General features: G+C 62.0%; 53 protein-coding genes and 1 pseudogene (1 of these 54 only partly in view). 29 read left to right on the forward strand and 25 right to left on the reverse strand.

Annotated elements, in window-relative coordinates:
- Both AC07NR_RS21450 and AC07NR_RS21455 read left to right on the forward strand, forming a co-directional pair.
- Positions 1 to 1,917, forward strand: the 3' portion of a protein-coding gene (locus AC07NR_RS21450; RefSeq protein WP_423203750.1) for a type VI secretion system Vgr family protein. The gene continues 93 nt to the left of window position 1, outside the view; only the last 1,917 of its 2,010 coding nucleotides appear in the window; its start codon lies beyond the left edge, outside the window; it ends in the stop codon at positions 1,915 to 1,917.
- Positions 1,918 to 1,929: 12 nt separating this feature from the next.
- Positions 1,930 to 2,472, forward strand: a complete 543-nt coding sequence (locus AC07NR_RS21455) for a toxin-antitoxin system YwqK family antitoxin (protein ID WP_248740822.1) — start codon at positions 1,930 to 1,932, stop codon at positions 2,470 to 2,472.
- A gap of 1 nt (position 2,473) precedes the next feature.
- Here the strand turns inward: AC07NR_RS21455 and AC07NR_RS21460 are convergent, their stop codons facing one another.
- Entirely contained in the window at positions 2,474 to 2,869 is a 396-nt protein-coding gene (locus tag AC07NR_RS21460; protein ID WP_007958887.1) for a DUF4280 domain-containing protein, read from the reverse strand.
- A 190-nt stretch (positions 2,870 to 3,059) separates the two neighbouring features.
- Here AC07NR_RS21460 and AC07NR_RS21465 point away from each other — a divergent pair, with 190 nt between their 5' ends.
- A complete protein-coding gene (locus AC07NR_RS21465) occupies positions 3,060 to 4,127 on the forward strand; it encodes a phosphotransferase family protein (protein WP_248740821.1) in 1,068 nt (355 codons plus the stop codon).
- A gap of 38 nt (positions 4,128 to 4,165) precedes the next feature.
- Positions 4,166 to 4,933: an SDR family oxidoreductase gene (locus AC07NR_RS21470; RefSeq protein WP_085687598.1), complete on the forward strand. Its 768-nt coding sequence runs from the start codon at positions 4,166 to 4,168 to the stop codon at positions 4,931 to 4,933.
- Between the two features lie 45 nt (positions 4,934 to 4,978).
- On the opposite strand, the gene AC07NR_RS21475 is transcribed toward AC07NR_RS21470, so the two are convergent.
- The 6 genes from AC07NR_RS21475 to AC07NR_RS21500 all read right to left on the reverse strand — a co-directional run bounded on the left by AC07NR_RS21475 (position 4,979) and on the right by AC07NR_RS21500 (position 12,060).
- Entirely contained in the window at positions 4,979 to 5,575 is a 597-nt protein-coding gene (locus AC07NR_RS21475) for a trimeric intracellular cation channel family protein (protein WP_423203751.1), read from the reverse strand.
- Positions 5,576 to 6,502: 927 nt separating this feature from the next.
- Positions 6,503 to 6,745 (reverse strand): DUF1652 domain-containing protein, encoded by a 243-nt coding sequence (locus AC07NR_RS21480; protein ID WP_085711500.1) that lies wholly within the window; start codon positions 6,743 to 6,745, stop codon positions 6,503 to 6,505.
- 181 nt (positions 6,746 to 6,926) lie between these two features.
- Positions 6,927 to 8,417 (reverse strand): helix-turn-helix transcriptional regulator, encoded by a 1,491-nt coding sequence (locus tag AC07NR_RS21485; RefSeq protein ID WP_495079411.1) that lies wholly within the window; start codon positions 8,415 to 8,417, stop codon positions 6,927 to 6,929.
- 77 nt (positions 8,418 to 8,494) lie between these two features.
- On the reverse strand, positions 8,495 to 9,385 hold the full coding sequence (locus tag AC07NR_RS21490; RefSeq protein ID WP_495079412.1) for a LysR family transcriptional regulator: 891 nt from the start codon (positions 9,383 to 9,385) through the stop codon (positions 8,495 to 8,497).
- Positions 9,386 to 9,391: 6 nt separating this feature from the next.
- A complete protein-coding gene (locus AC07NR_RS21495) occupies positions 9,392 to 11,596 on the reverse strand; it encodes a xanthine dehydrogenase family protein molybdopterin-binding subunit (RefSeq protein ID WP_495079413.1) in 2,205 nt (734 codons plus the stop codon).
- A complete protein-coding gene (locus tag AC07NR_RS21500) occupies positions 11,596 to 12,060 on the reverse strand; it encodes a (2Fe-2S)-binding protein (protein ID WP_085711504.1) in 465 nt (154 codons plus the stop codon). The genes AC07NR_RS21495 and AC07NR_RS21500 overlap by 1 nt, the downstream gene beginning before the upstream one ends.
- A 118-nt stretch (positions 12,061 to 12,178) precedes the next feature.
- Between AC07NR_RS21500 and AC07NR_RS21505 the strand changes: the two genes are divergently transcribed.
- The 9 genes from AC07NR_RS21505 to AC07NR_RS21545 all read left to right on the forward strand — a co-directional run bounded on the left by AC07NR_RS21505 (position 12,179) and on the right by AC07NR_RS21545 (position 21,533).
- Positions 12,179 to 13,069, forward strand: a complete 891-nt coding sequence (locus AC07NR_RS21505) for a LysR substrate-binding domain-containing protein (RefSeq protein ID WP_495079414.1) — start codon at positions 12,179 to 12,181, stop codon at positions 13,067 to 13,069.
- A 229-nt stretch (positions 13,070 to 13,298) separates the two neighbouring features.
- On the forward strand, positions 13,299 to 14,228 hold the full coding sequence (locus tag AC07NR_RS21510; RefSeq protein ID WP_011334798.1) for an amidohydrolase family protein: 930 nt from the start codon (positions 13,299 to 13,301) through the stop codon (positions 14,226 to 14,228).
- Between the two features lie 4 nt (positions 14,229 to 14,232).
- Positions 14,233 to 15,138, forward strand: a complete 906-nt coding sequence (locus AC07NR_RS21515; protein ID WP_495079415.1) for an amidohydrolase family protein — start codon at positions 14,233 to 14,235, stop codon at positions 15,136 to 15,138.
- Between the two features lie 123 nt (positions 15,139 to 15,261).
- A complete protein-coding gene (locus AC07NR_RS21520; RefSeq protein WP_495079416.1) occupies positions 15,262 to 16,647 on the forward strand; it encodes a UbiD family decarboxylase in 1,386 nt (461 codons plus the stop codon).
- A gap of 11 nt (positions 16,648 to 16,658) precedes the next feature.
- A complete protein-coding gene (locus AC07NR_RS21525; protein ID WP_495079541.1) occupies positions 16,659 to 17,282 on the forward strand; it encodes a UbiX family flavin prenyltransferase in 624 nt (207 codons plus the stop codon).
- Positions 17,279 to 18,325, forward strand: coding sequence for a CobW family GTP-binding protein (locus tag AC07NR_RS21530; RefSeq protein WP_495079417.1), 1,047 nt, complete (start codon positions 17,279 to 17,281; stop codon positions 18,323 to 18,325). The genes AC07NR_RS21525 and AC07NR_RS21530 overlap by 4 nt, the downstream gene beginning before the upstream one ends.
- 91 nt (positions 18,326 to 18,416) lie before the next feature.
- On the forward strand, positions 18,417 to 19,772 hold the full coding sequence (locus AC07NR_RS21535; RefSeq protein WP_248742058.1) for a nucleobase:cation symporter-2 family protein: 1,356 nt from the start codon (positions 18,417 to 18,419) through the stop codon (positions 19,770 to 19,772).
- A gap of 12 nt (positions 19,773 to 19,784) precedes the next feature.
- Entirely contained in the window at positions 19,785 to 21,173 is a 1,389-nt protein-coding gene (locus AC07NR_RS21540) for an amidohydrolase family protein (RefSeq protein ID WP_305833813.1), read from the forward strand.
- A 150-nt stretch (positions 21,174 to 21,323) separates the two neighbouring features.
- Entirely contained in the window at positions 21,324 to 21,533 is a 210-nt protein-coding gene (locus AC07NR_RS21545; RefSeq protein WP_305833814.1) for a hypothetical protein, read from the forward strand.
- 5 nt (positions 21,534 to 21,538) lie between these two features.
- Here the strand turns inward: AC07NR_RS21545 and AC07NR_RS21550 are convergent, their stop codons facing one another.
- The 3 genes from AC07NR_RS21550 to AC07NR_RS21560 form a co-directional block, all read right to left on the reverse strand.
- On the reverse strand, positions 21,539 to 22,459 hold the full coding sequence (locus AC07NR_RS21550) for a DHH family phosphoesterase (RefSeq protein ID WP_495079542.1): 921 nt from the start codon (positions 22,457 to 22,459) through the stop codon (positions 21,539 to 21,541).
- A gap of 71 nt (positions 22,460 to 22,530) precedes the next feature.
- On the reverse strand, positions 22,531 to 23,814 hold the full coding sequence (locus AC07NR_RS21555) for a Zn-dependent hydrolase (RefSeq protein WP_495079418.1): 1,284 nt from the start codon (positions 23,812 to 23,814) through the stop codon (positions 22,531 to 22,533).
- A 30-nt stretch (positions 23,815 to 23,844) separates the two neighbouring features.
- Positions 23,845 to 25,329, reverse strand: a complete 1,485-nt coding sequence (locus AC07NR_RS21560; RefSeq protein WP_495079419.1) for an NCS1 family nucleobase:cation symporter-1 — start codon at positions 25,327 to 25,329, stop codon at positions 23,845 to 23,847.
- A gap of 620 nt (positions 25,330 to 25,949) precedes the next feature.
- On the opposite strand from AC07NR_RS21560, the gene hydA reads away from it, so the two are divergent.
- The 3 genes from hydA (at position 25,950) to preA (ending at position 30,191) form a co-directional block, all read left to right on the forward strand.
- Positions 25,950 to 27,389, forward strand: coding sequence for a dihydropyrimidinase (gene hydA / locus AC07NR_RS21565; protein ID WP_495079420.1), 1,440 nt, complete (start codon positions 25,950 to 25,952; stop codon positions 27,387 to 27,389).
- Positions 27,390 to 27,548: 159 nt separating this feature from the next.
- Complete coding sequence (locus AC07NR_RS21570) at positions 27,549 to 28,916, forward strand: NAD(P)-dependent oxidoreductase (protein ID WP_495079421.1); 1,368 nt, start codon at positions 27,549 to 27,551, stop codon at positions 28,914 to 28,916.
- Positions 28,917 to 30,191 carry an NAD-dependent dihydropyrimidine dehydrogenase subunit PreA gene (gene preA / locus AC07NR_RS21575; protein WP_305833825.1) on the forward strand — a complete coding sequence of 425 codons (1,275 nt, stop codon included), beginning with the start codon at positions 28,917 to 28,919 and terminating at the stop codon, positions 30,189 to 30,191.
- Between the two features lie 54 nt (positions 30,192 to 30,245).
- Here preA and AC07NR_RS21580 read toward each other — a convergent pair whose 3' ends face one another.
- On the reverse strand, positions 30,246 to 30,866 hold the full coding sequence (locus AC07NR_RS21580; protein WP_007952885.1) for a TetR/AcrR family transcriptional regulator: 621 nt from the start codon (positions 30,864 to 30,866) through the stop codon (positions 30,246 to 30,248).
- Between the two features lie 147 nt (positions 30,867 to 31,013).
- Here AC07NR_RS21580 and AC07NR_RS21585 point away from each other — a divergent pair, with 147 nt between their 5' ends.
- Genes AC07NR_RS21585 through copD form a run of 3 tightly spaced genes read left to right on the forward strand, consistent with a single transcriptional unit; the run spans position 31,014 to position 32,719 of the window.
- Positions 31,014 to 31,448: a GNAT family N-acetyltransferase gene (locus AC07NR_RS21585; RefSeq protein ID WP_305833828.1), complete on the forward strand. Its 435-nt coding sequence runs from the start codon at positions 31,014 to 31,016 to the stop codon at positions 31,446 to 31,448.
- A 47-nt stretch (positions 31,449 to 31,495) separates the two neighbouring features.
- Positions 31,496 to 31,858 carry a copper homeostasis periplasmic binding protein CopC gene (copC, locus tag AC07NR_RS21590; RefSeq protein WP_423203761.1) on the forward strand — a complete coding sequence of 121 codons (363 nt, stop codon included), beginning with the start codon at positions 31,496 to 31,498 and terminating at the stop codon, positions 31,856 to 31,858.
- 3 nt (positions 31,859 to 31,861) lie between these two features.
- Entirely contained in the window at positions 31,862 to 32,719 is an 858-nt protein-coding gene (gene copD / locus AC07NR_RS21595) for a copper homeostasis membrane protein CopD (protein ID WP_495079422.1), read from the forward strand.
- Positions 32,720 to 32,721: 2 nt separating this feature from the next.
- On the opposite strand, the gene AC07NR_RS21600 is transcribed toward copD, so the two are convergent.
- Positions 32,722 to 33,864: an HlyD family secretion protein gene (locus AC07NR_RS21600; RefSeq protein WP_495079423.1), complete on the reverse strand. Its 1,143-nt coding sequence runs from the start codon at positions 33,862 to 33,864 to the stop codon at positions 32,722 to 32,724.
- Positions 33,861 to 35,516 carry an MFS transporter gene (locus AC07NR_RS21605; RefSeq protein ID WP_495079424.1) on the reverse strand — a complete coding sequence of 552 codons (1,656 nt, stop codon included), beginning with the start codon at positions 35,514 to 35,516 and terminating at the stop codon, positions 33,861 to 33,863. The genes AC07NR_RS21600 and AC07NR_RS21605 overlap by 4 nt, the downstream gene beginning before the upstream one ends.
- 196 nt (positions 35,517 to 35,712) lie before the next feature.
- Between AC07NR_RS21605 and AC07NR_RS21610 the strand changes: the two genes are divergently transcribed.
- Positions 35,713 to 36,663 carry a polysaccharide deacetylase family protein gene (locus AC07NR_RS21610; RefSeq protein WP_495079425.1) on the forward strand — a complete coding sequence of 317 codons (951 nt, stop codon included), beginning with the start codon at positions 35,713 to 35,715 and terminating at the stop codon, positions 36,661 to 36,663.
- Positions 36,664 to 36,708: 45 nt separating this feature from the next.
- Here the strand turns inward: AC07NR_RS21610 and AC07NR_RS21615 are convergent, their stop codons facing one another.
- From AC07NR_RS21615 to AC07NR_RS21625, 3 genes are read right to left on the reverse strand one after another with little or no spacing between them, the layout of a single operon-like run.
- Positions 36,709 to 37,509, reverse strand: a complete 801-nt coding sequence (locus AC07NR_RS21615; protein WP_495079426.1) for a sulfite exporter TauE/SafE family protein — start codon at positions 37,507 to 37,509, stop codon at positions 36,709 to 36,711.
- 9 nt (positions 37,510 to 37,518) lie between these two features.
- Positions 37,519 to 38,763, reverse strand: a complete 1,245-nt coding sequence (locus AC07NR_RS21620) for an NAD(P)/FAD-dependent oxidoreductase (protein WP_495079427.1) — start codon at positions 38,761 to 38,763, stop codon at positions 37,519 to 37,521.
- Between the two features lie 38 nt (positions 38,764 to 38,801).
- Entirely contained in the window at positions 38,802 to 39,140 is a 339-nt protein-coding gene (locus AC07NR_RS21625) for an ArsR/SmtB family transcription factor (protein WP_007952897.1), read from the reverse strand.
- 99 nt (positions 39,141 to 39,239) lie between these two features.
- On the opposite strand from AC07NR_RS21625, the gene AC07NR_RS21630 reads away from it, so the two are divergent.
- Together AC07NR_RS21630 and AC07NR_RS21635 are read left to right on the forward strand one after the other, a co-directional pair.
- The gene (locus tag AC07NR_RS21630; RefSeq protein ID WP_495079428.1) at positions 39,240 to 40,103 is read left to right on the forward strand and encodes an MBL fold metallo-hydrolase; all 864 of its coding nucleotides are present in this window, start codon (positions 39,240 to 39,242) and stop codon (positions 40,101 to 40,103) included.
- A gap of 126 nt (positions 40,104 to 40,229) precedes the next feature.
- Positions 40,230 to 41,090, forward strand: coding sequence for a tyrosinase family protein (locus AC07NR_RS21635; RefSeq protein WP_495079429.1), 861 nt, complete (start codon positions 40,230 to 40,232; stop codon positions 41,088 to 41,090).
- An 11-nt stretch (positions 41,091 to 41,101) separates the two neighbouring features.
- Here AC07NR_RS21635 and bkdR read toward each other — a convergent pair whose 3' ends face one another.
- A complete protein-coding gene (gene bkdR, locus AC07NR_RS21640) occupies positions 41,102 to 41,590 on the reverse strand; it encodes a Bkd operon transcriptional regulator BkdR (RefSeq protein WP_007915088.1) in 489 nt (162 codons plus the stop codon).
- 185 nt (positions 41,591 to 41,775) lie between these two features.
- On the opposite strand from bkdR, the gene AC07NR_RS21645 reads away from it, so the two are divergent.
- The 5 genes from AC07NR_RS21645 to AC07NR_RS21665 all read left to right on the forward strand — a co-directional run bounded on the left by AC07NR_RS21645 (position 41,776) and on the right by AC07NR_RS21665 (position 47,906).
- The gene (locus tag AC07NR_RS21645) at positions 41,776 to 43,011 is read left to right on the forward strand and encodes a 3-methyl-2-oxobutanoate dehydrogenase (2-methylpropanoyl-transferring) subunit alpha (RefSeq protein WP_114883893.1); all 1,236 of its coding nucleotides are present in this window, start codon (positions 41,776 to 41,778) and stop codon (positions 43,009 to 43,011) included.
- Between the two features lies 1 nt (position 43,012).
- Entirely contained in the window at positions 43,013 to 44,071 is a 1,059-nt protein-coding gene (locus AC07NR_RS21650) for an alpha-ketoacid dehydrogenase subunit beta (RefSeq protein ID WP_085711528.1), read from the forward strand.
- Positions 44,072 to 45,343 (forward strand): dihydrolipoamide acetyltransferase family protein, encoded by a 1,272-nt coding sequence (locus AC07NR_RS21655; protein ID WP_495079430.1) that lies wholly within the window; start codon positions 44,072 to 44,074, stop codon positions 45,341 to 45,343.
- 4 nt (positions 45,344 to 45,347) lie between these two features.
- Positions 45,348 to 46,721 (forward strand): dihydrolipoyl dehydrogenase, encoded by a 1,374-nt coding sequence (gene lpdA, locus AC07NR_RS21660; RefSeq protein WP_495079431.1) that lies wholly within the window; start codon positions 45,348 to 45,350, stop codon positions 46,719 to 46,721.
- Positions 46,722 to 46,886: 165 nt separating this feature from the next.
- A complete protein-coding gene (locus AC07NR_RS21665) occupies positions 46,887 to 47,906 on the forward strand; it encodes a branched-chain amino acid aminotransferase (protein ID WP_085711531.1) in 1,020 nt (339 codons plus the stop codon).
- A 52-nt stretch (positions 47,907 to 47,958) separates the two neighbouring features.
- Here the strand turns inward: AC07NR_RS21665 and AC07NR_RS21670 are convergent, their stop codons facing one another.
- On the reverse strand, positions 47,959 to 48,837 hold the full coding sequence (locus tag AC07NR_RS21670; RefSeq protein ID WP_495079432.1) for a LysR substrate-binding domain-containing protein: 879 nt from the start codon (positions 48,835 to 48,837) through the stop codon (positions 47,959 to 47,961).
- Between the two features lie 106 nt (positions 48,838 to 48,943).
- On the opposite strand from AC07NR_RS21670, the gene AC07NR_RS21675 reads away from it, so the two are divergent.
- Positions 48,944 to 49,552: a LysE family translocator gene (locus tag AC07NR_RS21675; protein ID WP_495079433.1), complete on the forward strand. Its 609-nt coding sequence runs from the start codon at positions 48,944 to 48,946 to the stop codon at positions 49,550 to 49,552.
- 23 nt (positions 49,553 to 49,575) lie between these two features.
- Here the strand turns inward: AC07NR_RS21675 and AC07NR_RS21680 are convergent.
- From AC07NR_RS21680 to AC07NR_RS21690, 3 genes and pseudogenes are all read right to left on the reverse strand, one after another.
- Positions 49,576 to 50,394: pseudogene (locus AC07NR_RS21680) on the reverse strand (TIGR03915 family putative DNA repair protein); the annotation flags it as partial.
- Positions 50,391 to 51,611, reverse strand: a complete 1,221-nt coding sequence (locus tag AC07NR_RS21685) for a putative DNA modification/repair radical SAM protein (RefSeq protein WP_495079434.1) — start codon at positions 51,609 to 51,611, stop codon at positions 50,391 to 50,393. The gene AC07NR_RS21685 and the pseudogene AC07NR_RS21680, both read right to left, overlap by 4 nt.
- A gap of 85 nt (positions 51,612 to 51,696) precedes the next feature.
- Entirely contained in the window at positions 51,697 to 52,455 is a 759-nt protein-coding gene (locus tag AC07NR_RS21690) for an ArsR/SmtB family transcription factor (RefSeq protein WP_495079435.1), read from the reverse strand.
- Between the two features lie 79 nt (positions 52,456 to 52,534).
- Here AC07NR_RS21690 and AC07NR_RS21695 point away from each other — a divergent pair, with 79 nt between their 5' ends.
- Positions 52,535 to 53,635, forward strand: a complete 1,101-nt coding sequence (locus AC07NR_RS21695) for a cytochrome P450 (RefSeq protein WP_495079436.1) — start codon at positions 52,535 to 52,537, stop codon at positions 53,633 to 53,635.
- On the opposite strand, the gene dmeF is transcribed toward AC07NR_RS21695, so the two are convergent.
- The 4 genes from dmeF to AC07NR_RS21715 all read right to left on the reverse strand — a co-directional run bounded on the left by dmeF (position 53,632) and on the right by AC07NR_RS21715 (position 55,664).
- A complete protein-coding gene (dmeF, locus tag AC07NR_RS21700; RefSeq protein ID WP_119427132.1) occupies positions 53,632 to 54,558 on the reverse strand; it encodes a CDF family Co(II)/Ni(II) efflux transporter DmeF in 927 nt (308 codons plus the stop codon). The two genes, AC07NR_RS21695 and dmeF, sit on opposite strands and share 4 nt — an antisense overlap.
- An 11-nt stretch (positions 54,559 to 54,569) precedes the next feature.
- Positions 54,570 to 54,845 carry a metal/formaldehyde-sensitive transcriptional repressor gene (locus tag AC07NR_RS21705; RefSeq protein ID WP_096822565.1) on the reverse strand — a complete coding sequence of 92 codons (276 nt, stop codon included), beginning with the start codon at positions 54,843 to 54,845 and terminating at the stop codon, positions 54,570 to 54,572.
- Between the two features lie 180 nt (positions 54,846 to 55,025).
- Positions 55,026 to 55,337 carry a helix-turn-helix domain-containing protein gene (locus AC07NR_RS21710; RefSeq protein ID WP_114883906.1) on the reverse strand — a complete coding sequence of 104 codons (312 nt, stop codon included), beginning with the start codon at positions 55,335 to 55,337 and terminating at the stop codon, positions 55,026 to 55,028.
- 3 nt (positions 55,338 to 55,340) lie between these two features.
- Positions 55,341 to 55,664 (reverse strand): type II toxin-antitoxin system RelE/ParE family toxin, encoded by a 324-nt coding sequence (locus tag AC07NR_RS21715; protein ID WP_065258430.1) that lies wholly within the window; start codon positions 55,662 to 55,664, stop codon positions 55,341 to 55,343.
- Positions 55,665 to 55,893: the final 229 nt, after the last annotated feature.

Here is a 55,893-nt window from a genome sequence, read left to right on the forward strand (position 1 = left end):
CTGAACAGACCGGGCTTGCAAATCCTCAACGGCCTCAACGACGGCACCTCCCTCACCCTGACCACCGCCATCGCCACCCACGTCACCACTACCCTGCACAACGACGCCCAACTCCGCCCGTTCGATGCCTTGGTCGCTGAAATCCGCCAACTGCCAGCCGATGCCACCGCCGAACGCTATCAACTGGTTTTACGTCCGTGGCTCTGGTGGCTGACCCTCGCCAGCAACAACCGCGTATTCCAGAACCTCGCCACCTCGGACATCGTCACCACGATCTTCAAGGCTCACGGTTTCACCGATTTCAAACTCTCGCTGACGGGCAGCTACACGCCCCGCGAATACTGCGTGCAGTATGGGGAAACCGACTTTGCCTTCGTCTCTCGCCTGCTGGAAGAGGAAGGCATCTTCTGGTTTTTCATCCACGACGAGGGCAAGCACACGCTGGTACTCGGCGACAGCAATGACGCCTTCGTGCAGATCCCCAACGGCCCGAAGGTCAAGTATCTGGGCCAACAAATGGGCGAGCGCGAGTTGCATGGCATTCGCTCGGGCCAGGTGTGTCTGCAAGCGGTGGCCGGGGTGTACAAGGCAACGGATTACGAGTTCACCACGCCGACCACTTCACTCTATGCTCAAGCCGAAGCCGTGGCCGGGCCACGTTCGATCTATGAGCATCCAGGCGGCTACAACGCCAAGGCGCGGGGCGATGCACTGAGCAAACAACGAGTCGACGGCTTGCGCAGTGAAGAGAAACGTTTCATCGGCGAAAGCGATTGCCGCTGGTTGATCCCGGGCCATTGGTTCACCCTCGACGGCCACGAAGACGAAAGCCTGAACATCGATTGGGTCGTCACGCGGGTCACCCACGACGCCAGCCACGAAAGCTATCGCAACCGCTTCGAAGCCATCCCCAAGGCCACACCATTTCGTCCGCAACGCACAACGCCCAAGCCGCGCATGCATCCGCAGACCGCGATCGTGGTGGGCAAGTCCGGCGAGGAAATCTGGACCGACGAGTACGGCCGGATCAAGTTGCAGTTCCCCTGGGATCGCGACGGCAAGAACGACGAAACCAGTTCCTGCTGGGTGCGCGTGGTACTGCCTTGGAGCGGCAAGGGCTTCGGCATGCAGTTCGTGCCGCGCATTGGCCAGGAAGTCATCGTGACCTTTATCGACGGAGACCCGGATCGGCCGCTGGTCACCGGATGCGTCTACAACGGCGACAACGCCCTGCCCTATGCCTTGCCGGCGAACCAGACCCAGTCGGGGATCAAGACTCAATCGTCCAAGGGCGGCGGCGGTTTCAACGAGCTGCGTTTCGAGGACAAGAAGGATGCCGAAGAGGTGTTCCTGCAAGCGCAGAAAGACCTGAAGATCAACGTGCTCAACGACACCAGCGCCACCGTCGGCCACGACGAAACCCTCACGGTGCAAAACGCCCGCACCCGCACGGTCAAGGACGGCGACGAAACCGTCACGCTGGAAAAAGGCAAACGCAGCGTGACGATCCAGACCGGCAGCGACAGCCTCGATGTGAAGGACAGTCGCACGGTAAAAGTCGGCGCCGACCAGAACCACAGCACCGGCGGCAACTACACCGACAAGGTCACCGGCGACTACAGCCTGACGGTGGACGGCAACCTGACGATCAAGGTCAGCGGCACCCTCACGCTGCAAAGCGGCGGCAGTTTCACGATAAAAAGTGGCGCGGATCTCGCGACTTCTGCCAGCACCTCGATCACCCAGAAGGCCGGCACCGCCATGACCAACCAGGCCGGCACCTCGCTGGACAACAAGGCCGGGACGACGCTGACCAACGACGCCGGCATCAGCCTGACCAACAAGGGCGCGGCCTCGCAGACCGTAGACGGTGGCGGCATGCTGACCATCAAGGGCGGGCTGGTACAGGTCAACTGACAAGGAGTCGCCATGGCGATCACACCGCTGGATTTGCAGCAGGATGACAAACACCTCAAGGGACGATTGCAGGACGGCCAGCTCGACGGTCCGTTGAATATCAAGGATGACGGTCGCCAACAGGCAGACCTGAATTACACCCAGGGCCAATTGCAGGGCACGTCCCTGCTCTACCATCCCAACGGCAAGGTCTCGGCGCAGATGCCGTTCGTGCGCGACAAGCTGCAAGGCGTCGCCAGTTTCTACGCGCCCGAAGGCTGGTTGCAGCGCAAGGCCACCTACCGACGCGGGTTATTGCATGGCGAGGCGTTCAATTACTTTCCCGACGGGCAAGTGGCGGAGGCCGAGTTCTATCGCGATGGCGTGCGTGAGGGGCGTTATCAGCGCTTTCATCCCAACGGCAAACCGGCGGTGGATGCGCGTTATCTGAATGGGCAGTTGATGGAACCGGAGCAAGGGTTCGCCGAGGACGGGCGGCCGTTGGATGCCGATGGCAAGCCGATTTCCCGGGTGCGCTGGTGGTTTCGCAAGTGGACGGATCCGCAGCAGGCCTGACTCAGGGAATCAACATCTGCATCTGCCCAGGCATCACGATCTTGATCACCCCCGCCCAGTTGCACATCAACGTGCTGTTGGCATCGATCGCCGGCATCCCGCCCAGCAGCAGGGTCGGCGCGCCCCCGGGGATCCACGGCGTGGCGGTGGCGGGAATGCACGGCATCGGCGTCAGTACGCCCAATGCCGCAGCGGTGGCAGCGGCGACCATCGGATTGGCCATGCTCATGCACATACCGAACGTGGTGACGTTGACCAGCGGAATATGATCCATGATGTTCGCCGCCGGCATCCCGCCGGTCAGCGTGCGATTGACCGGCAGCACGTTGAGCACCGCCGGTGCGGCGCCGAAACTGCATTGCAGGGTGGCGCTGGCACAGACTTGCGGGCAGCCCATTTCAAAGCTCCTTTCCGAACAAGGCATTCGTGCTAAACCTTAGTCGCCAGCGGCCCGCCGTGCACATTCCCAAAGGTGATTATCGTCCAACACGCTAACCTATAAGACCGAACCGCGCTTGTGACGACCCGAGCGCGCCATTAGATTAGCCAATGATGTCTGGCCTCCAAAATAAGCAGAAGGGATAAGCATGGCGCTTACTGACCAGTCCACCCGTATCCGCTCTGGCGAAGAACTCGATGCCAGCCTGATCGATCCGTACCTCAAGGCGCACATTCCGGGCCTGAGCGGCACGCCGCAGATCAGCCAGTTTCCCGGCGGCGCGTCGAACCTGACCTACCTGCTGGAATACCCGGACCAGGAATTCGTCCTGCGCCGTCCGCCGTTCGGCCACAAGGCCAAGTCCGCCCACGACATGGGCCGCGAATTCCGTATCCTCAACCAGTTGCGTGACGGCTTCCCGTATTGCCCGAAAGCCTACGTGCACTGCACAGACGAATCGGTGATCGGCGCCGAGTTCTATGTGATGGAACGGGTCAAGGGGATCATCCTGCGCTCGGACCTGCCGCCGGAACTGGGCCTGGACGCAGCGAAAACCGAAGCCCTGTGCAAGAGCTTCATCGACCGTTTCGTCGAACTGCACCGGGTCGATTACAACGCCTGCGGCCTCGGCGATCTGGGCAAACCGGAAGGCTACGTCGCCCGCCAGATCAAAGGCTGGAGCGAGCGCTACGAAAAAGCCCTGACCCCGGACGCACCGCACTGGGAAAAGGTCAAAGCCTGGCTCAACGACAAGATGCCGGCCGACCACCCGACCTCCAGCATCGTGCACAACGACTACCGCTTCGACAACGTCATCCTCGACCCGAACAACCCGATGCAGATCATCGGCGTGCTCGACTGGGAACTGACCACCCTCGGCGATCCATTGATGGACCTGGGCAACACCCTCGCCTACTGGATCCAGGCCGACGACCCGGCCCCGGTGCAACTGATGCGCCGCCAGCCGAGCCACGCCCCGGGCATGCTGACCCGCCGCGAATTCGTCGACTACTACGCCGAGCGCTCGGGCATCCAGATCGACAATTTCGACTTCTACTACACCTACGGCCTGTTCCGCCTGGCCGGCATCGTGCAGCAGATCTACTACCGCTTCTTCCATGGCCAGACCCAGGACAAACGCTTCGCGCAGTTCATTCACATGAACAAACTGCTGGAGCAGATGAGCCTGCAGGTCATTGCCAAATCCAGCCTCTGATGACGGCGTTATAACAAGGCTCACTACAAGGGAATCCCATGTCCAAGACTCAGTTGTTCGACCTCGACGGCAAGATCGCTTTCGTCTCCGGCGCCAGCCGTGGCATCGGTGAAGCCATCGCCAAACTGCTGGCCCAGCAAGGTGCCCATGTGATCGTTTCGAGCCGCAAACTCGAAGGCTGCCAGCACGTGGCCGACGCCATCATCGCCGCCGGCGGCAAGGCCACAGCGGTCGCCTGCCACATCGGCGAAATGGAACAGATCAGTCAGGTCTTCGCCGGGATCAAGGAACAGTTCGGCCGTCTGGACATCCTGGTCAACAACGCCGCGACCAACCCGCAGTTCTGCAACGTGCTGGACACCGACCTCGGCGCTTTCCAGAAAACCGTCGACGTGAACATCCGCGGCTACTTCTTCATGTCGGTGGAAGCCGGCAAACTGATGCGCGAAAACGGTGGCGGCAGCATCATCAACGTGGCGTCGATCAACGGCATCTCGCCGGGGATCTTCCAGGGCATCTACTCGGTGACCAAGGCCGCCGTGATCAACATGACCAAAGTCTTCGCCAAGGAATGCGCGCAATTCGGCATCCGCTGCAACGCCCTGCTGCCGGGCCTGACCGACACCAAATTCGCCTCGGCCCTGGTGAAAAACGACGCGATCCTGAAGCAAGCCCTGACGCAGATCCCGCTCAAACGCGTAGCCGACCCGAGCGAAATGGCCGGTGCCGTGCTGTACCTGGCGAGCGATGCCTCGAGCTACACCACCGGCGTATCGCTGAACGTGGACGGCGGTTTCCTGTCCTGATCCGCTTCTGATGCAAACGAAAAGGCAGCCCAAGGGCTGCCTTTTTCATGCCTCCAGAACCTTCGGCAACTGCCAGCCGAAATGCACCGACAACAACCGCAACAACAGACACGCCGCCCCCGCCAGCAAAGCAGCCGCCACCGGCGAAACGCCCAGCCTGCGCCCGACGATCAACACCGCCGCGCCGACAAACGCCGAACTCGCATACAAATCCGCCTGCAACACCACCGGCACCCGCGCCAGCACAATGTCCCGCAGCACCCCGCCACCGACGCCGGTAATCGTCCCCATCAGCATGGACACAAACGGCGAGATCCCGAAATTCAAGGCCTTCTGCGCCCCGGCCACGGCAAACAGCGCCAACCCCGCCGCGTCCAGCACGATCAGGGTCGAACCGGACCAGCCCAGCACCTGCTCATGAAAAACAAACGCCGCCCCGCCCATGGCAAAGGCCAGCGCCGGATAGCGCCAGTCAGCCACAGCCTTGGGCGGCGTAGCGCCGATCAACAGATCACGCGTCACCCCGCCGCCGAGCGCGACGATGAAGGCAATCACCATCACGCCCAACAGATCGAGTTGAGCGTGCATCGCGGCAATGGCGCCTTCAACGGCAAACACGGCGGTACCGACCAGATCGGCCACCAGCACAATCCACTCGACCCGCGCCTTCGTCGGCGCGTGCGTTATTGAGTGACGCAACGCGTCTTGGTGATGTGTCGGGTTACCTGCCCGTCGGCATACATGTCACCGGCGACCTCGGTATTTTCCATCACCTGACAGGTGCGTTCAGGTGGCGGAGGCGGCGCTGCCGGCGGAGGGGGTGGAGGACTGGCACAGCCACTGAGCACCACCAGACCGAAAGCCGACAACAACGAAAAACACACGCGTTTCCCAGGATTGTTCATAGGATGACCCGCGATAAATGGAAGAAAAACTCCCGTCGCCGAGCGTGCAAATACCCGGTTATGGAAACCGAACCACTCATTCCTTATAGACCAGTGGGGGGTGAGTGCCAGTGGAATGGGGAGAACAGGTGATATTTGCTGTCGATTTTCGGGATGAGCAAATATCGACTAAATGCGTCGACTGATAGGCCGCCATCGCTGGCAAGCCAGCTCCCACATGGTTCACGTACAGCCGAAGGTAATTGGCCGGCTATCAGGCCGCCATCGCGAGCAGGCTCGCTCCCACAGAAGAGCAAGCGGCGAAGCCGCCCCACTCAACACGATGAGCGTTAGCTCGAGTACCGCTTTTGATCGCAGGGCCCGTCGGCAGGCTGAGTGGAGGGATTGATCCGGGGGTGGGAGCGCAGCGACCGTTTGGCGAAGCCAAACACATCGAGAGGAGGTGCAGCGAAGCAAACCGTAGGCGATGCCCCCCGGATCAATCCCGGAGCGAAGGAACCCGAGCCACAGCGAGGGCCGTACGTCAGGGCACAGACCTTTGGTTACTTTGGGGCGTTTGCCAAAGTGACTCGCTGTAAGAGCGAAACCGCCAGCGGCAGCACCCGAAGCAACGGATATTCACCCCAAAAAACCATGAACCTGGTCGGCCCGGAGGCCGCCAAGTTCACCCCGGCGACCGCAAAGAATTGCTCTCAAGCTCATACCGCAATTCATCAATCAAGGCATCCACCGCTTCCGGCGTACGCAAGGCACCAAGACTCAACCCACTGATCACCAGATCCACCCGCCCCGAAACCGGCTCATACAACTTCACAGTAAGCGAGTGATCCCCATCCACCACACACTCACAAGCCAACGGCGAAAAACTGCGCTCAAGCTGCGCCCGCAACTGCGCCAGATAAATCATCGCGCCAGCTCCACACAACGAGACTCGACAACAAACAACACATTCATAGGGGCTGATCCATTAGCAGGTTCAATAGGGACGCGATCACGGAGAAAAAACCGCACCGCACCTCACCAGACTAAGAACACCCCGCCCGATCAAACACCCGAATTTGCACCCCATGAACTAGTGCATTTGCACCTTACCGCTGCCCCCGGCTGCTGCCCGAAAACAACCCACGCTCACGAGCCCAGACAATCGCTTCGCTGCGACTGTGCACATCCAGCTTGGAATACACCGTCGCCACATGATTGCGCACCGTGTTCGGCGCCAGCTTCAACCGCGCAGCAATCTCCTTGTCCGCCAATCCCTCACAGATCAGCCCCAGCACATCACGCTCACGGGCGGTGAGATCGGTAAACGAAACGCTGGGCAGTTGCGGCGAATTGACCTTCTTCACATTGGCCAGTTTTTCAATCAGCGTACGGCTGAACCACGACGCATCCTTCATCACCTCTTCAATCGCCGCCACCAGCTCAAGCTCGGTGCGCTTGCGCTCGGTGATGTCCATCAGCACCAGCAGATAGCAAACGGTGTCCTGGATGTTGACGGTGTCGGCGGACACCGCGCACTCCAGCAGCTCGGCGTCTTTCTTGCGGATCCGCATGTCGACGCGGTCAACCCGGCCGGTCTTCTCCAGCGCCGCCAGCAACCGGGCGCGTTCCGCCGGTTCATCGATGAAGTCCAGTTGCGCGACGGTCTTGCCGAGCACGTCGTCGCTCTCGTAAGCCAGCGTATCGAGAAAGGCCTGATTGACGTCGATCAGCCGCTGCTCGTCGGCGCTGCAGATCAGGATCGGCACCGGCGTCAGGCGAAAGGCCTTGGCGAAGCGCTCTTCACTTTGGCGCAGGGCGACTTCAGCCTTGTGCCGCAGCTCCATGTCGACGAACGAAAACAGCATGCAGTCCTCGTCGTTGAGCACCAGCGGCTGGCCGGCGACGATCACCTGCTTGCTGCCACCGTCCGGCAGACGCAACTCAGCCTGCATCTGCGGAATGGTCGCGACATCCCGCAGGCGCTGGATGGCGAGTTCCTTGCGTTCGGCCTGTTCGAGAATGTCGAGCTCATAGGTCGAGGCGCCGATCACTTGATCCCGGGTATAGCCAGTCATCTCCAGGAACCCCGGATTGACCTTGATGTAACGCAGATCACTGAGGCGGCAGATCACCGCCGGTGCCGGGTTGGCGTTGAAGGTTTTTTCGAAGCGCTGCTCGGCGTTGGCCCAATCGGTGACGTCGCTCATGATCAGCACCAGCGATTCGGTCTCGCCGTCACGATCGGTCAGCACCATGCTGCGCACGCTGTGCACCCAGGTGCGCTCTTCATCACTGCGCGGGGTGACTTCCACCAACACATCGCTGAAGGTTTCCCCCGCCGCCACGCGACTGATCGGGTACTGCTCCGGTGTCAGCGTGTGGTTGTTGCGATAGCGCAAATTGAAGCGCTCGGCATACTCCCCGGCATTGTTGCCCAACTCGCCGATGCGACTGACGCCATGCATCGCCAGCGCGGCTTCGTTGGCCCAGAGAATGGTCTGGTCGAGTTCCAGCAGAATCACCCCGTCGGACAGACCGGCGATGATCTGTTGCAACTGACGGCGATTGGTTTCGGTGGTCAGGACGTCCCGGCTCATTGGCTCTCCACAAGTACGCGCATGTGAAGAGTACGACCGCAGGCCGTTGTGATCGTGCCGGGCAATTTTGCCCTTGGTCAGCGCGCTGTGTGATCCACCAGTTCCCGCAGCGTATCGAGAAACAGCTTGAGCACCGGTGAGGCATCGTCCGCCCGATACGTCGCGTACAGCGGCACTTGCGGCAGCGCCGGGGTCAGGCGCCGGAACACCAGCCCGGCGGGAGCCAGTTGCTCGATGGAGGCCGGCAACAGCGCCACGCCGAACCCGGCGCGTACCAGACTGAGCAAGGTCTGCACCTCGATCACCTGCTGGCGGATCTGCGGGGTGAACCCGGCCTGAATGCAGCACTGATAGAGAAAATTGGCGAAGCGCGACTGCTTCAATTCCAGCGCCACAAACGGTTCCTGCGCAAGGTCGGCGGGCGCCAGTACCTCGCGACGAGCCAACGGATGATCCGCCGGCATCACCACATGGATCGGCTCATGGATCAGCAATTCATTACGCAATTGCGGGTCGTCATAACCGACGCGGAACACGCAGGCGTCGATGCGTTTCTCCTTCAGCGCCTTGACCTGGGCCGCCGGGGTCATCTCATGCAAGCGCCAGGTCACCTGCGGGTAGCGCTCGCGAAACAGGTGCAGCGCCTTGGGCAGCACGCCGACCATCACCGAACTGATCATGCCGATTTCCAGCTCGCCCAGTTGCCCGCGCCCGGTCTGGCGAGTCAGGTCCAGCGCCCGTTCGAGTTGTTCGAACACCAGCGGCGCCTGCTCCTTGAGCATCTGCCCCGCCGCTGTCAGCTCGACCCGGTGATGGCTGCGCTCGAACAGCGGCGTGCCGAGTTCTTCCTCCAGCAAGCGGATCTGCTGGCTTAGCGGCGGCTGGCAGATGTGCAAGCGTTCGGCGGCGCGGCCGAAGTGCAGCTCATCGGCCAGGGCCATGAAGTACCGCAGCAAACGCAGGTCCATGGCGGCTTACCCCAGTTTCAGTGGCGTGGAACGCTGACGCACCCCGGTCAGGCTGAACAGCGCATTGGCAATCGCCGGGACCACCGACGGGCTGCCCAGCTCTCCGACGCCGCCCGGTTTGTCCGGCTGGCCATCGAGCACGAGGATGTCCACCGGCGGCATGTCGGACATGCGCGTGACGCGATAGTCGTGGAAATTGCTCTGCACCACCCTGCCCTGCTGAATGTCGAGGCGGTCGAACAGCGCATGGCCGAGGCCCCACATCAGCCCGCCGTATATCTGCTCTTCGACCCCGCCGGGCGACACCGCCAGACCGCAATCGACCACACAGGTCAGCTTCTCTACCCGCGCCTTGCCGTCTACCTTCGCAACCCGCGCCACCACGGCGATGAAACTGGTGTAGCCCTGATTGGTGGCGATCCCCAGCGCCGTGTCCGGCGGCAGCTTCTGGCCCCAACCGGCGCGTTCGGCTGCCTGTTTCAACACCGCGACGTGCCTTGGCCGCTCCTGCATGTTGGCCAGTCGGAACGCCAGCGGATCTTCACCGGCGGCATGGGCCAGTTCATCCATGAAGCTTTCCACGGCAAACACGTTGGGAATGAAACTTACGGAGCGATACCAGCCGCTGGGCACATGGCTTTCGTGCCTGACCCAGTTCAGTTCCAGGTGCGGCGGACGGTAGGCGAAATCCCACGCGGTAATCGCTTCAGTGGTGCTGTAATCCATGTGATCCGGGCGCTCGAAATAGCCCGGCTCCCACTGCTCCGGCGAGGCCGGCGACACTGCATGCAGTTGCAGCGCGGTGAGTTTGCCCTGGGCATCCAGCGCACCTTTTGCCCGGTGCAAGGTCGCCGGGTGATTGAACAGCGCGTGCATTTCGTCTTCGCGGCTGTTGAGCAACTTCACCGGCACGCCGGTCTGCTGCGCCAGATACGCCACTTCGAACAGCCAGTATTTGGCTTCCCGCGCACCGAAACTGCCGCCGGACACCAGCTCATGGATGGTGACCTTGTCCTTGCCGATGCCGCACACGGTCTGCGCCGCTTCCAGTGCCGACGACGGCACCTGAACGCCGCCCCAATAAGTGATCGCCTTGTCCTTGACCTGTGCGGTGATGCAGATAGGCTCCAGCGGGTTTTGCACCTTGTAGGGCATGGTGTAATCGGCTTCGAGCAGCTTCGCCGCGCCCGGCCATTGTCCGGCGACATCGCCCTGGACCATGGCTTTGACGGTTTGCGTTGCCGGATCGCTGATCGCTGCGACCTGTGCCTTGGGCAGCTCGGCACTGTCGAAACTGGCCAGCGGAGAGTCGCTCCATTTGATCTCCAGCAGTTTGCGTCCTTGCTGCGCCGCCCAGAACGTTTCCGCCAGGACCGCGACACCTTCGAGGTTGCCACCCAGCACGTCCGGGCGGCCCGGAATCGCAATCACCTTGCGTACACCCGGCACCTGCAACGCGGCCGCCGAATCCACCGCGACAACCTTGGCGCCCACTACCGGCGCACGCTGGATCACCGCCACCAGCATCCCCGGCAACTGCACGTCGATGCTGTATTTGAAACGCCCGCACACTTTGGCCGCCGCATCGCGTTTGTGACGCAATTTGCCGATGTATTTGAACTGCGCCGGATCCTTCAGCGTGACATTGGCCGGCGCCGGCAGATGCGCCGCCGCGCCGGCCAGTTCGCCATAGCCGAGGCTGCGTTTGCTCGAGGCATGCACGACCCGGCCTTCTTCGGTGGAACAGCTGTCGGGGCTGACTTTCCACTGCTGCGCCGCCGCACTGATCAGCAGCGCCCGGGCCGTGGCGCCGGCCATGCGCAGGCGATCGTATTCCAGCGACACACTGGTGCTGCCGCCGGTGGAGAAAACCTTCCAGACCGGATGAATGTAGGTTTCGAAAAACGGATCTTCCGGGGTGATGACCTGCACGGTCATCGGGTTCACGTCCAGTTCCTCGGCCACGCACGCGGCCAGCGCGGTCTGGGTTCCGGTGCCGGAATCGTGCTTGTGCACCACCAGTTTCACCGTGCCGTCAGGCAGCACGCGCACCCAGGCGTTGGGTTCGAATTCAGTGGCCGTGGTTTTCGATTCAGTTGCTGTACCGTTTGGCAGATACAGCGCAATCGCCAGGCCGGACGCCACCGTCACCGTCTGCTTTAGAAACACCCGGCGCGACAGTTCGAAACCGGCATTTTCGACGAGGCTCATCACGCCTCCTTCGGCGCGTTCGCCGCACGTTTGATCGCCTTGTTGATGCGCCCGTAAGTGCCGCAGCGGCAGATATTCCCGGACATGGCGTTGCGGATCGAGTCGTCGTTGACCGGGGCGCCGGTGTTGAGCAGCGCGGCGGCGGACATGATCTGCCCGGATTGACAGTAGCCGCATTGCGGCACATCTTCGGCGACCCAGGCCAGTTGCAGCGGATGGCTTTCGTTGGGCGACAGGCCCTCGATGGTGGTGATGCTGTGGCCCGCGACGGCGGCCAGCGGCAACTGGCAGGAACGCACCGCGACGCCGTTCAGGTGCACGGTGCAGGCACCGCAAAGGCCCATGCCGCAGCCGAACTTGGTGCCGGTGAGTTTCAACTGATCACGCAACACCCATAACAAGGGCATGGAGGGGGACGCTTCATCCAGCTCGCGTCGTTCGCCGTTAACCGTGAATGCAATCATTGTCAGGCTCCAAAAGAGCGGCCCGTCTTTGTGCGGGCCTGGTCACCGATTATTGGAACCCCGGGCAACACGCGGCCAGCGACGATTTCTGCCAACCGGTGTAAGCAGGACTAACAACATGTACAAGCGATACCCGTCGGTGCAGTCCATGAGCGCGTTCATCCACGCGGCGCGCAGCGGCAGCTTTTCCAGCGCCGCGCGCAAGCTCGACCTGACCCACAGCGCAATCAGCCAGCAGATCCGTGCGCTGGAAGAATTCATCGGCCAGCCGCTGTTCGTGCGCGAAGGCGGCGGCAGCAACCTGACCGACGCCGGGCAGTTGTTTGCCAGCGTGCTGTCGGATGGTCTGGCGCAGATAGACCGGGCGTTGTCCTCGGTGAAAAACCGCAGCGTGGCCCAGCGTCTGACCCTGGATGTCGACAGCGAACTGGCCCAGAGCTGGCTCAATCCGCGCCTGCCGCAGCTGCTCGACGGTTTGCCGGATTACGAAGTGACGATCCTGTCGATGCCGCGCAGTGATCGCAGCACGTTCGAACGGGTGGACCTGTCGCTGCGCTATGGCTACGGCGATTGGGATGATTGCGAGATGACGCAGATCTGCGGGGATCGGGTGTTGGCGGTGGCGTCACCGGCATTGCTGGAGCGGTATGGTTTACAGGTTCCGTTGAGCCCGGCGCAGATTCTTGAGTTGCCGCTGTTGGGGTATACGCGCAGGTCGTGGATTCCGTGGCTGGATGCGGCCGGGATGACACCGAGCGAACCGCCGGCGCGGGTGGTTTTCGATAATGCGGCGAATCTGATTGCGGCTGCGGAGGCTGGCGTTGGCGCCGGGCTGGTGCGTGGGTTATTGGCTGCCGATGCGTTGCGCAACGGGCGGCTGGTGGCGTTGAACGAGGCGCAGATTGCGGCGCATTACAACCTGTATGCGGTGTGGCCCCATGGGCAGGCCGAGCGGGTGGCGCCTGTTGTTGAAGTGATCAAGCAGTTGGCCCGGCAAACACAAACCTGATGCTATCGCCGGCAAGCCCATATCGAACAAGTATCACCACCCCACCCAATTAATATTGTACGAACCCTCCCCCGCCTTCCAATACTCGCCTCAAGCAACCACCCACCCGGGCCGGATGCGAACAGGCGAGGGAATGCGCGAGTGCTGCGCATAGAAACGGCCGATTGCCCGGGACGTGGATGCTGTGAGCCGCAAGGCTCCCTTCCCCGCTATCAGGAGATCGACTTCAATGATCATCGATATCAGCTGCTATCCCACCGATCTGGTGGACCTCGCCTGGAGGCATGACGGTGACCCGTTCACCGGCGAGCGTCTGCTGGAGATGATGGATGGCCCGTACATGGTCAACGGCAAGCCTCGCCGCATCGACAAAGCCTTCATCCAGCCACCCCAGGGCAACACCATTTACACCTGGACCGACGGCGAACTGTCGGGCCGCGAATCCATCGACGCCTACATGGCCTACACCCTGAAAATGGTCCAGACCTACCCGGACCGTTTCATCGGCTGCTTCGTCTACAACCCGCGCTGCGGCGTGGAAAACGGCGTCGAGGCGATCGAGCGCTACGTCAAGGAACACGGTTTCAAGATGGTGCAGATGCAGGCCAACATGCACGCCTACCGTCCCGACCGTGCGCTGGACTGGGTGCGCCCTGCCTTCGAGAAATGCGCCGAACTGGGCATCCCGGTCAAGTTGCACACCGGCGACGGGCCCTACAGCATCCCGTCGGAATGGGTGCCGATGATCAAGGAATTCCCCAACGTCGATTTCATCATGGCCCACTTCGGCGTGCAGACCGGCGGCGTCTACGTGTTCGAACCGATGCAGTGGGCGATGGAGCTGCCCAACGTCTATTGCGAGTCCGGCTGGTGCCTGCAATCGCGGATCGTCGAGTTCGCCAAGGTCCTGCCGACCCACAAGATCCTGTTCGGCACCGACACACCGCCGAACGAACCGGGCATGTGGCTGCGCCTGCTCGAAGTGCTCTGCCACGAGCCGCCGCAGGGCCTGAACCTCGACGAGGACACCCTCGAGGATTACCTGGGCAACAACACCGCACGGATGATCGGCCTTCAGCCGTCCCCGCCGCCGCGTTCCGTTTCCGAAGCAGAGGCGCAACTCAAGCGCCCCGTCACCACTCAACTGGCCAGGAGCTGAACCGATGATCATCGACACCCATCTGCACCCCACCAACCTGATCGACGAGGCCTGGCGCCACACCGGCGAACCGTTCACCGGCGAGCGCATGCTCAAGCTGATGGACGGCCCGTACATGATCAACGGCAAGCCACGCCGGATCGACATGGGTTTCATCCAGCCGCCACCGGGCAACACCGGTTATCGCGACGGCAACCGCCGTGGCCGCGAGGGCGTGCGCGACTACATGTCCTACGTCGCCGAACTGTGCGTGAAGTACCCGGACCGCTTCATCGGCAACTTCAACTTCAACCCGCGCTGGGGACCGGAAAACGGTGCGGCAGAGCTGGAATTCCACATCAAGGAATACGGCTTCAAGATGCTCAAGCTGCACGCCAACATGCACGGCTATCGCCCGGATCGCGCACTCGACTGGCTGCGCCCGGCAATGAAGGTCTGCGCCAAATACAACATCGTGGTGCTGATCCACACCGGCGACGGCCCGTACACCATTCCGACGATGTTCTACCCGATCATCCGCGAGTTCCCGATGGTCAATTTCATCATCGGTCACTTCGGCATCCAGACCGGTGGCAACTATTCGTTCGAGGCGTTCTGGATGGCGATGGACACGCCGAACGTGTACTGCGAGTCCGGCTGGTGCTTCCAGTCGCGGATCGTCGAGTTCGCCAAGGAACTGCCGCGCAACAAGATCGTGTTCGGCACCGACTCGCCGCCGAACGAACCGGGCATGTGGCTGCGCGAACTGGAAGTGTTGTGCTCGCCGGCGCCGCAGGGCCTGGGGATCGACGAAGATCACCTTGAGGATTACCTGGGCAACAACATCGCCCGGTTGTGCGGGATCGAACCGACCCCGCCACCGAAAGACCTGGCCGAGGCGGACATTCGTCTGACCACGACCTACCTCTAAACCCGTACACAGCGACTTTACAGGCGCGAAGATGACCCGGCGTTCGCTCGACCGGCTGGCCAACGGCTTGTCGATCGAACGCCACCCTCACCCCTGCGCGCCTGCTTTTTACGAGGTGAAACCATGACCCGTTCGACGCTCGGCGACTCTCAGGATTTTCACGTATTCATCGACGCCTATCGCCGCCAGTACCCGGACGATGTGCTGACCATCACCCAACCCCTTTCTGCCGATCAGGACGTCACCGCCCTGGTCGATGCCCTCGCAGCCCAGGGCCGCGATCCACTGCTGATCTGCGAACACGTCGGCAACCTCGGCGTGCCGGTGGCGACCAATCTGTTTGCCTCTCGCCGTCGCATCGCCCGGCTGTTCGGCGTCAGCGCCGCGCAGTTGCACGAAACCTTCCAGACCCGCGCCAACCAGCCGATTCCGCCGCGCTACGTCGAAACCGGCCCGATACTCGACGAAGTCTTTGAAGGCGAAGCGCTGGATCTGGCGCTGCTGCCAATGCTCAAGCATTTCGACAGTGATCGCGGTCCCTACATCACCAACGCAATCATCATCGCCGAAGACCCGCAGACCGGCATCGCCAACATGAGCTACCACCGCTCGATGCGCCACGCCCGCCAGGCCCTGGCCACCAGCCTGCACTCGCGCGGGCACCTGTGGCGGATGTTGCAGACCGCCCGCGAACGCGGTGAAGAATTGCGCGTGGCCATGGTGGTCGGCGCGCACCCGCTGTTCATGCTCGCCGCTGCGGCTCGCTTGCCTTACGGCAGCGACGAACGCGCGGTGGCCGGCGGGCTGTTCGGTGCGCCGCTGGAACTGGTCAAGACCCCGCGCTATGGCATCGGCGTGCCGGCTTACGCCGAGTTCGTGCTCGAAGGCGCGATAGACCCGGCGGCCTATGCCGACGAAGGCCCGTTCGGCGAGTTCAGCGGTTATTCCTCGGATCGCTCGACCAACAACGTGCTGCGCGTCGACACCCTGTTACGGCGCAAGGACGCCTGGCTGGTGGACGTGATGGGCGGGCGCTACGCCGAGCATCTGACCCTGGCACGGCTGCCCCGTGAAGCGGAAATGAGCGAGAAGCTCAAGGCGCGCTTCCCCGCCGTCACCGCCGTGCATTACCCGAATTCCGGCACGCATTTCCATTGCTACGTGGCACTGGACCAGAGCCGCGACGGCGAGGCCCGGCAGATCATGCTGGCCCTGCTCGGCTGGGATCCGTACCTGAAAACCGTGATCGCGGTGGACAGCGACATCGACCTCACCGACGACAGCCAGGTGCTGTGGGCCCTGGCCACGCACTTCCAGCCGCATCTCGACATCTTCACCATCGACGGTTTGCCCGGCAGCCCGCTGGACCCGTCGTCTTCGGTCAACGGCACCACCTCGCGCATGGGCCTCGATGCCACGCGCGGCTCGGGGTTCGACGGGATCAAGGCGCAGCTCGATCAGGACGTGCTCGAACGGGCCCGGCAACTGCTTGAAGGTCTGCCATCGTGAACCGCCAGCGGATGGTGGTCGGCATCAGCGGCGCGTCCGGGTTCATCTACGGCGTGCGCCTGCTGGAGTTGCTGGCCGAGCTGAACATCGAAAGCCACCTGATCATCAGCCGCGCCGCGCTGCTGACCATGGCCCACGAAACCGACTACAAACTGGCGGACGTCACCGCCCTCGCCAGCCACTACCACCGCGCCGATGACGTCGCCGCCGGGATCGCCAGCGGTTCGTTCCGTTGCCTGGGCATGGTGGTTGCGCCGTGTTCGATAAGGACGCTGGCGGAGATCGCCACCGGCACCTCATCGGGACTGATCGGCCGCGCCGCCGACGTCACCCTCAAGGAGCGCCGCACTTTGGTGTTGATGGCCCGCGAAACGCCGCTGACCCTCGCCCACCTGCGCAACATGACCGCCGTCACCGAGATGGGCGGGATCATCGCCCCGCCGGTGCCGGCCTTCTACGCCCGCCCGGACAGCCTGGCGCAAATGGTCGACCACAGCCTCGGCCGCGTCCTCGACCTGTTCGGCCTCGATGCCGGCACCGCGCTGCGCTGGGGTGAAACCCCGGCCACCGGCCAAATCCAGCCTCACTCCCCTTCATCGTGCACCGGTCTATCAATACCAAGGAGCCTCACATGAACACCCCCTTCAACGCCCCGACCCCGAACACCAAAATCCCGGTCACCATCCTCACCGGGTTCCTCGGTGCCGGCAAAACTACCCTGCTCAACTACATCCTCAAGGAGAACCATGGCCGTAAGATCGCGGTGATCGAAAACGAATTCGGCGAGGTCGGCATCGACGGCGATCTGGTGCTCAGTTCCGAGACCGAAGAAATCTACGAAATGGTCAACGGCTGCGTCTGCTGCACCGCCGAAGTCCGCGAGGATCTGGTGCGCATCGTCCGCGAACTGGTGGCGCGCCCGGTACGGCTCGACCACATTCTGATCGAGACCAGCGGCCTGGCCGACCCGTACCCGGTGGCCCAAAGCTTTTTCATCAACGACCCGATTGCCGAGGAAGTCGAACTCGACGCCATCGTGACCATGGTCGATGCCAAGCACATCGCCCAGCACCTGGAAGACCTGCAACTGGACGGCGTCGACAATCAGGCAGTGGATCAGATCGTCTGCGCCGACCGCATCGTCATCAACAAGGTCGATCTGGTCAGCGCTGAAGAGGTGGAAACCCTGCGCGGCAAGATCCGTGGATTGAACGCCACGGCGGATCTGGTGACCTCGACCCATGCGCAGATCGACCTGTCGAAAATCCTCGGCATCGGCGCCTTCGAATGCACGCAGAAGCTGATGGAAATCGGCGCCGAACACGACCATCACGCCGAAGAGCATCACCACGACCATGAGGAACCAGATCACGAGCACGACCCGAGCGTGTCCTCGGTGGGCATCGCCGTGGACGGTGCCGTCAACCTGATGGCGTTCCACCGCTGGATCAGCGAGTTGCGCAGTGCTCAGGCCGACAACCTGTACCGCATGAAAGGCGTGCTGGCGGTGGCCAACGAAGACCAGCGCTACGTGCTGCAAGGCGTGCACAGCCTGGTGGAGTTCCGCGCCTCGACCGCGTGGGGCAGCGAGCCGCGCTCGAGCAAGATCGTGTTCATCGGCCGCGACCTGGATCGGACGGCGCTGAACCAGGGCTTCGCCGCCTGCCTGGCCGGCTGAAACCCGGCATCGGAGCCGGTGGATGGCGGTTCCGGGCACACAGAACGAATACCCCTCTGTACCGAATAACAACAGCTAGAGGTGATTCCCCATGTCGTCAGCCAGTTCCTCCTCCACCGTCCACCCCGTCGACCGCGTCTTGCCGGTGCGACAGATGCTCACCCTCGGCCTGCAGCACATGGCCGTCTCGTACATCGGCGCCATCGCCGTGCCGTTGATTGTCGCCAGTGCCCTGAAAATGTCCCACGCCGACACGGTGGTGCTGATCAGCACCACGCTGTTCTGCTCCGGGATCGCCACTCTGTTGCAGACCGTCGGTTTCTGGAAGTTCGGCGTGCGCCTGCCGATTCTGCAAGGTGTGGCGTTCAGCAGTGTCGGACCGGTGATCGCCATCGGCAGCAACCCGGAGGTGGGATTCGCCGGGGTCTGCGGGGCGGTGATCGGTGCGGGGATTTTCACCCTGCTGATGGCGCCGTTCGTGGGCCGCTTGCGACGATTTTTCCCACCGGTGGTGACCGGTTGCATCGTCACGGTGATCGGTCTGCAGCTGTTTCCGATTGCCTATGAGTGGGTCGGTGGCGGGCGCAACGCGAGCAACTTCGGCGCCCCGGCGTTTCTCGCCGTGGCGGTGCTGGTGCTGCTGACGATTCTGCTGGTCAACCGTTATGGCAGCCCGTTGCTGCGCAACATGGCGGTGCTGGTGGGAATGCTGGTGGGCGCCGGTCTGGCTTACGGTCTGGGCATGGGCAACTTTCACAGCGTCGAGGACGCGCCGTGGCTGACCGTGCCCTACCCGTTCTATTTCGGTTTGCCGACCTTCAGCCTGATTCCCATCGCCACCATGGTCGTCGTGATGATCGTGCAGATGGTCGAGTCCATGGGGCTGTTCGTGGCCATCGGCGACATCGTCGACAAACCGGTGGACGACAAACAGGTGATCAACGGCCTGCGCGCCAATGGCCTGGCCAGCACCATCGCCGGGATGTTCGCCGCCTTCCCGTTCATTGCCTTCATGGAAAACGTCGGGCTGGTGATCCTGACCGGCGTGCGCAGCCGCTGGGTGGTGGCGATCAGCGGTCTGCTGATGTGCTCGATTGCCTTGGTGCCGAAGGCCGGGGCGATCATCGCCTCGATGCCGACCGCCGCGCTGGGCGGTGCCGGCATCGCCATGTTCGGCGTGGTCGCGGCGGCCGGGATCCAGACCCTGGCCAAGGTCGACTACGAGCGCAACCGCTACAACGTGCTGATCGTCGGTTTCACCATCGCCGCCGCCCTGGTGCCTGTGCTCGCCCCGACCCTGTTCAAACAACTGCCCGAGTGGTCACAGCCGTTCCTGCACAGCAGCGTGGTCATCGCCTGCCTGGTGTCGGTGCTGCTCAACGCGGCGCTCAACGGCGTCAGCGTGCCAGAAACCACACCCGGCAAATCCGCCTCGCACATCCTCTGACTGGAGCTGCCCATGACTCGACTTCAAAACATCCTGATCAAAAATCCCGTCGCGGTGATGACCGGCCTGCGCGGCCCCCGGGCCCGGGCCGGCGCCGTGGACATCCGCGTGGTCAACGGCCGCATCGCCGAAATGGCCGCCAACCTTGAGCCGCAACCCGGTGAGCGAGTGATCGACGCGCGCAACTCGGTAGTCTATCCGGGCTGGATCAACACCCACCATCACCTGTTCCAGAACCTGCTCAAAGCCGTGCCCGAAGGCTTGAATCAGGATCTGCAAGGCTGGCTGGCCAGCGTGCCTTACCCGCGCCTGAACCGCTTCACCCCGCAACTGGCACGGATCGCCGCGCGGCTGGGGATGGTCGAGTTGCTGCTGTCCGGCGTCACCACCTGCGCCGATCATCACTACCTCTATCACGCTCACGGCAGCACCGAGACCGGCGACTTGCTGTTCGACCTCGCCGAGGAATTCGGTCTGCGCTTCGTGCTGTGCCGTGGCGGTGCGCTGGAGTCGGCGAGCGCGCATCCGGGCTTCTCGAAAACCGCGCTGCAACCGGAATCCCTGGAACAAATGGTCGGCGATCTCGAACGGCTGAAATCGCGCTACCACCAGGACACTCCGGATGCACTGCGGCGGGTGGTGGTGGCACCGACCACACCGACCTTCTCGCTGCCACCGACGCTGCTGCGTGAACTGGCGCACACCGCCCGAGGCATGGGATTGCGCCTGCATACGCACCTGTCGGAAACCGAGAATTACGTGAATTTCTGCCGCGACAAGTACAACTGCCTGCCGGTGGAGTTCGTCGCCGAACACGAATGGCTCGGCCCGGACGTCTGGTTCGCCCACGCCGTGCACCTGCAACCGGGGGAAATCCGCATGCTCGCCCAGACCGGCACCGGCGTCTCCCACTGCCCGGTCAGCAACGCCCGGCTGGGCAGCGGCGTTGCGCCGATCCCGCAAATGTACGAGGCCGGCGTGCCGATCTCCCTCGGTGTCGACGGCGTCGCTTCCAACGAATCCGGAAGCATGGTCGGCGAAGCCAACACTGCGTGGCTGATCCACCGCGCCGAACAAGGCGCCTCGGCCACCACCGCCGAAGACGTCATCCACTGGGGCACCGCCGGCGGCGCACAAGTGCTCGGCCTCGGCGCGGTCGGCACGCTGGAAGTCGGCCAGGCAGCGGATCTGGTGATCTACAGCCTCGACCATCCAAGGTTCTACGGCTTCCACGACAGCGCCGTCGCACCGGTCGTCGCGGGTGAGCCGATTGCCGTGAAATACAGCCTGGTGGGCGGGCGGATCGTGGTCGATGACGGGGTGATTCCGGGGCTGGATATCGAGCGGATGCGGGCCGAGGCCTGGGAGGGAGTGCAGGCGATGATGAAGGTCGACGATTGATGCATCTCCGGTGGGAGCGGCGGTGCGACGATTCGTCTCGTCGGCTCCCACCGGCGGCATTAGCGCCTTCCCGTTTTGTCGACTAACGTTAGTACCTCATCGGATTGAGCCCCTGCCAGCTACACCGGGCTCTTGATCAAGGAGAGACTGATGACATCCAACCGCCTCATCGAACAGACCTATCGCACCTGGTCCAGCCCCATCCTGCTGGAGCTGAAAAAGCGCGAACACCAGATGGCGCCGGCCGAGCGTCAGGCGCTTGAAAATGTAATGGTGGAAAGACGATTGCTGGACGTTGGCAACCCGAATGGCGTTGAACGGCGTAAAGGCGCGGCGAGTAAAACCGACAATCCCGGGTAATCACTTCACCCGTCCGGATTCACGCTCAGCCCCAGTTTCAATAGCTCTTTGCGCAGGATCGAGGGCTTCAGAACCGCCAATCCAGCCTGCCATTCCATCGGCAGCAAACGACTCAACTTCTGCTGGCTGACCTCGGGTTCGGCCAGCAAACAACTTTCGCGCTGGCTGATGCTGATGACGTTCAGCAACCAGTCATCGCCCTGCCCGCCCATCCAGCGGCAAATCTCGCTGCGATGCTTCTCGATCAATACATCGGCGTCCCACACGGTCATCTGCGCAAAAGCCTCGGGCAACCGGCTCTCGGGTTTCATGCGTTTGAGGTCGGCGGCCAACGCAGCAGACATGTCTGATTCGATGGTGGCCTGACATTCGAGGAAGTACTGCTCGGGCCAGTCCGCCGTGAGTTTCCCGTGTGGCGCGAGTTCGGCATAGGCCTCGATATCCGCCGCCGTGGTCATCTGCCCGGTGAAATTCAGTGTGTTGTCCAGAATCGCCGTGGCCAACAGCGCGGCGCTTTGTTCGCTGATCCTTGGCAGCAGGCCTGCGGCTTTCCAGCGCTGTAAAACCTGGGTCGCCGCTGCGCCGATCGGGCGGATATCGGCGGCAGATCCGAGCTTTTGCGCCCAGTGGTTTTCGAACCCCGGATGATGGTCGATGACTTCCACTACCCGGTCGAGTGCGACCATCGGGTCGAAGTGGTGGTAATCGGAAACGTCGACCAGCACGAACTCATCGTCGGAGGTCGGACGGTAATCGTCCATAACAGCGCCCCAGCCGAGCACTGTCTTCGAAACACTGGCATTGGGTTTTGCGCTACTGACGGCGCGGGCGGGAATGCCTTGCAGGTTGAGCAGTTCGGCGTAGGCGATGCTGCAGCCGTAGGCGTCGATGTCCAGATACGCCGAGCCTGAGGTGATGACTTTGATGGGCGACATTGCGCGTCCCTGACTTCCTTTTCCGGGGCGGCAACGTCGCACGAACAGATGACAGTTTGAAGTCAGGCGGCCCGTTGTCCTCCCGCCACCGCTGCCGAAGCCGCCAGCATCGCCCGCAACAACACCGCACAGCCCGCCGCCAGATCGTCCGGCGATGCGTTTTCGATTTCGTTGTGGCTGATGCCGCCCTCGCACGGCACGAAGATCATCCCGGCCGGGCCGAGTTCGGCGAGGAAGATTGCGTCGTGACCGGCGCCGCTGACGATGTCCATGTGCGACAGGCCCAGACCTTTGGCAGCGCCACGCACGGCTTCGACACAGCCTTTTTCGAAGTACAGCGGCGGGAAGTCGGCGGTCGGGGTCAACTCGTAGGTCAGGCCGTGTTCTTCGCAGGTGGTTTCGATGACTTGCCTGACCTCGGCAATCATCGAGTCGAGACGTGCCGGTTCCAGATGCCGGAAGTCGAGGGTCATGCGCACTTCGCCGGGAATGACGTTGCGCGACCCCGGATAGGCTTGCAGGCAACCGACCGTGCCGCAGGCGTGGGGTTGATGGCCGAGGGCGGCTCGGTTGACTGCGCCGACGATCACCGAGGCGCCCACCAATGCATCCTTGCGCAGGTGCATCGGGGTCGGGCCGGCGTGGGCTTCGACGCCGCGCAGTTTCAGGTCGAACCACTTCTGCCCCAGCGCGCCAAGCACCACACCGATGGTTTTCTGTTCGTCTTCCAGGATCGGCCCTTGCTCGATGTGCGCCTCGAAATAGGCGCCGACCTTGTGCCCGCTGACTTTGCGCGGCCCGGCGTAGCCGATGGCGTTCAGCGCTTCGCCAACGGTTACGCCGTCGGCATCGACCTTGGCCAGGGTTTCTTCGAGGGTGAATTTTTCCGCGAACACGCCAGAGCCCATCATGCACGGGGCGAAGCGCGAGCCTTCTTCGTTGGTCCAGACCACCACTTCCAGCGGCGCCTCGGTTTCCACGCCCAGGTCGTTGAGGGTGCGCAACACTTCAACGCCGGCAAGCACGCCGAAGCAACCGTCGAACTTGCCGCCGGTGGGCTGGGTGTCGATGTGGCTGCCGGTCATCACAGGGGGCAGGTTCGGATTGCGCCCGGGGCGGCGGGCGAAGATGTTGCCGACTTCATCGACCGAGACGCTGCAACCGGCGTCCTTGCACCACTGCACAAAAATATCGCGGGCCTGGCGATCGAGGTCGGTCAGGGCCAGGCGACAGACCCCGCCCTTGACCGTGGCGCCGAGTTTGGCCAGTTCCATGAGCGACGCCCACAAGCGGTCGCGGTTGATGTGCTGATGGGTCGATTGCAGAACGTCTACGGCTGCGTTCATGGGGATCTCCTCAGGCAGTTCTTATGGGAATTACAACGGCGATTTGACGATGACCGGGCTGGTCCGCATCGCGCACAACCCGTAATAGATCAACCCGCCCAGCGCCGAGCCGGTGAACCAGCCGTAGCTGTAGAACCAGCTGAACGCACTGCTGCCCAGCGACAGCAGGGTCAGCACCACCGGCACGCCGAACGCGATGAACCCGGACCAGTTCCACGCCGGGTACACGTCATCGCGGTACAGGCCGGCCAGGTCCAGTTGCTGTTTCTTGATCAGGAAATAGTCCACCACCATGATCCCGGCAATCGGCCCGAGCAGGCTGGAATAGCCCAGCAGCCAGTTCGAATACACGGTTTCCAGGCTGAGGTCGGAGACGATCCAGCCAAGCTTTTTCAGCAACTCATGGCCCATCAAGGCCAGGCCGACGAGCCCGGTGAGGATCACCGCTTTGGTACGGTTGATGACCTTGGGCGCGATGTTCTGGAAGTCGTTGGTCGGCGAAACGATGTTGGCGGCGGTGTTGGTCGACAGCGTGGCGATGATGATCAGCGCCATGGCTACCGCGACCCACACCGGGCTCTGGATATGGCCGATCAAAGTCACCGGATCGGAGACGCTGACGCCCACCAGTTTCACCGACGCGGCGGTCATCACCACGCCCAGTGCGGCGAACAGGAACATGGTCAGCGGCAGACCGAAAATCTGCCCGAGGATCTGATCCTTCTGGCTGCGGGCATAACGGCTGAAGTCGGGAATGTTCAGCGACAAGGTGGCCCAGAAGCCGACCATCGCCGTCAGCCCGGCAGCGAAGTAGCTGACCACGCTCGCGCCTTCGGGACGCTTCGGCGGAATCGCCAGCAGTTCGGTCATCGACACATTCGGCATGGCCCATACCAGCAGCCCAATGCCGACCGCCACCAGCAGCGGCGCCGACAGGGTTTCCAGCCATTTGATCGACTCGGCGCCACGGATCACCACCCACAGGTTCAGCGTCCAGAAGATCATGAAACCGATCACTTCCCCCGTGCCGCCGAGGGATTTCCAGCCCTCGAAGATCGAACCGAGAAACAGGTGGATCGCCAGACCGCCGAACATGGTCTGGATGCCGAACCAGCCGCAGGCCACCAGCGCGCGAATCAGGCACGGCACGTTGGAGCCGAGAATCCCGAACGAAGAGCGCAGCAGCACCGGAAACGGAATGCCGTATTTGGTGCCGGGAAACGCATTCAGCGTCAGCGGGATGAGGACGATGATGTTCGCGAACAGAATCGCCAGCAGCGCCTCGCCGACGGTCAAACCGAAATACGCGGTGAGCACGCCGCCCAGGGTGTAGGTCGGCACGCAGATCGACATGCCGACCCACAGCGCGGTGATGTGCCATTTGTTCCAGGTTCGTTCGCGCACCTTGGTCGGTGCCATGTCGTGGTTGTAACGGGGACTGTCGAGGACGTCGCTGCCGGCTTCGAGTTCGAACAAGCCGTCGCGCTCGGTCACTTGCGATCTGTTCTGTTGCATGGCCGCTCCACTGTTTCTTCTGATTATTTTTTGCTCATCAGGCGGCTGCACTCGCGGGTGCGAGCCGGACGATGGCCGGAGGAACTGACAACCTTCATGCACCGGCCATGGTGTCAGCGGCGGCATCAATAAACGTGCCGGGTGCCCCGCTTGCGCATCGGGCCGTGCTTTTCATTTCTTGTAACCAACTGATGTTTATCAGTTTTAATTATTCACCTTATGAGCCCGCGAACACTTGACTGAACACTCAGGCTAAATGCCAGGCAAGTTGTCCGAACTGTCAGGACTCAATCTGGTGCACTGCACTTTTTTTCATCATGGACGCTCAGCCGCAGCTCAACCTCAAGCGGCTGATTTCACATAGGAAATCTTGCTCATATTTCCAACCTGTCAAGTGCGTCAAAATGGTGAAGCGCCTCACCATTTTGGTGATTTATGATTTTTATCGTTATTTATCAGCTAGTTAAAACAGTAATAAGCTTATAAAAAATAATCTTGATCAATTGCAGAACTGCGACTAGCGTCTATTCCTGACAGCGCTGACAAGATTACGCATTGGCGCTGCAAACAATAAAACACTAGAACCGGCACAAGTCGGTCATGCCTGCGAGGAACTCGGAATGTCTCTGTTGATCCGTGGCGCCACCGTTGTTACCCATGATGAAAGTTACCGCGCCGATGTCTATTGCGCTGACGGCGTGATCAAAGCCATTGGTGAAAATCTGGATATTCCCGCCGGCGCCGAAGTGCTCGACGGCAGCGGCCAATACCTGATGCCCGGCGGCATCGATCCGCACACCCACATGCAACTCCCGTTCATGGGCACCGTGGCCAGCGAAGACTTCTACAGCGGCACCGCCGCAGGCTTGGCCGGCGGCACCACGTCGATCATCGATTTCGTGATTCCCAATCCGCAGCAGTCGCTGCTCGAAGCCTTTCACCAGTGGCGCGGCTGGGCGGAGAAGTCGGCGTCGGACTATGGCTTCCACGTCGCGATCACCTGGTGGAGCGAGCAGGTCCGCGAGGAAATGGCCGAGCTGGTCAGTCATCACGGGATCAACAGTTTCAAGCATTTCATGGCCTACAAGAACGCGATCATGGCCGCCGACGACACGCTGGTGGCGAGCTTCGAGCGCTGCCTGGAACTCGGCGCGGTACCGACCGTGCACGCGGAAAACGGCGAACTGGTCTATCACCTGCAGCGCAAGTTGATGGCCCAGGGCATCACCGGGCCGGAAGCGCATCCGCTGTCGCGGCCCTCGCAGGTCGAAGGCGAAGCGGCGAGCCGGGCGATCCGCATTGCCGAAACCATCGGCACGCCGCTGTACCTGGTGCACGTCTCGACCAAGGAAGCCCTCGACGAAATCACCTACGCCCGCAGCAAGGGCCAACCGGTCTACGGCGAAGTGCTGGCCGGGCATCTGCTGCTGGACGACAGCGTCTATCAACACCCGGACTGGCAGACCGCTGCCGGCTACGTGATGAGCCCGCCGTTCCGCCCGCGCGGGCATCAAGAGGCACTGTGGCATGGGCTGCAGAGCGGCAATCTGCACACCACCGCCACCGACCATTGCTGCTTCTGCGCCGAGCAGAAAGCCGCCGGCCGCGACGACTTCAGCAAGATCCCCAACGGCACTGCCGGCATTGAAGACCGCATGGCGGTGTTGTGGGATGAAGGGGTGAACTCGGGACGTTTGTCGATGCAGGACTTCGTCGCCCTCACCTCCACCCACACCGCCAAGATCTTCAACCTCTACCCGCGCAAAGGCGCGATCCGCGTCGGCGCCGATGCCGACCTGGTGCTGTGGGACCCGCAAGGTACCCGCACCATCTCCGCCAAGACCCACCATCAGCAGGTGGACTTCAACATCTTCGAAGGCAAGACCGTGCGCGGTGTGCCGAGCCATACCGTCAGCCAGGGGAAAGTGGTCTGGGCCGACGGCGACCTGCGCGCCGAGCGCGGGGCGGGCCGGTATATCGAACGGCCGGCGTATCCGGCGGTGTTTGATTTGCTGAGCAAGCGGGCTGAGATGCACAGGCCGGTTGCGGTTAAACGCTGAAACCCAGGCCTTCGGCCATCGCTAGCAGGCTAGCTCCCACAGGTGTACGCATTCCAAATGTGGGAGCCAGCCTGCTGGCGATGAGGCCAGTTCAGACACCACAAAAAACCACTGCCCGACAGAGGCAGAAAACCTCAAATAACCGTGAGGCAAAAAACCGTGATCGAAACCCTGAACCATCTCCCGCACCCGCACGAAAGTGCGGCCGCCCTCGCCGGCCACTTCACCGATCTGGCGCCGCCGTTCAACGACCGTCAGGCGCATCTGGAAGCCTCGCGCTGCCTGTATTGCTACGACGCGCCGTGCGTGAATGCGTGCCCGAGCGAGATCGACATCCCGTCGTTCATCCGCAACATCCATCAGGACAACGTGCCGGGCGCCGCGCAGAAAATCCTCTCGGCGAACATCCTCGGCGGCAGTTGCGCGCGGGTGTGTCCGACCGAAATCCTCTGCCAGCAAGCCTGCGTGCGCAACAACGCCCACGAATGCGCGCCGGTGCTGATCGGCCTGCTGCAACGCTATGCCGTGGACAACGCGCATTTCACCGAGCATCCGTTCCAGCGCGCCACCGCCACCGGCAAACGCATTGCCGTGGTCGGTGCCGGCCCCGCAGGTTTGTCCTGCGCCCACCGCAGCGCCATGCACGGGCATGACGTGGTGATTTTCGAAGCGCGGGAGAAGGCTGGCGGGCTCAACGAATACGGAATCGCCAAATACAAACTGGTCGACGACTACGCGCAGAAGGAACTGGATTTCCTCCTGCAAATCGGCGGCATCGAAATCCGCCACGGGCAGAAACTCGGTGAGAACCTGACACTCAGCGAACTGCACCAGCAATTCGACGCGGTGTTCCTCGGCCTCGGTCTCAACGCCAGCAAACAACTCGGTCTGGCCCACGAAGATGCGCCCGGCCTGCTCGCCGCCACCGACTACATCCGCGAACTGCGCCAGGCCGATGACCTGTCGCAACTGCCGCTGGCCGAACACTGCATTGTCCTCGGCGCCGGCAACACCGCCATCGACATGGCCGTGCAAATGGCCCGCCTCGGCGCTCGCGACGTCAATCTGGTGTATCGCCGTGGCGCGGCAGACATGGGCGCCACCGGTCACGAGCAGGACATCGCCAAGGCCAATCAGGTGCGGCTGCTGACCTGGGCGCAGCCGGACGAAGTGCTGCTCGACGCTCAGGGCAAGGTGCGCGGCATGCGCTTCGCCCGCACGCATCTGGTGGAAGGTCGCCTGCAAACCACGGGCGAGACCTTCGAGCTGGCGGCCGATGCGATCTTCAAAGCCATCGGCCAGGCCTTCGATGGCAGCGCCCTCGCCGACCCGCTGGCCCGTGAGCTGAAGCGTCAGGGCGAACGGATTCAGGTCGATGAAAACCTGCGCACCAGCATCCCCGGCGTGTATGCCGGCGGCGACTGCACCAGCCTCGATCAGGACCTGACCGTGCAAGCGGTGCAACACGGCAAGCGCGCCGCCGAGGCGATCAACGCTCAACTGATGCTCAACGTGGAGGCTGCGTAAATGGCCGATCTCTCGATTGTCTTCGCCGGCATCAAAGCCCCCAACCCGTTCTGGCTGGCCTCCGCGCCGCCGACCGACAAGGCCTACAACGTGGTGCGCGCCTTCGAGGCCGGCTGGGGCGGCGTGGTCTGGAAAACCCTGGGTGAAGACCCGGCGGCGGTCAACGTGTCCTCACGCTACTCGGCGCATTACGGCAACAACCGCGAAGTGCTGGGCATCAACAACATCGAACTGATCACCGACCGCTCGCTGGAGATCAACCTGCGGGAAATCACCCAGGTGAAAAAGGACTGGCCGGACCGCGCACTGATCGTGTCGCTGATGGTGCCGTGCGTCGAGGAGTCGTGGAAACACATCCTGCCGCTGGTGGAAGCCACCGGCGCCGACGGCATCGAGCTGAATTTCGGCTGCCCCCACGGCATGCCCGAACGTGGCATGGGCGCGGCGGTCGGTCAGGTGCCAGAGTATGTCGAGCAGGTCACGCGCTGGTGCAAGACCTATTGCTCGTTGCCGGTGATCGTCAAACTGACGCCGAACATCACCGACATCCGCGTCGCCGCCCGCGCCGCGCACCGGGGTGGCGCTGATGCGGTGTCGCTGATCAACACCATCAACTCGATCACCAGCGTCGATCTGGAACACATGGTCGCCCTGCCCACCGTCGGCAGCAAAAGCACCCACGGCGGTTATTGCGGCTCGGCGGTCAAGCCGATCGCGCTGAACATGGTCGCGGAAATCGCCCGTGATCCGCAGACCCAGGGCCTGCCGATCTGCGGCATTGGCGGCATCGGCAGTTGGCGTGATGCGGCGGAGTTCATGGCGCTGGGCAGCGGCGCGGTGCAGGTGTGCACGGCGGCGATGCTGCATGGCTTCCGGATTGTCGAAGAAATGAAGGACGGCTTGTCGCGGTGGATGGACAGTCAGGGTTACGCCAGCATCGCCGAGTTTTCCGGTCGGGCGGTGGGCAACACCACGGACTGGAAGTACCTGGACATCAACTATCAGGTGATTGCGAAGATCGACCAGGAAGCGTGCATCGGTTGCGGGCGTTGCCACATCGCCTGCGAGGACACTTCACACCAGGCGATCAGCAGCCTGAAACAGGCCGATGGCACGCACAAATATGAAGTGATCGATGATGAGTGTGTAGGGTGCAATCTGTGCCAGATCACCTGCCCGGTGGCGGACTGCATCGAGATGGTGCCGATGGAAACGGGCAAGCCGTTTCTGGACTGGAATCATGATCCGAGGAATCCGTATCACGTCAGTGCCTGAATGATCGTTCCCACGCTGAAAGATCGTTCCCACGCTCCGCGTGGGAACGATCAGTTACGGTTCTAATCCGATCCCCCGCAAAATCACACTCGTCACCGTCTGCACCGCCCGCTCGAACTGCATGTCCGACAACGGCTGATGCTCATTCAAAATATTCACCTGATGATCGAAGTCCGCATAGTGCTGCGTCGACGCCCAGATCATATAGAGCAGGCTCGAAGGCTCCACCGGCAGAATCCGTTTGTCCTCCACCCACTGACGGATCTTCGCTTCTTTCATCTTCGCCCAATCGTACAGGCTCACATCCAGCGCCTCACCCAGGGTCGGTGCGCCGTGGATGATTTCGTTGGCCCAGACTTTCGAGCCGTAGGGCCGGCTGCGCGAGTGGTTCATCTTGGCGCGGATGTAGCTGCTGAGCACCACGCGCGGATCGTCGAACATCTCGAAGCACAGCGCGTCCTGTTTCCATACTTCCAGCAGGTCGAACAGCACGGCGCTGTACAGCTCGCTCTTGGTTGAGAAGTAGTAATGCAGATTGGAGCGCGGCAGCTGCACTTCGGCGGCGATGTCGGCCATGGCGGTGCCGCCGAAGCCTTTTTCGGCGAAGACTTTTTCCGCCGCCAGCAGGATCTTGTCGACGTTGGTGCGGCGGATTTCGATCTTGTGATTGCCCATGAGGGCTCCCTGAAGACAACGTTGTTGAAGACTAGCATCCGCTCTGGGCAAGGGGCGACAGGCGAGAACGATTCTTCACACACTTGGGCTTTTTTCTGGTTTAGGATCGCCCCCCTTCTCCCTGTCAGACACTGAAGGATCTTGTCCATGACCATTCGCAAACGTATTGCCGCGGACGATCAGCAACTTGCCGACCTGTGGGAACGTTCCGTCCGCGCCACCCACGACTTTCTTCCGGAAGACGACATTCACCGGCTGTTCCCGCTGGTGCGTGACGCCTACCTGCCCGCGCTGGAGGTCTGGGTCTTCGAGAACCCCGATAACTCTCCGGCAGGCTTCATCGCCACCGACGACGACACCGTGCAAATGCTATTCATCGACCCGGCCCGGCGTGGCCAGGGCATCGGCCGACGCTTGCTCGACCATGTCCGCCGCCCGTTGCTGAAGGTCGACGTCAACGAACAGAATCCCCAGGCCCACGGTTTCTATCTGCACTACGGCTTCGAGGACATCGGCCGCTCGGAACTCGACGGTGAAGGCCGGCCCTTTCCGGTTGTGCACATGCGCCTGAAAAGCCTGTGATCCTCGCTCTATACTCAGCCCGCCATTTCACTGAAAGGACACTGCCCATGTCGATGAAAAAACTGTTCACCGCCGGCGCCCTGCTGGCTTCGCTGGTCGTCACCTCCCAGGCGTTTGCCCATGCTCACCTGAAAAGTGAAACGCCTGCCGCCGACAGCACCGTCGCCGCGCCTGCGGATTTGCGCCTGGTGTTTTCCGAAGGCGTCGAAGCCAGCTTCACCAAAGTCACCGTGACCCACGACGGCGCGCCGGTGAAGATCAAGCCGCTGACCACCGAAGGCGACAAGAAAACCCTGATCGTCACCCCTGAAGCACCGTTGACCGCTGGCGCATACAAAGTCGAATGGCACGCGGTGTCGGTCGATACGCACAAGAGCGAAGGCGCCTATCAGTTCAAGGTTGGCCAGTAATTCATGAGCGACGCGCTGGTGCTGTGCCGGTTCCTGCATTTCATCGTGGTGTTGATGCTGTTCGGGGCCTGGCTGTTCCGGCCGCTGCTGCTCAAGGATGAGGCGCCGGCGCTGGATCGGCAGCTGGCGCGGCTGGCCCGCTGGTTGACGGCGATTGCGCTGGCCAACGGCGTCGCCTGGGCGTTGCTGATCACCGCGAGCATGGCCGGCTCGGCTGCAGCGGCGTTCGACCCGGACACCGTCGAGCTGGTGCTGGGCCATACGTTTTTCGGTCAGGTGTGGCGCTGGCATCTGCTGATCAATGCCCTGTTGCTGGCGTTGCTGTTTACGCCCTGGCGTTCGAGCCAGCCATTGCGGCTGGGCCTGAGTGCGTTGCTGCTGATGACCCTCGCACCGGTCGGCCACGGGGCGATGCTCGACGGATTCAGCGGCCAGATGCTGATCCTCAATCAGGTCGTTCACCTGACCTGCGTCGGCGCCTGGCTCGGTGGGTTGTTGATGCTGGTGATGATCCTGCGCCAGTCCGGCGAAACGGTGCGCTACGTCTTGCAGCGATTCAGCGGGGTCGGCTACGTACTGGTTGCCGGTTTGCTGATCACCGGAATGATCAACGTGCGCGTTCTAACCGGCCAATGGTGGCCGACGCCGTTGTTCTCGGGATTCGCCCTGATCCTGCTGATCAAGGCTTTGCTGGTGCTCGGGATGCTGGGGCTGGCGCTGTTCAATCGCTTGCGCATCCGTGATTGCGAACAGCGCGTCGACACCCTCAAACGCAGTGTGATGCTGGAGTGGCTGTTGGGGATCGGCGCGGTGGCGGCGGTTTCCGTGCTCGGCACCCTGCCGCCAATGATTGCCGCCTGACGTCAGTGTTTCTGAGTATCACCCTTCGCCGTATCGATGCTGACCACCACCGACATCCCCGGCCGCAAGCGTTCGATTTCCTGTTGGTCCGGATCGATGGTCACCCGCACCGGCACCCGCTGGGCGATTTTCACGAAGTTGCCGGTGGCGTTGTCGGCCTGCAATAACGCGAACTCCGAACCGGTGCCGGGCGAGATGTGCTGAACGTGGCCGGTGAATTTGCGGTGGTTCAGCGCATCGACGGTGAAGCTCACCGGTTGCCCGACCCGCACGTTGTCCATCTGGGTCTCTTTCATGTTGGCGATCACCCACTTCTGGTCCGGCACCAGCGCCATCAGTTGCGCCCCGGAATTGACGTAGGCACCGAGGCGCACGCCAATCTGCCCGAGCTGGCCGTCACGCGGGGCGATGATGCGGGTGTTGGACAGATCGATCCGCGCCAGTTGCACCGCCGCCTCGGCACTGGCCACTGCAGCCTCCAGCGAGCCACGATTGACGATCACCGTTTGCAGATCCTGCCGGGCGATTTCCAGATTGGCCTTGGCCTGAGCTACCGCCGCGATGCTTTGCGCGTTGGCAGCCAGCGCCACGTCCATCTCGCGTTTGGACACCGAGCCGTCATTGACCAGCGCGGTGTTGCGGCGCAGGTCCGCCTCGCTTTTGCGCAACTGCGCCTCGCTGTCAGCCACCACCGCCTGCCGCAACTTGATCGTCGCTTCGGCGCTGTTGCGCTGCTGCACGACGTTGGCCAGTGAGGCTTTCTGCACCGCCAGTTGCGCCAGCGACTGATCGAGACGCTGCTGATAAATCCGGTCATCGAGACGCACCAGCAAATCCCCGGCCTTCACGAACTGAAAATCCTGCACCGGCACTTCATAGACATAACCGCTGAGTTGCGGGCCGATGATCGTCACCTGACCGCGCACGAGGGCGTTTTCTGTGGTTTCGACCGCACTGCTGAACGGCGGCAACTGCCACGCATACAGCACGATCAGCACACCGACGATGGCAATCGCGGCAAAACCCAGCGACGAGATGATCCGCACCCGCAACGAGCGCGGCTCGGTGTTCGGCGATGACGGCGGCGCTACACCTTCAGGGGTGGCAGCGATGGCATTGGTGGTCGTGGTGGTCGGTTCGGTCATGAAGAAGTGGCACCGCTGGAAGGTACGGAAGGTGTCGGGGCGACGGCTTTGGTGGTGCTGATCAGCCATAGCGCACGGATGGAAATCCAGATCATGGTGAGGATCGCGATTACCGCGATCAGCATGAACACATCGTTATAGGCCAACACGTTGGCTTCGCGGGTGGCGGCGTTGGCCAGACTGCGAATGCCTTGCAGGTTGCGCAGGCTCGGGTCAGCTATCAGGGAGCCGACCGCCGAACCGCCGCTCTGCACTCGGGCGGCCACCAACGGGTCGGACAGCACCAGCTGCTCGACGATATGGCTGGAATGGAATTTCTCGCGCACGATCTGGAACGTCCCCAGCAACGCCGCGCCGATCAGGCCACCGAGGTTGTTGCAGATCCCGAACAGCACGGAAAAGCTCACCAGATTGCGCGGATTGGTCAGCACGTTGCGCGTGCCGAGAACCATGGTCGGCCCGAGGAAAAAGGTGCTGCCAAACGCCAGCAGAAACTGACTGAAATAGAGGTTTTCGGGGCGGGTCAGGTTGTTCGAGGAACTGTCGATGATCGAACCGGTGGCCATCAACGCCAGCGAAACGATCAGCGGCATCAGCAGGTGTTTCGGGTCGATGGTCAGCGCACTGGTCAGCAGCCCGGCGACGCTGCCGATCAGCATCACCACGTACAGGCTGTGCAACTGCTGGCTGCTCATGTTCAGGTTTTGCATGAAGCCGACAGCGCCGGTGGATTGCTCCGAGGTCACCATGCGAATCAGGATCACCGCCAGCGCCAGACGGATCATCACTCCGCTGCCGAGCCAGCGGGTCATCAGCATCGGGTTGCTGCGGTTGTGCTCGATGGCCAGCCCCGCGAGGATCAGGGCAATCGATGCGGCGAGGGCAATGCCGATCCATCGCGCCTCCAGCCACCAGTCAATCCGGCCCAGGGACAGCACCGCACACAACAGCGCCACTCCGGTGGCGAGGATGGCGAAAGTCAGGAAGTCGAGGGGCTCGAAAGTCTTGAAGCGGTCACCCGGCGGCAGCTTGAGCATCAGTACGCAGCCCAGCGACAGCAGCGTCATGCCCAATTCGAACAGGTACAGGCCGCGCCATTCGGCGATCTGCAAAAGGTCTTCGGAAAACAACCGCGCCAGCGGCAAGGCCAGTTGCGAAGTGCCCAGCCCCAGCACCAACGCCTTCATCCGCCACTTGGCCGGGAACGCCTGCACCATGTAATACAGGCCCAGCGAACTCAGCGCCGCGCCGACCATGCCGTGGGCTGCTCGCACGGCAACCGCCGAATTCAGGTCATTGACGAACAGATGGCCGAAGGTCACCAGCGCATACAGCACCAGAAACACCTCGGTGAATGCCCGCAAGCCGAACTGCTGGCGAAACTTCACCAGCAGCAGGTTCATCGACACGTTGGTCATCACATACGCCGCCGGCAGCCAGGCCATCTCCGCCGTGGTCGCCCCGAGCGCACCTTGCAGATAAGGCAGGTTGGCGACCACCAGCGAGTTGCCCAATCCGCCGGTCAACGCCACCAGCAACCCGACCAGCGCATACGCCAGGCGCTTGGGGTTGGAGTGCAACGGCGTCGAGGGGGATCCGGGCAGACTGGGCTTCTCGTGAGGCTGCCAGTTGCGCGGGGCGTATCGATCCATGGAAAGGCCTTGTACGGTGATGGCTTGAGTGTGCCGCAAAACGGCAGCCAAACACATATCCCTGTGGGAGCTTGCTCCCACAAGTCAGTGGTGGATTCGTAAATTTTGTTTAAAGGTCATCTCGCCCGCAGCGGATTTTTCCCAAGCGTAGCGGATGCCAACCTTGCCGCACTTCTCAACCTGCAAGGTGCCCGTTATGACCACTTCCCGCTGGCAACGCTCCCCACGTCTGCTGAAAAACCTGCTGGCCGCCGCCCTGTTGCTGCCCGCCCTCGCCTTCGCCCAGGAACGCCCGTGGCCGGATGGCTCGCAACTGGTGATTTCGGTGTCGATGCAATTCGAAACCGGTGGCCAGCCCGAGGGCGCGGAAAGTCCGTTCTCCGGCACACCGCTGCCCAAAGGTTATCCGGACTTGCCGGCGCAGACCTGGTTCGATTACGGCTACAAGGAAGGCCTGTGGCGCATGCTCGATCTGTGGGATCGCACCGGCATCAAGGTCACTTCCCACGTGGTCGGTGAGGCGGCGCTCAAGCACCCAGAACTGGCCAGGGCGATAGCCGAGCGCGGCCATGAACTGGCGGCCCACGGCATGCGCTGGGCCGATTCGTACAACATGAACTACGCCCAGGAAAAACAGTTCATCGGCGACGGCGTCGCGGCGGTAGAGAAAATCACCGGCCAGCGCTCGGTGGGCTACAACGCCAACTGGCTGCGGCGCAGTCCCAATACGCTGAAGGTGCTGCAGGACCTGAACTTCACCTACCACATCGACGATGTCAGCCGCGATGAGCCCTTCGTGACCATGGTTCGCGGGCGCAAATTCGCCGTGGTGCCCTACACCCTGCGCAACAACGACATCGTGCTGGTCGAGGGCCGGCACTTCTCCGCCGAGCAGTTTTATCAGCAGCTGGTGCTGGAATTCGATCGCCTCTACGCCGAAGGCGCGAGCAAGCGGCGGATGATGTCGGTGAGTCTGCACGACCGCATCGGCGGCACGCCGGCGATGGTCGAGGCGATGGAGCGTTTTATCCGCTATGCGCAATCGCATCCGAAGGTGACGTTCATGCGCAAGGATCAGATTGCCCAGGTGGTGCTGACCGAGAAAAACCCGCTGATCGACAACACCGAGGCGGCGTACAACCAGTGACAAAAAAATCGCAGCCCAGGCTGCGATTTTTTTCTGCATGACCACTCACGCCCGCAGCAGCATATAAGCCGCAACCACCAGGCACACACTGGCGAATCCCACCTGCAATGTCCTCGCCGGTACTCGCGCGCAAAGTTTGCGCCCGATGATCATGCCGACAATGCTGGCCACGATAAACGCCGCGCCCAAATGATCGATCCGCACCCCGGCATGGAACGCACCGATCACGCCAATGGCGGAAATCAGGCTGATCACCATCAGGGACGTGGCGACGATGCCGCGCATCTGCACATCGGTCAGTTGCTTGAAGGCCGGCACGATCAGGAACCCGCCGCCAACCCCCAACAACCCGGACACCACACCGGTAACCGCGCCCAGCGCCGCGAGGGTTGCGGTGCATTTGGCGGTCCAGTCGAACCGGCCGGTCTGTTCATTGAGCATGCAGTTTTTCTGGCCCCAACTGGCGTGGCCATGATCGCTAGGTCCCTCTTGCTGGCGTTCGCGACGCAGCATGCGCCAGGCCACCATCACCATCAGCAGGCTGAAGAGGATCATCAAGACCTTTTCCGGCAACTGGTGCGCGAAGTAGATGCCCAGCGGCGAAAACACCGCCCCGAGCGCCGCGATCAACAGCGCCGCGCGGTAGCGCACCAGTCCATGACGCAAACCGTCGATGGCCCCGACCGCCGCCGCACTGCCAACCGCGAACAACGCCACCGGCGCCGCTTGCGTCATCGTCCAGCTCAGCCCGAGCACCAGCGCCGGCACCGCGAGAATCCCGCCACCGGCCCCGGTCAGCCCGAGGATCAATCCCATCACCACGCCAAACAGACTTGCCAGCAACATAGGGAGTTCTCAGTCGACTTTGGACAGACTCGTCAGCCACTCGCGGCCCTTGAGCATGCCGTTCCAGTAGAACCACGGCAGCAGGGATGCCTTCAGCCACCACGCAGAACGCCGTGGCACGGTCGGATCGAGGGGAAAGGTCGGCAGCAACTTACCGCCATAGCCGAACTCGGCAAGGATCACCTTGCCCTTCTCCACCGTCAGCGGGCAGGAACCGTAGCCGTCGTACTTCAGTGGCAACGCCAGAGACTGGCGCTGGGCCAGCAGGTTCTCGGCAACCACCACGACCTGCTTGCGCACGGCGGCAGCGGTTTTCGCGTTGGTGGTGTTGCAGATATCGCCGAGCGCAAACACCTCGGGATAACGCGGATGTTGCAGGCTGTGCGGGTTGACCTCGCACCAGCCGGCGGCGTCGGCCAGCGGACTTTGCGCGATGAAGTCCGGGGAAACCTGTGGCGGCACGACGTGCAGCAGATCGAAGGTCTTGGCCACCTGAGTGACGTTGCCGTCGGCATCCTTGACCTCGAACCAGGCGGTTTTCGCCGGGCCGTCGACCTTCACAAGATTGGCATTGAACGCCAGGCGGGCGTTGTATTTTTCGATGTACTTCATCAGCGGCGGCACGAACGTCGCCACGCCGAACAACGCCGCGCCGGCCAGATTGAATTCAACCTCGACTTTGTTCAATACGCCGTTCTTGAGCCAGTGATCGCAGGACAGGTACAGCGCCTTCTGCGGCGCGCCGGCGCATTTGATCGGCATTGCCGGCTGGGTGAACAGCGCCTTGCCGCCGCGCAACTTCTGCACCTGATCCCAGGTGTACTGCGCATGCTGGTAGCTGTAATTGGAGGTGACGCCGTGCTGGCCGAGGTTTTCCTGCAAGCCTTCGATTTTCTCCCAGGCCAGACGCAGGCCGGGGCAGACAATCAGATTCTGGTAGCTGACAGTCCGTTGATCGTTGAGGGTGAGCTGGCGGTTGTCGGGATCGATGGCCGTCACTGCCGCTTGAATCCAGGTGGCCTGGCGCGGCATCACCTTGTTCATCGGTCGGGCGGTATCTTTGGCGTCGTAGGCACCACCGCCGACCAGCGTCCACGCCGGTTGGTAGTAATGCTGGGCACTCGGCTCGATCACCGTAACTTTCAGGTGCGGATCACGCTTGAGCAGACTGGCGACAAAACCGATGCCGGCGGTGCCGCCGCCCATGACCACGATGTCTGCACTGATGGATGGGCCCCAGTGTTGATCGTTCATTGCTTGTTCCTTATTGCTGCACGCAAGGATAGCCGGGTCTATTGCGCCCAGCTTTTGAGCACGGCTCCGCAGTAGAGTCCGGACAGGGTTTTCATCACCTGGATGACTTCATGACTGGCGAGGCCGTAAAAAATGTACTTGCCTTCACGTCGGGTCGCGACCAGCCCTTCATCGCGCAGGATGCCCAACTGTTGGGACAGGGTCGGCTGGCGCACGCCGGTCATTTTCTCCAGCTCGCCGACATTGCGTTCGCCCTGGGTCAACTGGCACAGGATCAGCAGCCGGTCCTCATTGGCCAGGGCCTTGAGCAGCGAACAGGCCTTGGAGGCCGAAGCCCGCAGTTGGGCGACTTCACATTCGGTCAGACTGGATTGCATTTGCAGGATGCCTTCAACGTCACTTAAGCTGCGGACATTATGTGTTTACATAAAGTGTTGCAACCCTGACTTTCCACCTTCCTGCACAGGACCCTGTCCATGCCCGCGCTGATTGAAGCTTTCCTCGACCCCGCCTCCTCGACCTACAGCTACGTGGTCTACGAGGCCGATGGCGGACAGTGCGCAATCGTCGATCCGGTGCTCGACTACGACGCTGCCGCCGGCCGCACCTGCACGGCCCAGGCAGACAAAATCATTGCCTTCGTTCGCACCCACCGTCTGCAAGTGCAGTGGCTGCTGGAAACCCACGCCCACGCCGATCACCTGTCCGCCGCACCCTACCTGCGCCGCGAGCTGGGCGGCAAGATCGCCATCGGCGAATCGATCAGCAAAGTGCAGAACGTGTTCAAGGCGCTGTTCAACCTCGAGCCGGAATTTCGTGTCGACGGCTCGCAGTTCGATCACCTGTTCGCACCGAACGAGTCCTTCCTGATCGGCAACCTCAAGGCCACCGCCCTGCACGTCCCCGGCCACACACCGGCGGACATGGCCTACCTGATCGACGGCGAGCAGATCCTGGTCGGCGACACGCTGTTCATGCCCGACGTCGGCACCGCCCGCTGCGATTTCCCTGGCGGCAACGCCCATCAACTGTTCCATTCAATCCATAAACTGCTGGCCTTCCCTGCCAGCGTGAAGCTCTATGTCTGCCACGACTACCCGCCGCAAGGTCGCGCCTCACAGTGCCAGACCACCGTCGGCGAACAACGCAAAAGCAATATCCATGTGCATGACGGCATCGACGAAAACGCTTTTGTCGAGATGCGCACCAAACGTGATGCCGGGTTGGGAATGCCGACCCTGCTGCTGCCGGCGATCCAGGTCAATGTGCGGGCCGGGAATCTGCCGCCGGCGGAAGGCAATGGCGTGACGTACCTGAAGATTCCAATCAATGCGCTATAAGAAAAAACTGCACAGGGCGTGATGGAGGAAGCTTTTCCCACATCACGCGTCGATAGCCATGAACTGGTTTAATTCTGGCCAGCAGGCAGACTTCATTGGGCAATCAACCAATGGAGTTTTGGCAATATGGATATTCGCCGCAACCACCGGGATCTGTCCCGGGATGAGAAATCCGCCTTCATCGACGCGGTCCTCAGGCTGAAAAACAACGTCGACAGCGTGCTGCGGCCCGGCCAGCAGAGCCGTTACGATGACTTTGTCCAGATCCACAAGAATTCGATGGGACGGGGCAACCCGCTTGTCCCCAATCCGCACGGCAGTCCCCTGTTCTTTCCCTGGCACCGGATTCTGATCCGCCAGTTCGAGCTGGCCCTGCAAGCCGCCGTCAATAATCCCGGTATCACCTTGCCCTACTGGAACTGGCAACTCAGTGGTGCCGACAACCCGTTCACCTCCGACTTCATGGGGGGAAATGGCGACAACACGCTGGAGCAGCGCGTCACCACCGGCCCGTTTTCCCGGGAGCATTCTCAATTTGAAGTGGCGGTATGGGACGAGGCGCCGGGAAACACGGGCCTGCTTCGAAACCTGGGGGCAGAAGGTGCCTTGCCGTCGGAAGACGCCGTCATCTCTGCCCTCAACCGGACGCCCTACTGGCTGGAGCCGGCGGGTTGGGAAAACGTGGCGGAAAGAGAGTTGCACAACCCGGTTCACGCCTGGGTGGGCGGCAACATGCTGCACGCGGCCTCCCCGAACGATCCGGTCTTCTTCCTGCATCACTGCTACATGGATCTGCTGTGGGAACGCTGGAAGCATCAACATCCGCGCCTCCCGGCATTTACGTCCAGTGAAGGCGATCCCGCTGCGATGAATGAAACTGCGCTGGTCTTCCACCCGGAGAATGAACCCGCGCCCTGGGCACAAACATTCACCGTTGGGCAGGCAATCCATACGACGGAGTTGAATTATCGATATGACCGCCTGTAACCCGCCAGCGATCAGTTGCCGAGGGTCAGACCGTTCGCCGGCAACGGCAAAGCGGTCTTGTAGCGCACCTGCTTGAGCGCAAAGCTTGAACGGATGTTGGCCACGCCCGGCACTTTGGTCAGGAAGTCCATCATGAAGCGCTCAAGGGACTGGATGGTCGGCACCAGCACCCGGATCAGATAGTCCGGGTCGCCGGCCATCAGGTAGCACTCCATGACTTCCGGGCGGTCGGAAATCGCTTCTTCGAAATGCTGCAGCGCTTCCTCCACCTGCTTCTCCAGGCTGACGTGAATGAACACGTTTACGTGCAGCCCGAGCAGGTCGGCATCCAGCAGGGTCACCTGCTCGCGGATCAGCCCCAGTTCTTCCATCGCCTTGACCCGGTTGAAGCACGGTGTCGGCGACAGATTGACCGAACGGGCCAGGTCGGCGTTGGTGATGCGCGCATTCTCCTGAAGGCTGTTGAGAATGCCGATGTCGGTACGGTCCAGTTTGCGCATGAGACAAAACCACCTGTTTTTTATGTTTATGCAGATTTTCTATCTGCAAATGATCTCCAGCGCAACGAAACAGAGAGAAATATTCTTCTTGCCCGGGCCTATGATTGTTGTAGGACAAGATTTCTTTTATCGAAGAATGACTGCCAGCTCACTACAAGAAATTCACAAGATCGAGCGTAGAAGCCATGACCCAAGCGTACGAACCGCTGCGTCTGCACGTCCCTGAACCTTCGGGCCGCCCAGGCTGCAAAACCGACTTCTCCTACCTGCATCTGACCGATGCCGGCACGGTGCGCAAACCTTCCATCGACGTTGAACCCGCCGACACTGCCGACCTGGCCCGTGGCCTGATCCGCGTGCTCGACGACCAGGGCAATGCTCTCGGCCCATGGGCCGAAAACGTGCCGGTCGAGATCCTGCGCAAAGGCATGCGAGCCATGCTCAAGACCCGGATCTACGACAACCGCATGGTGGTCGCCCAGCGTCAGAAAAAAATGTCGTTCTACATGCAGAGCCTCGGCGAAGAAGCCATCGGCAGTGCCCAGGCCCTGGCCTTGAACACCGACGACATGTGCTTTCCCACCTACCGCCAGCAAAGCATCCTGATGGCCCGCGACGTACCGCTGGTCGACCTGATCTGCCAGTTGCTGTCCAACGAGCGCGATCCGCTCAAGGGTCGTCAGTTGCCGATCATGTACTCGGTCAAGGACGCCGGTTTCTTCACCATTTCCGGCAACCTCGCCACCCAGTTCATTCAGGGCGTGGGCTGGGGCATGGCTTCGGCGATCAAAGGCGACACCAAAATCGCCTCGGCCTGGATCGGCGACGGCGCCACCGCCGAATCGGACTTCCACACCGCCCTCACCTTCGCTCACGTCTACCGTGCGCCAGTGATCCTCAACGTCGTTAACAACCAGTGGGCGATCTCGACCTTCCAGGCCATCGCCGGTGGTGAAGCCACCACCTTCGCCGGACGCGGCGTCGGTTGCGGCATCGCTTCCCTGCGCGTCGACGGCAACGATTTCTACGCGGTCTACGCCGCCTCCGCCTGGGCTGCCGAACGCGCCCGCCGCGGCCTCGGTCCGACCATGATCGAGTGGGTCACCTACCGCGCCGGCCCGCACTCGACCTCCGATGACCCATCCAAATACCGTCCTGCCGATGACTGGAGCCACTTCCCGCTGGGCGACCCGATCGCCCGCCTGAAACAGCACCTGATCAAGGTTGGCCACTGGTCGGAAGAAGAGCACGCCGCCGTCAGCGCCGAGCTCGAAGCCGAAGTGATCGCCGCGCAGAAGCAGGCCGAACAGTACGGCACCCTCGCCGGCGGCCAGATTCCAAGCGCCGCGACCATGTTCGAAGACGTCTACAAAGAGATGCCGGAGCACTTGAAGCGCCAGCGTCAGCAGTTGGGGATCTGACATGAACGACCACAACAACAATATTCAGTTGGAAACCGCCATGACCACGACCACCATGACCATGATCCAGGCCCTGCGCTCGGCCATGGATGTGATGCTTGAGCGTGACGACAATGTGGTGGTGTTCGGCCAGGACGTCGGTTACTTCGGCGGCGTGTTCCGTTGCACCGAAGGCCTGCAGGCCAAGTACGGCACCTCGCGGGTGTTCGACGCACCGATCTCCGAAAGCGGCATCGTCGGGACTGCCGTGGGCATGGGCGCCTACGGTCTGCGCCCGGTGGTGGAGATCCAGTTCGCCGACTACGTCTACCCGGCCTACGACCAGATCATTTCCGAGGCGGCACGCCTGCGTTATCGCTCGGCCGGCGAATTCACCGCGCCGATGACCCTGCGCATGCCTTGCGGCGGCGGCATCTACGGTGGCCAGACCCACAGCCAGAGTATCGAAGCCCTGTTCACCCAGGTCTGCGGCCTGCGCACCGTCATGCCGTCCAACCCGTATGACGCCAAAGGCCTGCTGATCGCCTCCATCGAAAACGATGACCCGGTGATCTTCCTGGAGCCGAAACGCCTGTACAACGGCCCGTTCGACGGCCACCACGAACGCCCGGTAACCCCGTGGTCGAAACACCCGGCCGCACAAGTCCCGGACGGCTACTACACCGTGCCGCTGGATGTCGCTGCCATCGCCCGTCCGGGCAAGGACGTGACCGTGCTGACCTACGGCACCACCGTGTACGTCTCGCAAGTCGCGGCAGAAGAAAGCGGTGTGGACGCTGAAGTCATCGACCTGCGCAGCCTGTGGCCGCTGGACCTGGAAACCATCGTCAAATCCGTGAAGAAAACCGGCCGCTGCGTCGTGGTTCACGAAGCCACCCGCACCTGCGGTTTCGGCGCCGAACTGGTGTCGCTGGTGCAAGAGCATTGCTTCCATCACCTGGAAGCGCCGATCGAACGCGTCACCGGTTGGGACACCCCCTACCCGCACGCGCAGGAGTGGGCGTATTTCCCTGGGCCGTCCCGAGTGGGCGCGGCGCTGAAACGGGTCATGGAGGTCTGAATGGGCACGCACGTTATCAAGATGCCGGACATCGGCGAAGGCATCGCAGAAGTAGAACTCTCGCAGTGGCACGTCAAGGTCGGCGATCTGGTCGTTGAAGATCAGGTGCTGGCGGATGTGATGACCGACAAGGCGATGGTCGACATTCCCTCGCCGGTGCACGGCAAAGTAATTGCTCTAGGCGGTCAGCCGGGCGAAGTGATGGCGGTCGGCAGTATTCTGATCAGCATCGAAGTGGAAGGCGCTGGCAATCTGAAAGAGTCCGACAAACCGGCGCCTGTTGCAGCGAAAGAAACACCTGCCGCACCGAAAGTTGAAGCGGTTGTTGAAAGCAAACCCGCCGCGCCACGTACGGCTCCGGTTTGCCAGGGCCCGATGGTTGCCCGTGAAGCCAATGAGCGTCCGCTCGCCTCGCCGGCCGTGCGCAAACATGCGCTGGATCTGGGCATTCAGTTGCGTCTGGTGCGCGGCTCCGGCCCGGCCGGTCGCGTGTTGCACGAAGACCTCGAAGCCTACCTGGCGCAAGGTCAGTCGAACGCTTCGGCGCCGGTCGCCGCCGCGTACGCCCAGCGTCACGATGAAGAACAGATTCAGGTTATCGGCATGCGCCGCAAGATTGCCCAGCGCATGCAGGACGCCACTCAGCGTGCTGCGCACTTCAGTTATGTCGAGGAAATCGACGTCACCGCGATTGAAGAACTGCGTGCACACCTGAATGAAAAACACGGCGCCAGCCGTGGCAAGCTGACCTTGCTGCCGTTCCTGGTGCGTGCATTGGTCGTCGCCCTGCGCGACTTCCCGCAGATGAACGCCCGTTACGACGACGAAGCCCAGGTCATCACCCGCCTCGGCGCGGTGCATGTCGGCGTCGCTACCCAAAGCGATGTCGGCCTGATGGTGCCGGTGGTGCGTCACGCCGAAGCGCGCAGCCTGTGGGACAGCGCAGCGGAAATCTCCCGTCTGGCCACTGCCGCCCGCAATGGCAAGGCCAGCCGCGATGAGCTGTCCGGCTCGACCATCACCCTGACCAGCCTCGGCGCCCTTGGCGGCATCGTCAGCACCCCGGTGCTGAACCTGCCGGAAGTGGCCATCGTCGGCGTGAACAAAATCGTCGAACGCCCGATGGTCGTAAAAGGCCAGGTGGTGATCCGCAAGATGATGAACCTCTCCAGCTCCTTCGATCACCGCGTGGTCGACGGCATGGACGCGGCGCTCTTCATCCAGGCCATTCGTGGTCTGCTCGAACAACCCGCGACCCTGTTTGTGGAGTGATGGCATGCAAACTCTGAACACCACGCTGCTGATCATCGGCGGCGGCCCCGGCGGTTACGTGACGGCCATTCGGGCCGGGCAACTGGGCATTTCGACCATTCTGGTCGAGGGCGAATCGTTGGGCGGCACCTGCCTGAACATCGGCTGCATTCCGTCTAAAGCGCTGATCCATGTGGCCGAGCAGTTTCACCAGACTCAGCATCACAATCAGCATTCGGCACTGGGCATCAGCGTTTCCGCGCCGACCCTCGACATCAGCAAAAGCGTCGAGTGGAAGGACGGCATCGTCGATCGCCTGACCACTGGCGTCGCCGCGCTGCTGAAGAAAAACAAGGTTCAGGTCATCAACGGCTGGGCCAAGGTCATCGACGGCAAGACCGTAGAAGTCGGCGACACCCGCATCCAGTGCGAACATCTGGTACTGGCCACCGGTTCGAAAAGCGTCAACCTGCCGATCCTGCCGATTGGCGGGCCGATCATTTCGTCGACCGAAGCACTGGCGCCGAAGTCGGTGCCGAAACGCCTGATCGTGGTCGGCGGTGGTTACATCGGTCTGGAGCTGGGCATTGCCTATCGCAAGCTCGGCGCCGAGGTCAGTGTGGTTGAGGCGCAGGATCGCATCCTGCCGGCCTACGATGCCGAACTGACCCAACCGGTGCACGATGCGCTGAAGCAACTGGGCGTGAAGCTGTACCTGAAGCACAGCGTGCTGGGTTTCGACGGCACGTTGCAGGTGCGCGACCCGAACGGCGACACCCTGAACCTGGAAACCGATCAGGTGCTGGTGGCCGTCGGCCGCAAACCCAATACCCAGGGCTGGAACCTTGAAGCGCTGAATCTGGACATGAACGGCTCGGCGATCAAGATCGACAACCGCTGCCAGACCAGCATGCGCAACGTCTACGCCATCGGCGACCTGAGCGGCGAGCCGATGCTGGCCCACCGCGCCATGGCCCAGGGCGAGATGGTTGCCGAGCTGATCAGCGGCAAGAGCCGCGAATTCAACCCGACTGCCATCGCCGCCGTATGCTTCACCGACCCGGAGCTGGTCGTGGTCGGCAAGACGCCGGATGAAGCCAAGGCAACAGGACTGGACTGCATCGTGTCGAACTTCCCGTTCGCGGCCAATGGCCGGGCGATGACCCTGGAATCGAAAACCGGGTTCGTGCGGGTGGTCGCCCGTCGGGACAATCATGTGATTGTCGGCTGGCAGGCGGTGGGTGTCGGGGTCTCGGAGCTGTCGACCGCGTTCGCGCAAAGCCTGGAAATGGGTGCGCGACTGGAAGACATCGGCGGCACCATCCACGCGCACCCGACCCTGGGTGAAGCGGTGCAGGAAGCGGCGTTGCGTGCCCTCGGGCATGCGTTGCACCTGTAAAAACCCGACGCGGGGGAGTTTTTTCATAAGCAGGCTAATAAATCTGCTGCTCCCCCCATCGCCCGGGCTGCGAAACCGCTCAAGAATGAAGTATTGTTGTGCCCATCCAAAAAAACGTCAGAAGCCTTGAACCGTTTCGACGGTTGTTAAGTGATAGAGGGTGTCATGGGTAACGAAAGCATCAATTGGGACAAGCTGGGTTTTGACTACATCAAGACCGACAAACGCTATCTGTCGTACTTTCGCAACGGCGAGTGGGACAAAGGCACCCTGACCGAAGACAACGTGCTGCACATCAGCGAAGGCTCCACTGCCCTTCACTATGGCCAGCAATGCTTCGAAGGCCTGAAGGCCTATCGTTGCAAGGACGGCTCGATCAACCTGTTCCGTCCGGACCAGAACGCCGCCCGCATGCAGCGCAGCTGCGCCCGTCTGCTGATGCCGCATGTGTCCACCGAGCAATTCATCGAAGCGTGCAAGGAAGTGGTTCGCGCCAACGAGCGCTTCATCCCGCCTTACGGCACCGGCGGCGCGCTGTACCTGCGTCCGTTCGTGATCGGCGTGGGTGACAACATCGGCGTGCGTACCGCGCCGGAGTTCATCTTCTCGGTGTTCGCGATTCCGGTCGGCGCCTACTTCAAGGGCGGCCTGACCCCGCACAACTTCCAGATCTCCAGCTTCGACCGCGCCGCGCCACAAGGCACCGGTGCCGCCAAGGTCGGTGGCAACTACGCTGCCAGCCTGATGCCGGGTTCCCAGGCCAAGAAAGCGCACTTCGCTGACGCGATCTACCTGGATCCGCTGACCCACAAGAAGATCGAGGAAGTCGGTTCGGCCAACTTCTTCGGGATCACCCACGACAACAAGTTCGTGACCCCGAACTCGCCATCGGTACTGCCGGGCATCACCCGTCTGTCCCTGATCGAACTGGCCAAGTCCCGTCTGGGCCTGGAAGTGGTCGAAGGCGACGTGTTCATCGACAAGCTGTCGGACTTCAAAGAAGCCGGCGCCTGCGGTACCGCTGCGGTGATCACCCCGATCGGCGGTATCAGCTACAACGACCACCTGCACGTATTCCACAGTGAAACCGAAGTCGGCCCTGTGACCCAGAAGCTCTACAAAGAGCTGACCGGCGTACAGACCGGCGACGTCGAAGCGCCAGCGGGCTGGATCGTCAAGGTTTGATCTGACGCCCAGATGCACAAAAGCCCCCATCGAGAAATCGATGGGGGCTTTTTCATGGGGTCTGTTTTTGCAGCCACGTCAGAAATACCTGGGCCGAGGCAGATGCCTGCGGCGCCACGCCGTAGTAATAACGGGGCAGCGGCATTCGCAGATCGGGCAACGGGCAGACCAGTCGACCGCTCGACAGATGCGTGCCCAGCAACGTGGTCGGGCACAATGCGACGCCCTCGCCCGCCACGGCAGCCTCCATGACTCGATGCATGTAATCGAACTGATGAATCTCCTGGCTGGGACTCTGACTCTGGCCAAAACGCAGCGCCCAGTGGTGCCAGTCTTCGCGTCGGGCTCTGACCGTCAATAAGGTGTGCCGGCCCAGATCCGCAAGGTCCGCCAAGGGGATTCGCTCGATCAGCTCGGGCGCCGCCACCATCAGCAATTCATCTTCAAACAACGCGTGCGATTCGATGGTCGGTGCCCAGTCGTCACGGCCACGGCGGATGACGATGTCGAAGCTGTCTCGCGCAGGATCCGGAGAGCGGGTCTGGGTGATCACCTGCGGTTCGATGTCCGGGTGCTCTGCCATGAAATCATCCAGCCGAGGCATCAGCCACAACTGGGCAAAGGACGGTCGGGTGTTGATGGTCACTGTCGGCCGTGCGGCCTGCTGCCGCAACTCTGCAGCCGCATCGGCGATCTGCGCCAGACCGGCGCTGACCTGCTGATAAAAACGCTGGCCGGCAGGCGTCAACAATGATTGCCGGATGCGCCGCTCGAACAGCAACACACCCAAGTGTTCTTCAAGCAATTTGATGTGCCGGCTGACGGCACTGTGGCTCACGTGCAGTTCTTCGGCCGCCAGCGTGAAACTCTGGTGACGGGCGGCGACCGCAAAGGCACGAACCGCATTGAGCGGCGGGAGTAATTTGTTCATGGGTCTAATTTAGTCACGTATGCGTTGCATTTAAAGCGTTTGTCACACGTTCGTCGCCACGCCAATCTGCTCGCACGCCCAACCCCGCGCCCCGACGGAGCCAGACATGCACAGCTACGGACTCTTTGTACTCTTCGCCACCCTGACCATTTTGAGCCCCGGCCCGGGCGTGGTGCTGACCCTGTCCAACGCCGTGCGCCTGGGCTGGATCGGCGCAGTGCCGGGGATTCTGGGGATTGCCTCGGGAGCCTTCGTGGTTGCCGCCGTCAGTGCAACCAGTGTCGGCCTGATCCTCAGCGCCTCGGCGACGGCCTTTACTGTGCTGAAATACGCCGGCGCCGCGTACCTGTTGTATCTGGGTTTCAAGAGCTGGCGTTCGGATCGTTTCCGTACCCTGCAAGACGTCCGACCTTCCCGCCCGAGCTACCGCTTTCTGGAAGCCGCGTCCCTGCAGTTTCTCAATCCCAAAGCCATCTTCTTCTTTCTGGCGGTGTTCCCGCAGTTCATCGACACCGCACAGGCTTTCCTTCCGCAGTTCTTCAAACTGGTGGCTTCTTACGCCGTACTGGTGATTCTGGTGCACGGCAGTTATGCGCTGCTCGCCAATGCCGCCAAAGGCTGGCTCTCGAGCCCGAAAGGGTCCTGGCTGACGGCGAAAGTCTCGGGGGTGACCTTTGCCGGATTTGGACTGTTAATGGCTTCGGCGACGCGCTGAACGGACAGCGGATTCTCGACCTGTTTCAACGCAATGCGCTTTCCGCCACGCCCGGCGATGCCGCCAGCCTGCCCGTTCTGCTGCTTGCCCATGCGCGCCTGGGTAATCAATCCGGGGATCAATTCGCCCTCCGGCAGGTTCTTCCAGAAACGCATGGGCAAGTGCCCCTGCATGACCTTCTCGTTCAACCGCGCCGGGTTGAAGATGTGGCTGTAGTACGCCAGCCACAACTCGCCCTGCGGATCGTCGACGTTCTGCGCCAGTTGCTGCCATTCCAGCGGACACTGGCGCTGATGGATCAACTGTTCGCCATCGTAATAAACCCCGTCCCGCGGCGTAGCGATCAGCCAGCGATGGCGCCCCATGCGGCCGATGAAGTGTTCGCTGGCGCTGCGCAGGATGTCGTGGGCCGGTTCGTGCCACGCGACGTATTGCGGGCCCGGCAACTCTGGCGGACGCTCGATGAAACGCACGAATGCATGCAGATGATGGGCTTCGCGCTGCACCTGCTTGATCCGCCGCTGCAACTCGCTGCCCAGTTTGTCGCCGGCCATCATTGCCGTGCGATCGCCATGGCTGACTCGCCACAACACTTCATACAAAAGGCTCCAGCGCTGATCGCCACGATATCGCGACGCTTGTTCCAGAGTGTCGAGCAACGCACGCGGAATCCGCGCCTGAAACGGCCCCTGCCCTTCAGGCACCGACACATCACTGGCAAACAAATCACTCACCCCTTCCGACGCCCAGCTCACCAGGCTCGGATCGATTTCATGGCTGAGCAGCCAGCGGGCCTGTAGGCGCCAGGTGTCGAACAGGTCGTCGCAATCGAGATTGATCATCCCCACAACCCCATCTGCTGCGGCATCGGCCGGTCGCGCAACTGTTGATAGAGCATCTGGCTGGTGACTTCCGCCTGCTGCGGGTGATAGTCACTGGTGATGATGAATGGCTTGGCTTTGGCCAGTACGCAGCGCATGCGGGCCACATCTTCGTAGCGGATGCGCCGCTGCCGACGCAGCTCCACCAGACGCTCGGTTGTGCGAAGGCCAATGCCTGGAATGCGTGAAATCAACGCCGGCTCGGCGCGATTGAGATCCAGCGGAAACACCTCGCGATTCTGCAGCGCCCAAGCCAGTTTCGGATCGATGTCCAACGCCAGATTGCCCGGCCCCTGAAGCAATTCACCAGCGGTATAGCCATAACCGCGCAATAGAAAATCAGCCTGATACAAGCGGTGCTCGCGCATCAGCGGCGGCGCGGCCAGCGGCACGCTTTTCGGGCTGTCGGGAATCGGGCTGAACGCCGAGTAATACACCCGGCGCAGGCGAAAATTGCCGTACAAGGCCTGGGCACTGTGGAGGATGGTGCTATCGTCGGTGTCATCGGCGCCGACGATCATCTGCGTGCTCTGCCCGGCCGGGGCGAACTTCGGGGCGCGGGGTTCGTTGAGCACGGTCTGCACGCCGGTGTAGATGGTGTTCATCGCCTGTTTGATCGAGCCGATCTGCTTCTCCGGCGCCAGCGTCTGCAAACTGGCATCGGTGGGCAATTCGATGTTGACGCTCAAGCGGTTGGCATAACGCCCGGCTTCTTCGATCAGCGCCGGATCGGCTTCGGGAATGGTCTTGAGATGGATGTAGCCACGGAATTCATGTTCTTCACGCAACAGCTTCGCGACGCGCACCAGTTGCTCCATGGTGTAGTCCGCCGAACGAATGATCCCCGAGCTGAGGAACAATCCGCTGACACAATTGCGCCGGTAGAAATCCAGCGTGAGAGCCACCACTTCCTCTGGCGTGAAACGCGCACGGGGAACATCGCTGGAGCGTCGGTTGACGCAGTATTGGCAGTCGTAGAGACAGAAATTGGTCAGCAGCACCTTGAGCAGCGACACGCAACGCCCGTCCGGCGTGTAGCTGTGGCAGATGCCCATGCCATCCGTGGAACCCAGCCCGCTCTTGCCCTCGGAGCTGCGCTTGGGCGCGCCACTGCTGGCGCAGGAGGCGTCGTACTTGGCGGCGTCGGCGAGGATGCTGAGCTTGTCGATGAGTTGCATGGCATGGACCTTATACTGTTCGCATATACAGTATAGAGTCCGTCCACGGGCGACAAGGCGTAAAACGACCCTTCGTCGGTCGCGCTTACTGCACGCGGCTGGCGGGCGCGATGGCCGGGGATTTACGCACGGAGACAGGCTGCGTCATATCGGGCCATTTCACCCCGAACCGCGCCGTCATCTCCTTACGCCCCGCCGCCGTCAAAGTCAGCGCCCGGCTGTCCAGATCCTGCGCCACCCATTTGCGTTTCAACGCGGTCTGCAACAGCGCCGCTCCAAGCGATCCACCCAGATGCGGCCGGCGCATGCTCCAGTCCAGACACGGGCAGGCAAAACGTCGGCGCAAGGTCGAAAGATCCCTGACCTCGACTCCCAACCCTTCGAACAGCGCCTCTCCGCTCTCGCTCAAGCGATACGCCTGCTCATCGGTTTCGACCAGCCAGCCGCCCTCCAGCAACCGGTCATGCAGCAACACCGCCAGCGTCCCAGCCATGTGGTCGTAGCAGGTGCGGGCGAATTGCAGACGGTCCGGCGTATGCGGCTTGAAGGTCGGTGCGGGGTTCTGGCCGATCACCATCAGCGCTTCGAGCGCCTGGGCCACGCGCTTGTCGGCGAGGCTGTAATAACGGTGGCGGCCCTGCACGTGCAGGCGCACCAGCGCCAGGTCCTTGAGTTTGGCCAGGTGTGCGCTGGCGGTGGAGGCGCTGACGTCGGCGAGGGTCGCCAGCTCCGTGGCGGTGCGGGCGTGGCCGTCCATCAGCGAGCACAGCATTTTGGTTCGCGCCGGCTCCGCGATGGCCGCGGCCACTTGCGAGACGCCGATGTCTGGATGTTCTGCGTGCATATTTCGCTCCCGGACGAATCATCGCCCCCAAGGACTGGAGATAGTAGCAACACTTTCCCCACCGACAAGGTTGCGATCCATGGACCCGATCATCGCTGCGACTCACGCCGATCCCTACCCTTACTACGCCGAACTGCGCGCGGCGGACGGGCTGACCTTTCATCACGGACTAAAACTTTGGGTAGCCAGCAGTGCCCGAGCGGTTTGCGCGGTGTTGGCGCATCCGGATTGCCGGGTGCGTCCGGTGCAGGAGCCGGTGCCTAAAGCGATCGCTGATGGAATGGCAGGAAAAGTGTTTGGCCAGTTGATGCGCATGAATGATGGCGAAGCTCAGCGCTGCCCGCGTTCGGCCATTGAGCCACCGCTGGGGTTGATTGATCAGGGAAAAATCATGGCGCTGGTGTCCGCGCGGCTGATCACAAACGATGCCGACGGCCTATATAAGGCTATGTTTCGTGGGCCGGTGAGCGTGGTTGCCGCCCTGCTCGGCTTCACCCCCGCACAAGCGCGGACGATCAGTGAGCTGACCGCAGATTTTGCAGTGTGTCTTTCGCCACTGAGCAATGAACTGCAACTGGCGGCAGCCCATCGAGCGGCGGAGCAATTGCACGGTTACTTCATTGAATTACTGGCAGATCCGAACCCGTTTCTCGCCGACATTCAGCAACGCTTTTCAGGCGAAGAGGACGTGCTGATCGCTAACCTCATCGGTCTCTGCTCGCAGACCTTTGAAGCCACCGCCGGCCTGATCGGCAATGCGCTGGTGGCGTTGCAGCGTCAGCCTGAATTACGCGACACCGCAGTGGATTCGCTGCTCGCCGAAGTGCAGCGGTTCGATCCTTCGGTGCAGAACACCCGACGTTTTGTCGCGAACACCTGCGAAATCGACGGCGTCCGACTTGAAGCAGGCGACGAGATTCTGGTGTTGCTCGCCTCGGCCAATCGCGACCCGGAGCTGAACGAAAACCCGGATCAATTTCTGCCAGATCGCCCCAACCGCCGCAGCTTCACGTTCGGCAGCGGCCGGCATCAATGCCCGGGGCAAAGGTTGGCGCTGACCCTTGCCAGCGCCACCGTCAGTGAAATCCTCGCCCATGACATCGACCTGAGCCGGTTCACCTGGCACTACCGCCCTTCGCTGAACGGGCGAATTCCGCTGTTCAGCGAAGTACAGCCTTAAGCGCTGCGCAATTCGATGGTCAGGTGCGACAACTCATGCACCGGTGCCAGCCGCTCGCGAATCGCTTCTGCCGTGACGCCGGCAGCCGCCACCACGCTGACAATCGCCGCCCGCGCCTGCGGGCCGACCTGCCAGACGTGCAAATCGCTGATGCGCACGTCGTCGGAGGTTTCCAGCAGTTCGCGGATCTCCTCGGCCACCGGTTCATCGGTGGTGTCGAGCAGCACGGCGGCGCTGTCACGCATCAGGTTCCAGGCCCATTTGGCGATGACGATGGAACCGACGATGCCCATCACCGGATCCATCCACACCCAGCCCAGATAACGACCGGCCAGCAGCGCGGCAATCGCCAGCACCGACGTCAACGCGTCCGCCAATACGTGCACGTAGGCTGAACGCAGGTTGTTGTCGTGATGGTGGTGATGACCATGATCGTGGCTATGGCCGTGGTCATGATGCCCATGATGACCGGCCAGCAAAAACGCACTGAGCAGATTGACGCCCAGGCCGACCACGGCGATCAAGGTTGCCTCGCCGAACGCCACGCTGGTGGGCTCGAACAGACGGAAAACCGATTCCCCGGCAATGCCCAGCGACACCAGCCCCAGCACCATGGCCGAGGCAAAACCCGCCAGATCGCCGACCTTGCCGGTGCCGAAACTGTAACGGCGGTTGTTGGCATTGCGCCGGGCAAAACCATAGGCCGCCGCCGCGATGCCCAAGGCGCCGGCGTGGGTCGCCATGTGGAAACCGTCGGCCAGCAGCGCCATGGAGCCAGTGAGATAACCGGCGGCAATTTCGCCGATCATCATCACGAACGTCAGCGCCACCACCCACAAGGTGCGACGGGCGTTGTCGTCGTGGGATGCACCGAGGAACTGGTGATCGTGGGAAAAGTCGTCAGAGCGAGTCGTCAGATTCATGGTGTCGGTGCTCACTTGGAATAACGGCGGATGGCTTGCAGCAACTCTTCCACGCCCTGGGCGCGGGCTTCGTCGCTGAGGTCGGGATGGGCGACATGCTCGCGGGCATGGGCCTCGATGAACTGCTCCATCAAACCGTTGACCGCACCGCGAATCGCCGCCATCAGGTGCAACGTCTTGGCACAATCGGCCTCGGATTCCAGCGACCGTTCAACTGCCTGAACCTGCCCGGCAATGCGCCGGACGCGGTTAAGCAACTCGCCTTTGTGTTCATGTGTGTGCGACATACCTATACCCCCTACCCCTATATGGCGAGCATAGTCGCTGTTCCGACCGAAAGGAGCAAGGCCTGCTTTCGACCGTCCGTCGCGGCTTGAGATCTTGATGTGGAAGAGTGAGGCGGCGCGTCAGACGGCGCCGCCTCTGGAAGGTTTTTCAGAGGCAGGGCTGTTGGGAACCCTCGTCTGTCAGGCCCATTGCAGTGGCGGGGACGACGAGAAGCAGAGGTCTACGTCCAGTTGCGCTGCGGCCGACAGGTTGACCAGCGCATCCAGAGAGAACTTGTCGATTTTGCCGTTGAGTACGTCGTTGAGGCGCGGCTGAGTGATGCCAAGACGCTTGGCCGCCTCCTTCTGCGGAAGCTCCCAGGCACGAATCGTTTCGCACAGCGTGCGCATCAGTTTGGCCCGCAGGCGCATGTTGGCCGCTTCCTGCGGCGTGTCTTCCAGTGCATCCCAGACGCTTGCGAAACGCTGGGAAGAGTTTTGATGATCCGTCATGGTTCAACCTATTTCCTGGTATCTGGCCCGTGCCAGTTCTATGTCTCGCGTCTCGGTTTTGCGAGTGGTCTTTTGCAGGGCGTGCAGCACATAAATCGCGTCAGGCCGGTTGACCACATAAAACACTCGAAACGCCCCTGAATCCTCGGTGATTCTGATTTCATTGACGCCCCGCCCGACTGTTTTCATGGGGCGCCAGTCAAAGGGTTCGTCGCCCTGTTGCAACAGATCCAGTTGGAATCCTGCAGCTCTGCGAGCATCGAGGGGAAAAGCTCTCAAATCCTTGAGCGCACTCCCGACAAACACCACGTCCTTGTGTCTTGGCATTGGCTTCTCCTGTGTTGGAAAGAAAAGCGTAATAGCCCGGACGGAATCGTGTCGCGGCGGTGTGTTGCAAGGAATGGCAGCGATCACATACCAGCAGACTATATCGAAACCGATATAAATCAAGTTTGAATTGGCTTATCTGACATTTGGTATCACAAAGCAGAAATGCGCGAGCCGGCACACCTGACAAGCCGACACAGAACTCCTGTGGGAGCGAGCTTGCTCGCGA

This window comes from Pseudomonas sp. GW821-FHT09C09 (genome assembly GCF_059418105.1).

Coding starts and splice junctions, on each gene's coding strand:
- AC07NR_RS21455 (WP_248740822.1), top strand. CDS start 1,930: ATGGCGATCACACCGCTGGATTTGCAGCAGGATGACAAACACCTCAAG.
- AC07NR_RS21460 (WP_007958887.1), bottom strand. CDS start 2,869: ATGGGCTGCCCGCAAGTCTGTGCCAGCGCCACCCTGCAATGCAGTTTC.
- AC07NR_RS21465 (WP_248740821.1), top strand. CDS start 3,060: ATGGCGCTTACTGACCAGTCCACCCGTATCCGCTCTGGCGAAGAACTC.
- AC07NR_RS21470 (WP_085687598.1), top strand. CDS start 4,166: ATGTCCAAGACTCAGTTGTTCGACCTCGACGGCAAGATCGCTTTCGTC.
- AC07NR_RS21480 (WP_085711500.1), bottom strand. CDS start 6,745: ATGATTTATCTGGCGCAGTTGCGGGCGCAGCTTGAGCGCAGTTTTTCG.
- AC07NR_RS21485 (WP_495079411.1), bottom strand. CDS start 8,417: ATGAGCCGGGACGTCCTGACCACCGAAACCAATCGCCGTCAGTTGCAA.
- AC07NR_RS21490 (WP_495079412.1), bottom strand. CDS start 9,385: ATGGACCTGCGTTTGCTGCGGTACTTCATGGCCCTGGCCGATGAGCTG.
- AC07NR_RS21495 (WP_495079413.1), bottom strand. CDS start 11,596: ATGAGCCTCGTCGAAAATGCCGGTTTCGAACTGTCGCGCCGGGTGTTT.
- AC07NR_RS21500 (WP_085711504.1), bottom strand. CDS start 12,060: ATGATTGCATTCACGGTTAACGGCGAACGACGCGAGCTGGATGAAGCG.
- AC07NR_RS21505 (WP_495079414.1), top strand. CDS start 12,179: ATGTACAAGCGATACCCGTCGGTGCAGTCCATGAGCGCGTTCATCCAC.
- AC07NR_RS21510 (WP_011334798.1), top strand. CDS start 13,299: ATGATCATCGATATCAGCTGCTATCCCACCGATCTGGTGGACCTCGCC.
- AC07NR_RS21515 (WP_495079415.1), top strand. CDS start 14,233: ATGATCATCGACACCCATCTGCACCCCACCAACCTGATCGACGAGGCC.
- AC07NR_RS21520 (WP_495079416.1), top strand. CDS start 15,262: ATGACCCGTTCGACGCTCGGCGACTCTCAGGATTTTCACGTATTCATC.
- AC07NR_RS21525 (WP_495079541.1), top strand. CDS start 16,659: ATGGTGGTCGGCATCAGCGGCGCGTCCGGGTTCATCTACGGCGTGCGC.
- AC07NR_RS21530 (WP_495079417.1), top strand. CDS start 17,279: ATGAACACCCCCTTCAACGCCCCGACCCCGAACACCAAAATCCCGGTC.
- AC07NR_RS21535 (WP_248742058.1), top strand. CDS start 18,417: ATGTCGTCAGCCAGTTCCTCCTCCACCGTCCACCCCGTCGACCGCGTC.
- AC07NR_RS21540 (WP_305833813.1), top strand. CDS start 19,785: ATGACTCGACTTCAAAACATCCTGATCAAAAATCCCGTCGCGGTGATG.
- AC07NR_RS21545 (WP_305833814.1), top strand. CDS start 21,324: ATGACATCCAACCGCCTCATCGAACAGACCTATCGCACCTGGTCCAGC.
- AC07NR_RS21555 (WP_495079418.1), bottom strand. CDS start 23,814: ATGAACGCAGCCGTAGACGTTCTGCAATCGACCCATCAGCACATCAAC.
- AC07NR_RS21560 (WP_495079419.1), bottom strand. CDS start 25,329: ATGCAACAGAACAGATCGCAAGTGACCGAGCGCGACGGCTTGTTCGAA.
- hydA (WP_495079420.1), top strand. CDS start 25,950: ATGTCTCTGTTGATCCGTGGCGCCACCGTTGTTACCCATGATGAAAGT.
- preA (WP_305833825.1), top strand. CDS start 28,917: ATGGCCGATCTCTCGATTGTCTTCGCCGGCATCAAAGCCCCCAACCCG.
- AC07NR_RS21580 (WP_007952885.1), bottom strand. CDS start 30,866: ATGGGCAATCACAAGATCGAAATCCGCCGCACCAACGTCGACAAGATC.
- AC07NR_RS21585 (WP_305833828.1), top strand. CDS start 31,014: ATGACCATTCGCAAACGTATTGCCGCGGACGATCAGCAACTTGCCGAC.
- copC (WP_423203761.1), top strand. CDS start 31,496: ATGTCGATGAAAAAACTGTTCACCGCCGGCGCCCTGCTGGCTTCGCTG.
- copD (WP_495079422.1), top strand. CDS start 31,862: ATGAGCGACGCGCTGGTGCTGTGCCGGTTCCTGCATTTCATCGTGGTG.
- AC07NR_RS21600 (WP_495079423.1), bottom strand. CDS start 33,864: ATGACCGAACCGACCACCACGACCACCAATGCCATCGCTGCCACCCCT.
- AC07NR_RS21605 (WP_495079424.1), bottom strand. CDS start 35,516: ATGGATCGATACGCCCCGCGCAACTGGCAGCCTCACGAGAAGCCCAGT.
- AC07NR_RS21610 (WP_495079425.1), top strand. CDS start 35,713: ATGACCACTTCCCGCTGGCAACGCTCCCCACGTCTGCTGAAAAACCTG.
- AC07NR_RS21615 (WP_495079426.1), bottom strand. CDS start 37,509: ATGTTGCTGGCAAGTCTGTTTGGCGTGGTGATGGGATTGATCCTCGGG.
- AC07NR_RS21620 (WP_495079427.1), bottom strand. CDS start 38,763: ATGAACGATCAACACTGGGGCCCATCCATCAGTGCAGACATCGTGGTC.
- AC07NR_RS21625 (WP_007952897.1), bottom strand. CDS start 39,140: ATGCAATCCAGTCTGACCGAATGTGAAGTCGCCCAACTGCGGGCTTCG.
- AC07NR_RS21630 (WP_495079428.1), top strand. CDS start 39,240: ATGCCCGCGCTGATTGAAGCTTTCCTCGACCCCGCCTCCTCGACCTAC.
- AC07NR_RS21635 (WP_495079429.1), top strand. CDS start 40,230: ATGGATATTCGCCGCAACCACCGGGATCTGTCCCGGGATGAGAAATCC.
- bkdR (WP_007915088.1), bottom strand. CDS start 41,590: ATGCGCAAACTGGACCGTACCGACATCGGCATTCTCAACAGCCTTCAG.
- AC07NR_RS21645 (WP_114883893.1), top strand. CDS start 41,776: ATGACCCAAGCGTACGAACCGCTGCGTCTGCACGTCCCTGAACCTTCG.
- AC07NR_RS21650 (WP_085711528.1), top strand. CDS start 43,013: ATGAACGACCACAACAACAATATTCAGTTGGAAACCGCCATGACCACG.
- AC07NR_RS21655 (WP_495079430.1), top strand. CDS start 44,072: ATGGGCACGCACGTTATCAAGATGCCGGACATCGGCGAAGGCATCGCA.
- lpdA (WP_495079431.1), top strand. CDS start 45,348: ATGCAAACTCTGAACACCACGCTGCTGATCATCGGCGGCGGCCCCGGC.
- AC07NR_RS21665 (WP_085711531.1), top strand. CDS start 46,887: ATGGGTAACGAAAGCATCAATTGGGACAAGCTGGGTTTTGACTACATC.
- AC07NR_RS21670 (WP_495079432.1), bottom strand. CDS start 48,837: ATGAACAAATTACTCCCGCCGCTCAATGCGGTTCGTGCCTTTGCGGTC.
- AC07NR_RS21675 (WP_495079433.1), top strand. CDS start 48,944: ATGCACAGCTACGGACTCTTTGTACTCTTCGCCACCCTGACCATTTTG.
- AC07NR_RS21685 (WP_495079434.1), bottom strand. CDS start 51,611: ATGCAACTCATCGACAAGCTCAGCATCCTCGCCGACGCCGCCAAGTAC.
- AC07NR_RS21690 (WP_495079435.1), bottom strand. CDS start 52,455: ATGCACGCAGAACATCCAGACATCGGCGTCTCGCAAGTGGCCGCGGCC.
- AC07NR_RS21695 (WP_495079436.1), top strand. CDS start 52,535: ATGGACCCGATCATCGCTGCGACTCACGCCGATCCCTACCCTTACTAC.
- dmeF (WP_119427132.1), bottom strand. CDS start 54,558: ATGAATCTGACGACTCGCTCTGACGACTTTTCCCACGATCACCAGTTC.
- AC07NR_RS21705 (WP_096822565.1), bottom strand. CDS start 54,845: ATGTCGCACACACATGAACACAAAGGCGAGTTGCTTAACCGCGTCCGG.
- AC07NR_RS21710 (WP_114883906.1), bottom strand. CDS start 55,337: ATGACGGATCATCAAAACTCTTCCCAGCGTTTCGCAAGCGTCTGGGAT.
- AC07NR_RS21715 (WP_065258430.1), bottom strand. CDS start 55,664: ATGCCAAGACACAAGGACGTGGTGTTTGTCGGGAGTGCGCTCAAGGAT.